The sequence below is a fragment of the Pedobacter petrophilus genome (assembly GCF_009674725.1).
Lineage (GTDB): Bacteria > Bacteroidota > Bacteroidia > Sphingobacteriales > Sphingobacteriaceae > Pedobacter > Pedobacter petrophilus.
Genome location: NZ_WKKH01000021.1, coordinates 1 through 57,671, shown reverse-complemented (window position 1 = coordinate 57,671; position 57,671 = coordinate 1). Strand labels below are relative to the sequence as shown.

The following is a 57,671-nucleotide window of genomic DNA, read 5'->3' as shown; positions in this document are numbered from 1 at the left end:
TCTAACGTTTTTCCGGTTAGGTTGGTATGTGCTTTAACCAGACTTAAATTAAAGTATCTGTCTACTTCTAGTTCTTTTTCTTCTTTATCCAGGTGCCGGTCAAACCGCTTTGCATTTTTTCTATCAGATCCAAAAAGCTCCAATATCGCAGCAATCGGAGAACGGAGATAATAAAGTGGATTTCTCTTCTTGCCGTAAAAGTAAGTTTTCTTACGGTGTTCTTGTCTAACAGCAAATAAGTTTTCTTGTTTGTTTTCAGCTTTAATTGTTACTTCTTCTAAAATCATGTCAGCTCTGATCAGGTTGATCAACAGATCTTTTTCACTGGAAACGACAGCAAACTGATCTTGAAAATGGCGTTTAAAGAACCATAACGTATCGCCAATTTTAGCCTTTATCTGGAAAAAACCCATATCATTGCTGCCAACTGAAACGTGGTTATTCGTATCTGTTATTAAGGCTAATGCGATGCGGGTAGCTGTTCCTTTTTCCAAAATAACACCTTTAGCGGCAATTTGCTGTGCATTGCTTTTCTCTGGCATAAACACAAAATATAAGATAAATAAGGGCGTTAATAGTGCTTTCATCTCGGTAAGCCGTTTTGCGTAAAAATAACGATTGTTCATGGCTCTGGTTGTTAAATAACGTTAAGGTGAATATTGCGCGTTTTTATATGGTTGATATTTTTATTTTATCAGCGCTAAACCTAAAAGGCCATCTGCAAACTCTAAACTAATTTTTCTATCTTTGCGCATGATAAAATCCATGACAGGATACGGCTTAGCAACAGCCGATTATGCAAATGCAAAGTATAGTGTCGAAATCAAATCGCTCAACAGCAAATTCCTTGAGCTAAACTTAAAATATCCAAAAGCTTTTTCTGACAAAGAATTGATTTTGCGCAATGTATGCAGCAAAGACATTGAACGCGGAAAGGTAAGTTTAAGCATTAATGTAGAACGTGCTGGTGGCGAAGTTACCGGTGCAACTATTAATACCGCTTTGCTTAGCCATTATTATAACCAACTCATTGCAGTTAATGATCAGCTCAATGCCGGAAGCAGCAACTTACTGCAAACCGCTTTAACTTTCCCTGATGTAATTAGTTATAAAGAAGAAAGTGTAAGTGAGGATGAATGGAATAATTTATATCAACTATTCACTTCGGCTTTAACCAATTTCAATAAATTCAGAGCTGATGAAGGTGCTGTTTTGAAAGCAGATCTTGAACTCAGAATTACCAATATTTTAGGTTATTTTAAATCAGTTGAAGAATTAGAACCTAGAAGGATTACCGCTATCAGAGATAAATTCTCGCAGTTTTTAGATGATGCTGTAGGTAAGGTAAACATCGATCAAAACCGGTTTGAACAGGAACTGATTTATTATATCGATAAAATCGACATCACAGAGGAAAAAACCAGATTGAAAAGTCACTGTGATTATTTCCTTCAAACCCTGGCCAGCAAAGAAGCTAATGGTAAAAAATTAGGTTTTATTTCTCAGGAAATTGGTAGGGAGATTAATACCATGGGTGCTAAGGCAAACGATGCGCAAATGCAGCAGTTTGTAGTGGGCATGAAAGAAGAATTAGAAAAAATTAAAGAACAATTACTTAACGTATTATAGAAAGCTTAAAGCTTAAAGCTCAAAGACTAAAGCTTTGAGCTTTCTGTTTTGGTCTTTAGTCTTAAAAAAATGAAACAAGGTAAATTAATCATATTTTCAGCACCATCCGGAGCAGGTAAAACAACAATTGTACATCATCTGTTGAAGAAATTTCCGCAATTGAGTTTTTCAATTTCGGCTACAACAAGGGAATCAAGGGGTGATGAAGTTCATGAAAATGATTATTATTTCATTACCAAAGAAGAATTCTTACATAAAGTTGCGCATCAGGAATTCGTAGAATTTGAAGAGGTTTATAACGGTACCTTCTACGGAACCCTACGCTCGGAAATAGAAAGAATCTGGGAAAACGATCAACATGTAATCTTTGATATTGATGTAGAGGGTGGGATTCGCCTGAAAAGAAAATATGAAGAAGACGCCTTGGCTATTTTCGTTCAGCCACCATCTTTAGAAGTGCTAAAAGAACGTTTAAGCGGTAGAGGAACAGATAGCCTGGAGAAACTTCAGGAACGTTTTATTAAAGCGGAGAAAGAGTTGCTTTATGCTGATAAATTTGATGTTATCTTGAAAAACTTTGATTTGGAAACTGCCTGTGCCGAAGCGGAAAGACTCGTTGAAGAGTTTTTAAATAGTTAGCAATTTACAGTTTGGGAAATATTAAACCATAAGCTAGTCAGTTTTCAGTTCTGGGTTTATAAGGAGGAATCTAAATATCAGTATCATTAATGGGCGATTTTTCTGATTTATTGGTTTACAAAAAGTCATTTGAATTGGCGATGGAAATATTTGTAATAAGCAAGTCCTTTCCAAAAGAAGAAATGTATTCGCTTACTGATCAGATTAGACGATCTTCAAGATCAACAAATATTTGTTTGGTTGAAGCTTATAGAAAGCGGAGATATAAAGCCCATTTCATAAGTAAACTTACTGATAGTGATATGGAAAATAGCGAAACGAAAGGCTGGCTAAATTTTGCATTAGCTTGTGAATATATAACCCAAGAACGTCATGCTAGGCTGGTTGAACAAAGTGAGGAAGTTGGAAAACTATTGAATCACATGATGCATAATCCTGAAAAATACGGATCTGTCTAGCTTTTTGCACCATAACCATCAACTGAAAAATGTTAACTGAAAACCGCAAACTGAAAACAGGTCTTTTCTTCGGTTCATATAACCCAATTCATACCGGACATCTGGTTATTGCTAACTATATGGCTAATCATACTGAACTTGATGAGGTATGGCTGGTGGTTTCCCCCCATAATCCCTTAAAAGAAAAAAGCGGACTTGCCAACATGTATGATCGGCTGGAAATGGCTAATCTGGCTATAGAAAATTCAGAAAATATCCGTGTGAGTGATATTGAATTTAATCTGCCAAAACCATCCTATACGATTGATACTTTGACTTATCTTCACGAAAGATTCCCTTCAAAAGAATTTGTATTGATAATGGGAGCAGATAATCTGGTATCTTTCAAAAAGTGGAAGAATTATGAAATCCTGTTGAAAAACTATCAGATTTTTGTGTACCCCCGGCCCGGTGCCGAGGTAAGTGAGTGGGTAGATCATCCTTCCATTATCTTTACAGATACACCACTGATGGAGATTTCCTCAACCTTTATTCGTAAGTCTCTAAAAGAACACAAAAGCGTACAGTTTTTCCTTCCGGATAAGGTGATCAGTTTTATTGATAGCAAAGGAATGTACCAGTAAAAAGAATTACATTAAATGCAAAAAGCATCCCGGATATTAGGGATGCTTTTTGCATTTAGGAGATTAAAAGGAGTTATTTCCATCCTCCACCTAAAGCGCGATATAAATTAACAACCGACTGGAGTTTTTGAAGTTTATCATTAATTCCATTCAGCTGAGCCGTTAACAAACTTTGTTCTGAGGTTAAAACGTCAGTATAGTTTGTTGCTGAGCTGTAGCGTAATAATTCTTTGGTAAAATCTACGGCCTTAGTTAAAGATGCAATCTGCTTTGCTCTGGTTGCTTCTTTTTCTTCTGCTGTTTGATAAGCATATAAAGCGTTCGATACTTCTTGCCCGCCAGTTAAAAGTGCTTGTTGAAAGGCGTAAAAAGCAATTTGCTGATTTGCCTGTGCAGTAGTTAAACGTGCTTTATTGGCACCTTTGGCAAATATGGGCTGTGTTAGTCCGCCAACAATGTTATAGAAAATCGAGTTATCAAAAAAGTTATTCAACTGTAAGCTTGTTAAACCACCGGCAGCTGTTAAAGTTAAAGCAGGGTAGAAGTAGGTTTTAGCCACGTTAGTGTTTTCAAAAGCTGCTCTAAACCCAAATTCGGCAGCAATTACATCCGGACGGTTTTGCAATAATTGTGCAGAAACGCCTGTTTGCAAATTTGAAAAGGCAACTTGCTGATCTAAAGATGTGCGGTTAACTGTTCCCGGAGCTTGTGCCAACGCAATGTTTAATGCATTTTCTGCTTCTTTAATACTTCTTTTTAAGTCTGGGAGTGTTACTTCCGCCGCATATAAATTCGCTTCACTTTGAACCACAGCAGCACCGTTTACCACGGCACCTTCTTTTAAAGCTTTCATGGTTTCAACATCTTGCGTTCTAATTTTGATGGTCTGTTCAGTAATGGCTAATTGTTTATCTAAAGCCAATAAGGTATAGTAGCTATTGGCTATGGTGGCAATTAACTGGGTTTGAACGGCACGTTTAGCCGCATCACTTTGCAATAAGGTGGCAAATGCTGAGCGCTTTGCACTGCTTAACTTACCCCAGATATCTGCTTCCCAGGCGGTGCTTAATTGTGCCCTGTACGTTTGCGTTTCTAAATTAATATTAATTCCTGCCGGAAAGTTTAATGCGGCGGCTGCTTGTTTGGCATCTGTAACTGATACATCAGCTTGTAAGCTTGGTAAAAATGCTGCACGACTTTGCCTCAAAGTAGCTTCAGAAATTCTGATCCGTTCGATGGCTTGTTTCAAATCCAGGTTCTCGTTTATCCCACGTTGAATCAGGGATTGAAGAGTGGTATCTGAGAATAAAGTTTTCCATGGCAAATCTGCAATGGTAGTGGTATCTGTTGTATTTTGATCCCGGTATAATCCTTCACTTTTAACTTGCGGGCGCTCGTATTTTTTAGTCACACAAGCGCTTAAGGTTAAGATGGTGAAGCCGATTAAAATGGAATACTTATATCTGAGTTTCATATATTCTTAAAAATTAATGTTTGTTATGACTGGTTGCCAATTCATATTCTTCAGGTGTTTGTTCCTTTTCTATGCCTTCTTCAAAAGGAGATTTATCGCTCATGCGTTCCTGTAAACTTTGGAAAATAATAAATAAGGCAGGGATTACAAACACACCGAATAGGGTTCCGATAAGCATCCCGCCCACAGCACCTGTACCAATGGATTTATTACCCGCTGCACCTACACCAGAAGAAAGCATCAATGGTAATAATCCTAAGATAAATGCAAAAGAGGTCATTAAAATCGGACGTAAACGCGCTGTTGCTCCATCAATGGCTGCGTTGACAATACTCATTCCTTTTCTTCGCCTGTCTACAGCATATTCCACAATCAGAATGGCATTCTTGGCCAATAAACCAACGAGCATGATGAGTGTAATCTGCGTATAGATATTATTATCAATCCCGAATATCTTATCGAATACAAATACACCCGCTAAACCAACAGGTAAAGAAATCAATACCGCTAAAGGCAAAATATAACTTTCGTATTGTGCGGCCAGTAAGAAGTAAACGAAGATGATACAAAGTAAGAAGATAAATATGGTTTGGCTTCCACCGCTTATTTCCTCACGGGATAAACCAGAGAATTCGTAGCCATATCCTGCAGGTAATGTTTGTGCGGCTACTTCTTGTACAGCTTTCAAAGCATCACCAGAACTAAAGCCGGCATTTGGGTTACCTGTTATGGCAATTGAAGTAAACAAATTGAAACGTGAAATGGCTTGTGGTCCATACACTTTTTCTAAATTAATAAATTCAGAAATTGGTGCCATTGTTCCGCTCGCATTGCGCACATAAATACTGGTTAAGCTCGACTGGTTAGCACGATATTTATTATCGGCCTGGTAAATTACCCTAAATTGTTTTCCAAACTTGTTAAAGTTTGAAGCGTAAACGCCACCGTAATATCCTTGAAGAGTAGCTAAAACATCACTAACCGTTAAACCTGCTTGCTTTACCTTTGCCACATTTACATCAATTTGATATTGAGGGAAGTTTGGGTTAAATGAAGTGGAGGCATATTGAATTTCTGGTCGTTTACTCAGTGCGGCTAAGAATGTATTACCTACTTCGTTGAATTTTTTGATATCACCACCGGTCTTATCTTGTAACTGAAACTCAAAGCCACCACTGGTACCAAAACCCTGAATGGTTGGCGGCGCGAAGAAAATAATCTTAGCGCCTTTTACGCCTGCTGATTTAGCGAAAAGCTCTCCAATAATTGCTTTTACATCTCTGCCACGTTCATCCCAGGGAGATAATCTACCGATAACCATCCCGTAAGAGCTTCCCGAACCACTTATTAAGCTTCGGCCAACAACCCTTAATGAGTTTTTAATTTCTGGAACTGTATGTGCAATACTGTCAATTTTTGAGATTATAATATCCGTTTCCTCGAGCGATGTTCCTGCTGGTAACGAAATATCAGAAAAAATTGTTCCTAAATCCTCATTCGGTACAAACCCTTTTGGCGTGGTATTCATTGTCCAAACCAATAAACCTGTAAAAAACAAAATACCTGCGCCAACTATCCATTTTTTATGTGATAAGAAGCCAATGGATTTTTTGTATTTACCAGTTACGGCATCAAATGAAGTATTAAAGGCAGCATAAAAACGTTCCAGGAAATTTTTCTTTTTGCCATGATCATCTTTATGTGGTTTTAAAAATATGGCGCATAAAGCAGGGCTTAAAGTTAATGCGTTAATTGCGGATAAGATAATTGCAATTGCAAGCGTTAAACCAAACTGTTTATAAAATACACCTGATGAACCCTGAATAAAACTTACTGGAATAAATACTGCGGCCATTACCAGTGTAATCGAAATAATTGCACCACTAATTTCATCCATGGCATCAATTGTTGCTTTTTTTGCATCCGTATAGCCTTCATCTAATTTCGCATGAACAGCCTCCACTACTACAATCGCATCATCCACCACAATACCAATAGCGAGTACAAGAGCAAATAAGGTTAATAAATTGATCGTAAACCCAAATAAACTCAGGAAAAAGAAAGTTCCAATAATAGCAACAGGAACACTTATTGCTGGAATTAATGTTGAGCGAAAATCTTGCAGGAAAATAAATACAACCAGAAATACCAGAATAAATGCTTCAATTAAGGTGTGTATTACTTTTTCGATTGAGGCATCCAAAAAGTCATTTACATTTACAAGTGTAGTATAATGAACACCTTTAGGAAAAGATTTCTGAGCCTCATCTAAAGTTTTTAAGGAGTTTTCAATAACTTCCTGTGCATTTGAGCCGGCAGTTTGGTTAATAGCAATACCTAAAGCTTGTTTACCATTAAATTTAACCGTACTGGCATAACTTTGTGCGCCTAATTCTATTCTTGCTACATCTTTTAATCGAAGAATCTGACCATTTGCATCAGCCTTGATGATGATATTGCTAAATGCTGCTTCATCTTTTAAACGGCCTGTATATTTTAGGGTGTATTGAAATGCCTGATCGCCCTGCTCTCCAAACTGACCCGGAGCGGCCTCTACGTTTTGTTCTGCCAATGCAGCATTTACATCGCTCGGAATCAAACCATAAACAGCCATTACATCCGGCTTAAGCCAAATACGCATGGTATAATCCATTTGTCCGAAAGCACTTGCATCACCTACACCATTAATTCGTTTAATCTGTGGAATGATGTTGATGTTGGCGTAATTTTGTAAAAACTTTTGGTCGTAAGATGGGTCATCGCTATATATACCGAAAATCAATACGTTACTGGCCTGTCTTTTTGAGGTAATTACACCAGATTTTGTAACCTCTGCGGGTAATAAGCTAGTTGCTCTGGAAACCCTGTTTTGAACATTTACAGCAGCCAGATCTGGATTGGTACCCAATTTAAAGTTTACGGTAATAGTAGCAGTACCATCATTACTCGCCGTAGAAGTCATATAAGTCATATCTTCTACACCGTTTATTTGTTCTTCTAGTGGAACAATTACACTACTCAATACCACATCTGCATTAGCACCCTGGTATGATGTTGAAACCTGCACCGTTGGTGGTGCAATTTCAGGATATTGTGAAACCGGCAGCGTGGCTAAACCTAAAACACCGAGAATAACGATGATAATGGATATTACCGTTGATAAAACCGGTCTTTCTATGAATTTTTTAAACATAATTAATATTGATTACACTGATAATGAGTGTGATTGCACTGATTACATTATTATTTGATCTCCGCGTAAACTGAATCGGCACTTGTTTCTTCAGGTTTAATTTTAACACCGTCTTTTAAAGATTGGAAACCTTCCAAAACGATTTTATCACCTGCCTTTAATCCTTTAGTTACCACAAAAAATTTATCTTTTGCTAAATCCATTACCTGAATTTCAGTACTTACAATCTTCGCTGAATCGCCTAAAACATAAACAAATTTCTTGCCCTGTAAATCGATTGTAGATTTTTGAGGAACTAAAATGGCATTTTCAACTTTTTGTGGAATTCTCACCGATGCACTTCCGCCAGATTTTAATAAAGAAATAGGGTTGGGGAAAGTTGCTCTTAGGCTTGCAGACCCTGTGGTGGTGTTGATCTGGCTGTTAATGGATTCGATTTTTCCGTTTTGTGCGTATACTGTTCCGTCTGCCAATACCAAACTTACAGCAGGAATGTTTTTCATTTGTTTTGCTAAAGTATTGCCATTATAAGTTTTAGAAAAATCTAAAAGTTGCTTCTCATTTAAAGAGAAGTAAGCATAAACCTTTGAAGTATTTGCAATGGTAGTTAATGGCTCGGTGCTGGAGCTGCTTACCAAACTTCCATTTCTGAAAGGAATGCTCCCCACTACGCCATTTACCGGACTTGTGATTGAAGTATAGCCTAAGTTAACCTTCGCGTTTGCTAATGTTGCCCTTGCCTGTGCTAAAGCGGCTTTTCTACTTTGCAAAGTAAGTTGGGCGGCATCTAAATCGTATTTACTAATGATATCTTTTTCTACTAGTGGTTTCGTTTTATTTACCTGAAGTTGAGCCGCATTAACATCAGCCTCTGCACTGCTTATGGCTGCGCGGGCCGTTCTTACTTCCTGCTCATATTGAGGTGCCATAATGGTGAAAAGCAGTTGACCTTTCTTAACAACGGCACCTTCATCAACCAGAATCTTATCAATAAATCCATCAACCTTTGGGCGGATATCAATGTTTTGAATTCCTTCCATTGTGGCCGGATAGTCTGAGTTTAATTCTGTAGTTTGTGCTTTAACGGTAAAAACCGGGTAGGGCTGAGGACCGGCTGCTGCAGCTGCAGCAGCTTTTTTAGCATCGTCGTTATTTCCGCAGGACGCTAAAAGCATTCCAATGCTCATGCTAATAAAGAGAGTTGTTACTTTTCTCATGGAGTATTCTTGTGTGTGTTAAAATTATTTTCCGGATTGAAGGCGTTATCAAATCTGGATTTTGAGTTCGCAATCTTTGCCCAAAAATAGCGCCTAAAAAAAAATAAATCTGTCCAAATTCTGTCATTTAATCAATCGATTGATTTATTTTCAGTCTAAAAGCGGGTTGTAAAAGTGTTAACGGCTTATTTATGAGTGTTTTGAAATCTTTAAAAGCTTTTATTTAATGTGTAATTATCTTGAGACAGAGTGTTAACTTGTGTTAAAACATAACAAATATTAGAATTTTGACCTGGAAAATGTAGGTCAAAATGGTCGCTAAAATCTATTCATAGTGTATAATTTACACACTTGATGTTTGCATACTTAAAGTAGCTTCGAATTAACAGTACCTTAATAAAGGTTTTTGGATGCACTTAAAAAATAATGGAATGTCAACCGTCAGGCAGCACCTGATCTGTTACATTTTATAGTGATGGCAATCTGAAAATTATTCGCATCAATAATTGAACAAATTTCGATCAGTTTACTTCGCCTTCAAAAACCAATTTAGCAGGGCCACACAAAAATACGTTCGTAAAATTTGCCCCATCATAATCAAATTCGATTTTAATATCGCCACCCAAAACTTTAATATCTGTTTTAATGTGCCCGGTTTGGTTTTTATGTTTGGCTATTGCCATTGCTACAGCAGTTACACCAGTGCCACAGGCATAAGTTTCATCTTCAACACCGCGTTCATAAGTGCGTACAAAAAGATGATCACCCTGGTCTTCTACAAAGTTTACATTAATACCCTTCTCGCTATAAATTTGATTGTAGCGAATCTTCTTACCTTCACTAAATACATCAAAATCTTTCAGGTTATTCTGTATAGTTACATAATGCGGAGAACCAGTGTTTAAAACATATGCTTCTCCATCTTTGGTAATGGTATTTACATCAATCATTTGAAGATCAACCCACTCGCCATTTTCTGAAATTCTGGCATAATGCGGGCCATCAACTGCCAAAAAGTTCGTCTCTCTTTCTATAATACCGAGTTGTTTAGCAAATGCAACAATACATCGGCCTCCGTTACCACACATACTACCCAATTTACCGTCTGCATTAAAATAGTACATTTCAAAATCGTAGTTTTCATGTTTAGTTACAAACATTAATCCATCGGCACCAATGCCAAATCTTCTATGGCATAAATCTTCAATAAACTGGTTGTCAGTATGTTCTAAGGTGGAGTGGGTGTGGTCTATTAAGATGAAGTCGTTTCCTGCGCCCTGGTATTTATAGAATTTAGTTTTCATTGAATCTTCATTTTTTTATGCAATCTTTAATTCGCATTAGATATTAAGCACTTAGGCAATTATGCATTTAACATTTTTTAACACGGATGTAGATGCTTTAGTTATGCAAATATCGTTGATATGGTATTAAATTTGAATAAACTTACGAAAGAAAATTTAGGCAGATCAGAAACTGCTGGAGCATTCTGCTTAAACAAAGTAAATAAATGCTCTTGCCAATTTAACTATTAAAATCATGAAGCGTTATAAGTGAATCAAACAATTTGCCGGCAAAAGAACTTATAATTAATTGTGGGGATTAAAAACAATATCAAACACATGAAAAAAATACTAGGAATTACGGTGTTAGCTGCTTTTATAGGTGGGGCAGCAGCAATTGGAGGTTATAAACTCTTTGAGCGCAATCAAACCGGAAATACAATTTCTGAAAAACAGAATTTATATTTCGCAAATAACCCACTTAAAGTAACATCGGCAGGTGCAACAGATTTTACGCAGGCAGCTGCGGCAGTTGCGCCGGGAGTGGTACACATTAAAACAACTTATGCAGCATCAGGCGGTAGCCAGGGCAGTTCTTCCCCTTTTGATATGATGGAAGATTTCTTTGGTGGAGGTGGTCGTCAGATGCAACGCCAGCCAAGAGCGGCATCAGGTTCGGGTGTTATCATTAGTCAGGATGGTTACATTGTAACCAACAACCACGTAGTGGAAAATGCAGAAAAAGTTGAAGTGGTATTAACCGACCGTCGTAAAGTTGAAGCCAAAGTTATTGGCCGTGACCCGAATACAGATTTGGCATTGATTAAAGTAAATGCTACTGATTTGCCCGTGGTTAAAATGGGTAACTCAGATAATGTACAGGTTGGAGAATGGGTATTGGCAGTTGGTTTCCCGCTTGATTTGCAAACTACTGTCACAGCCGGAATTGTAAGTGCGAAAAATCGCAGCATCGGCATTATTGGTCGCGAGCAGCAAGGAAATGAGATTACCGAAGAAGAATATAGAGAATACCAACGTACCGGTAAAAGACCAGAGCGCCCGGCAAACACCAGTATCGAATCTTTTATTCAAACAGATGCGGCAATTAATCCTGGTAACAGCGGTGGTGCATTGGTAAATGCAAATGGAGAATTGGTTGGAATTAACTCGGCAATTGCTTCACAAAGTGGCTACAACCAAGGTTATGGTTTTGCAATCCCGGTTAACCTAGCCCGTAAAATTGTAGACGATTTTATGAAATACGGTTCTGTTAAACGTGGTTATATTGGTGTAAACTTTATTCCGCTCAGCGCTGATGAGAAACCTAAAGGCGTAAATACTGCTGAAGTAAGCGGTTTATACGTAAACGACGTAGTTGCTGGTGGCGGAGCTGCTGCTGCTGGAATTAAATCAGGCGATATTATTAAGAAAGTTGATGGTTTGGTGATTAACGATTCTCCTGATTTACAAGAAAGGATTGGCCGGTTAAACCCGGGTGATAAAGTTAAACTTGGTGTTTTAAGAGACGGATCTTTGAAAGATATTACGGTAACATTAAAAGGTGAAGCGAGCGTAGGCTTAACAGCGAACAATGCTGCTTCGAAAACTGCGGAAGTTTCAAAACTAGGTGCAACATTTACGCCGGCAACACCAGCTCAGAAATCTAAACTTGGAATTAACAGCGGCGTTGTAGTAACATCTGTTACTACCGGAAAAGCTTTTGATAATATTGGAGTAGAAAAAGGTTTGATCATAACTAAGGTAAATGGTCAGCCCGTAAATAGTGTAGCTGATGTTCAAAAAGCATTACCTCAAACCAGAAATGGCATGGTTTACATGTCAGGTGTGACAGGACAAGGTGCGTTCAACTTTAGTTTCCCGGCACAATAATTAAAATTAATTGATATAAAAAAGATCCTGACACGCGTCAGGATCTTTTTTTTTGCCTTTTAGTCTTGTTAGAGCGCTCTTAGTTTCCATGAACAGCATGTGCACATTCCTCAACGGTCATTGAACCCTGTATGCAAAGCTCTTCATCGTGTTGGCCACAATCAGCTACGCAAAACCTGCAAATTTCTTTTGTTATCGAATTAGCTGTTCATAATGTCTTCAATTTCAGCTGCCTCCAACGGGATATCTGCCATTAAATCGATATTTCCATTAGCAGTGATCAGGATATTGTTCTCCAGGCGAATGCCTAAGCCTTCTTCGGGGATATAGATGCCAGGTTCTACTGTTAAAATATTACCATCAGCAAAAGGTGTGTATCTACCCGCAAAATCATGTACATCTATCCCTAAATGGTGAGAGGTGCCGTGCATAAAATATTTTTTATACGCCGGATAAGCCACATTCTGGTTTTTTACATCGGTAGTGGAGATTAATTTGAGGTTAATCAGTTGTTCGGTCATGATCTCGCCAACGGCTTCATGGTAGGTGTTCCATACCGTACCGTCCACTAATAATTTTGTGGCTTCCTTCATTACATGTAATACAGCATTATAAACTTCCTTTTGTCTGGATGTGAAGCGTCCGCTAACCGGAATAGACCGACTCATGTCTGCATTATAATTGGCGTACTCTGCTCCAAAATCAAAAAGGATTACATCGCCTGCATTACAAATTTGATTGTTATCATTATAATGTAGAATGTTAGCGTTGTGGCCGGAAGCAATAATTGGTGTATAAGCATGACCAGTTCCTCCCTGTCTAATAAACTCATGGATAATCTCGGCCTCAATTTCATATTCTTTGATTCCGGGCTTGGTAAATTTCAATACCCTTATAAAAGCATCACGTGTAATTGCACATGCTTTTCTAGTCAGTGCAATTTCAACCTCAGATTTTATAGCCCTTAAGCCACGCATGATAGGCGCAGCACGTTTATATTGATGCAGTGGATATTTTGAGCGCATGTGGTCAATAAATCTTAAGTCGCGGTGAGGAACGGTGTGGGCATAACGGTCGTTCTCATTTGTATTTAAGTAAATATTGTCTGCATAATGAACAATGCTGTGCAGAATATTATCAAAATCTTCCAGCCAATATATACTGGAAATACCAGATGCGGATTTTGCCTGTTCTTTCGTATATTTATATCCTTCCCAAACCTTAATGTAGTCGTTTGTCTGTCTTAAAAACAGGACTTCTCTATGCAAAGGATTAGGACAATCGGGAAATAAGAGTAAAATAGTCTGTTCCTGATCGATTCCTGATAAATAAAATAAATCAGGATTTTGCTTAAAAGTGAAGTTCTGATCGCCACTTCTAGGGAATTCATCATTAGCATTAAATATAGCTAAAGATTTGTTTTCTAGCTGTTTGGAAGTTTTTTCTATTTAAAATGAAAAGTGATTGATCGATTTGAGGATATTTCATGATATATACATTAATAATTATAAAAGGATCAAATGTAATAAAATCCCTTTTTCGTGAGAAGTTTGGAACAGAGTTTGTATAAAAGTTTGAAAATTTAAAATTTTGTTTAATTTTGCGATTACAAAAAATTAATCAATTAAATTGTTTAACCCTTAAAAAAAGAAAAAGATTATGAATTATTCTACTTTAAAGAAAAGTGTTGCGCTTTCTTTAGTGGCATTAACAGGAGTTGCTTCTCTTGCTGTCGCTCAGGATGCTCCTGCAACTACTTCTTCTACCAAAGTATTTGGTGGAAGAGGACAGTACAGAACTTGGTCAATCGGTGTTAACGCAGGTGTATTAGCACCAGTTATTGCTATCGGTGGTACTAACGACTTTAACAAATGGGACGTTAATTTAGGTTACGGTTTAAATATCCGTAAACAATTAGGTCACTCTTTCGCATTAGAATTAGCTGGTGTACGTGGTAAAGTTTCTGGTTCAAATGATGCAACTTCAGGTCCTGTTACTTCAACTGCCCGTGATTTCGAAACTGAATTACAATATGCTGTAGATTTACGTGGTGTTGTTAACTTAGGTTCTATCGATTTCTTACGTCGTGAGAATTCAGTTAGTTTCTTCTTAACTGCTGGTGCTGGTTATTTAGCTTATGCTCCTAAAGTTACTCAGGCTAACGGAACTGTTATTGACTGGAAAGGTACTGCTATTGGTCCAGTTGGCGACAGACATGAAGCTAAAGATTATGTAAAAGGTTTCTACATTCCAGTAGGTGCTGGTGTTAAATTCAAAGTTTCTGAGCGTGTTAACTTTAACTTAGGTTACACAATGAACTTTGTTGACGCTGATAACTTTGATGGAGTTTATGCTAATGCAACTACCAAAGATAAATTCTCTTACGGTTATGCTGGTTTAGAATTCTCTTTAGGTTCATCTGCAAAACCAAGTTTAGAATGGTCTAACCCATTAGCTACTATGTACGATGAGTTAAAAGATCCTACTTTACGTCAAGAAGTTGAAGCTTTGAAAAACCGTGTATCTAACGTTGAAAAATCTGTTGAAGATTTGAAAAAAGATACTGATGGTGATGGTGTTGCTGATCAATTCGACAAATGCCCAGGAACTCCTGCAGGTACTGCCGTTGATGGATCAGGATGTCCACTTCCAAAATTCACAGCTGATTCAACTAACACTAACGTAACAGGTTTCGAAAAAATCTCTTTTGATTTCAACTCATCTGTATTAAAAACTGAATCTTATCCTACTTTAGATAAATTATCTTCAGTGTTACGTGAAAACGGTGGTAAAGTAACTGTAAACGGTTACGCTTCAAGCGAAGGTACTGCTGCATATAACATGAAATTATCTAAAGACAGAGCAAATTCTGTTAAAACTTACTTAGTAAACTCTGGCGTAACTGCTAGTCAAGTTGCTACTAAAGGTTTAGGTGAAGCTAATCCAATTGCTTCTAACGATACTGAAGAAGGTCGTATCCAAAACCGTCGTGTTGAAACTGCTAGAAACTAGTATTTCAATATTAAGTTTAAAAAAAAGTCCCGATGCAAATCGGGACTTTTTTTGTGCCTTTTAGTTTTTGTGTTATGCTTTTTTAGCTAAGTTTGTACCATGTACTTCTTCAGGAAAAAGGATCCAAATCGCCCAAATAATATCAATATAAAAATTATGCATTTCATTAATGCGTTGGCGATCATCATTTTTCTGGCCGGTATTATCTATAAGCTAATTCAATGGCTTGCTAAATAAATTTTAAAATCTTATGAAAGAAATTATTAATACAACGAATGCTCCTTCGCCAATCGGGCCATATAGTCAAGCTGTAAAAGCGGGTAACTTTTTATTCGTATCCGGCCAGGTGGCTATCAATCCTGAAAATGGTGAACTAAATATCAGCAACATAGAAGAAGAAACTCACCAGGTAATGCGAAATCTGAAAGCGGTGTTATTAGAAGCTGGCCTGACTTTCGATCACGTGGTGAAATCGACAATCTTTTTAAGTGATATGGGAACCTTTGCGCAGGTTAATGAAGTTTATGGCCAGTATTTTACGGCAGACTTTCCTGCCCGCGAAACCGTGCAGGTATCAGTATTGCCAAAAAATGTGAATGTAGAAATTTCTGTAATTGCCATTTTAGGATAATTGGCAGCCAGCAAAACTAAATATTTTCTCGCAGGCATTGTTCCCTATATCATCTGGGGAACAATGTCTATCCCCTTGCGTAACATTAAAGGCTATCTGCCGCAAGAAATCCTGTATTACAGAATATTTGTTTCCATAATTATGGTTTGGAGTGTCATTCTTCTTTTCAGGAGAACTGCACTTAAAAACGACCTAACTTTTTTGGCTTCGCTTCCCAGAAGTAAAAAACTGCAAATAGCACTTTTAACGATATTATCAGCACTTTTAATTACCGGTAACTGGTTTACCTACATTTACGCAGTAAATAGTGTTAGTTTAAAAGCAGCTGCTTTCGCTTACATGGTTTGCCCTTTGCTCACCGCAGTATGTGGTTTTGTCATCTTAAAAGAACAGTTAACCAAAACTAAAATAGTGGCATTATTAATTGCCTTTATCAGCATCTTGCTATTGGCCACCGGTTCACTACATGAGGTACTGTGGGCTATTCTGATTGCATCATTTTATGCACTCTACGTTATCGTGCTAAAGGTGATCAAGGGAATAGATAAGTTTAATTTTTTAGGTGTTCAGCTGATCCTTTCTGGATTAATGATTTTGCCGCTTTATTTTTCACACCCTAATATCCTTCCTGCAGATCCTTTCTTTTGGTCGCATATATTTCTTATTGCCATTGTCTTTACCATTGTGCCACTATTTTTAAATTCGTACGCGCTGCTGGGGATGCCATCTTCGGCACTTGGTATTCTGATTTATCTGAACCCTATTGTAGCTTTCACTGTAGCATTTTTCTATTTTAAAGAGAAAATTGATATCCATCAGCTGTTTGCTTATTTGCTTTTGCTCTTTTCTATCGTTATTTTTAACGCACAATTGCTAAAAAATCTAGTTTATAAAAAACAATAGTTGCCTTGTTCAATTCGATTTTAGATACACCTATAGAGTTTATTAAAGGCGTAGGACCTAGTCGTGCAGATGTTTTGAAGAAAGACTTAGGTCTATTCACCTTTCGAGACATGTTGGCGCATTATCCTTTTCGCTACATCGACCGTACAAAGTATTTTAAAATTAATGAGATTAATCCCGATTCGCAATACATTCAAATTATCGGCCGGGTGATCAGTAAAAAGGTAATTGGCGATAAAAGGGCAAAACGTATTGTTGCTGTTTTTAAAGATGAAACCGGGATCATGGAACTGGTTTGGTTTCAAAGTTTGAAGTGGGTTGATGAAAATATTACTGTAGGAACGGCTTATGTTGCATTTGGCAAGCCTGCGCTCTTTAATGGTACATTTAGTATTTCGCATCCAGAAATGGAATTGTATCAGAATAAGCCACAAGGCAGAGGCAATTTAACACTGCAACCCGTTTACAATTCTACAGAGAAGCTAAAGAAATTTACGTTGGATTCGAAAGGGATCCAAAGGCTGATAGCAGGACTACTGGATCAGATAATTCTGCAAGTGCCGGAAAGCTTACCGCAATACATCATTGATAAGTACCAGTTGCCAGATAAGAAAATGGCATTGCTTAACATTCATTTTCCAAAAAACCAGCAAGACTTAAACGCCGCAGAAAGGCGCTTAAAATTTGAAGAACTTTTTTTTATTCAGTTGCAACTCTTGCACAACAAGCAATTACGCCAGTTGAAATTTAAAGGTGCCCGATTTGAAAAAGTAGGGGAAAAGGTAAACCGGTTTTACAAAGAATTTCTTCCATTCGAACTCACCAATGCACAGAAACGGGTAGTTAAAGAAATCAGGATAGATACGCAGCGAGCGGTACAGATGAACCGGCTTGTTCAGGGCGATGTAGGAAGCGGGAAAACTGCTGTAGCCTTAATGAGTATGTTATTGGCAAATGATAACGGCTATCAGGCTTGTATGATGGCTCCAACGGAAATTTTAGCCAGGCAACATTACGCTTCGATCACAGAATTGGTAACAGACGACTTGGTTAAGGTAGCCATCCTCACCGGAAGCACTAAAAAGAAAGACAGAGCCGTTTTACATGAGCAATTGGAAAGCGGCAGGATTGATATTCTAATTGGAACGCATGCGCTGATAGAAGATAAGGTGCAGTTTAAAAATCTTGGTCTGGTCGTAATTGATGAGCAACATCGTTTTGGTGTAGAGCAACGTGCTAAACTCTGGCGTAAAAATATTATTCCTCCGCATATTTTAGTAATGACCGCTACGCCGATACCACGTACGCTAGCCATGACTTTATATGGTGATTTAGATGTTTCTGTAATTGATGAACTTCCTGTCGGAAGGAAACCAATTGAAACACGCCATTTGTTTGAAGGTCAGCGCCTGCGAATGTTTGGCTTTATGAAGCAGGAGATTGCGAAGGGCCGCCAGGTTTATATCGTTTATCCGTTAATTAAGGAAAGTGAGAAACTAGACCTGTTACATCTGGAAGCAGGTGTAGAACAGTTAAGTTATCAGTTTCCACGGCCTGATTATCAAATCAGTATTGTTCACGGACAAATGCCAAATGCAGATAAGCAATTCGAGATGCAGCAATTTATTGATGGCAAAAGCCAGATTATGGTTGCTACAACTGTAATTGAAGTGGGTGTGAATGTTCCAAATGCATCTGTAATGGTGATCGAAAATGCAGAACGCTTTGGGTTATCACAGTTACACCAGTTGCGCGGACGGGTTGGACGTGGTGCGGAGCAGTCTTTTTGCATTTTAATGAGTAGTCACAAACTGAGTAAAGAAGGGAAGGTTAGGCTGGAAACGATGGTGCGTACCAATAACGGATTCGAAATTTCGGAGATCGATTTGCAGCTCCGCGGGCCTGGTGATCTTACTGGTACCCAACAAAGTGGTGTGCTCGAATTAAAACTTGCTGATTTAGCAACCGATCAAATTATTCTGGCAGAAGCCAGAAATACGGTGATCGAACTTTTTGAAGACGATCCTCAATTATTAAAGCCAGAAAATGCTATGCTTAAGGCGCATCTCCAAAAGCTGGAGCGAGGGATTTCTTTCGATAAAATTTCCTGATACTGATCTCCCTACTGCATTCACGAAATTTAAGTCTCACTACAATCTTATTTTTCTAAACCTTGCAAGAATAATTTACTTCGTATTATTAGTTCTGCAACGTCAAATTTTTTTACGAATAAACCCCTTCAATTTATCATTTTGTCCCCCTTCTTTTCATTCCTAATATTCCTATATTGCGTTTAACCAAATGTAAAAGCTCAGTCATTAACCTGATTATGCGAACTATTTAAGCAATGAATTTTATCGGATAAAGTGTAAATTTTAGTGTTGACATCTATTGTACTGAGGAAGTATGATTTTTGCAAATCTCAAATTCGACGAATGATTTTAGAATGAAGACTTTTTGGATGGTTATTCAGGTGTTGCTTTTTGAAATGGCAACTGATTAAAACTTATGGATATTCATAAGTATTAAAGTGTATTACAATCAATTCTCTAACCAAATAAATTGTAAAACTATGAAAAAAAATCTGTTGAGGGATTTTGCCAGATCGAGCATTTTTTTTGCTTGTGGCAGTTGTCTCATTTTTTCTCCAGTTGGCAGTACCTCTGCTAAAGCACCATTAAATAAACATCTCTCTTTTGATCTTAGCAGCCGTCTTTTTGCCGACATCGTAGTGAAAGGTTCAGTTACTGATGCAAAAGGCCCGATTCCAGGCGTGAGCGTTAAGTTAAAAGGCGGAACTGCAGCTACTGTGACAGATGGTTCAGGAAAATTTAGCATCAAAGTGCCCGAAGATGCTACCTTAGTATTCAGCTTTGTCGGCTACACCGATCAGGAAGTGCAGGTGAAGAACCAAACCAACATTACCGTTCGTTTATTGGAGAACAATCAAAACTTATCTGAAGTGATTGTGGTTGGTTACGGAACACAAAAAAAAGCGGTTGTTTCTGGTGCTGTAGCTGCCGTAAAAGGCACAGAACTGGCAAAATCTTCTTCTGTAAACTTATCAAATTCGCTGGCGGGCCGTTTACCGGGGGTAACTGCATTACAGGGAAGCGGCGAACCAGGTTATGATGGATCAACAATCCGGATTCGTGGGATCAACTCACTGGGTAATAATAATGCCCTTATTGTAATTGATGGGATTCCTAACCGGGCTGGTGGGCTTGAAAGGATTAATCCCAACGATATTGAAAGCGTATCTGTTTTGAAAGATGCATCTGCAGCAATTTATGGTTCACAGGCAGCTAACGGCGTAATTCTCATCACAACGAGATTAGGGAAATCCGGAAAGCCACAGTTTTCATACGATTTCAGTTATGGTTTACAACAGCCAACGCGCATCCCAAAAATGGCGAATTCTACACAGTATGCCGAGATTCTTAATGAACTTAATATTTTTGGTTCCGATCTTAATCCTAACGAATGGTCGGCTGCCTGGAATAGTTTTAAATCTACCGGGACTTATCAATCAACCGCAGGAAAAACAATTAATGCTGCTTATAAGCCGGATGAGATTCGGAAATTAGGTGATGGATCTGATCCTTTACGTTACCCGAATACCGATTGGTTTGACACCGTTTTCCAAAAGTGGTCTCCACAGCAAAGACATAACGTACAAATTAACGGAGGTTCTGAAAATGTTAAATACCTGGTTTCACTGGGTTATCTGAATCAGGATGGTTACTATAAAAATTCTGCAACGGGTTATAAACAATACGATATGCGTTTCAACCTCGAAGCAAAATTGAGTAAGTACATTACAGCCACCCTGGGCGTAACTGCCCGAGAGGAAGACCGGAATTTTCCAACAGTAGTCGCTGGCGATATCTTTAGGTTTTTAATGCGTGGAAGGCCAACAGAAATAGCAAAATGGCCGAACGGATTGCCAGGCAGAGATATTGAATATGGTTACAATCCGGTTGTATCAACTACCGATATTACAGGATACAACAAAGACATCAGGGATTATTTTCAATCAACAGGTAAAATAGAAGTGAGAATTCCAGGCGTTGATGGATTAAAAGTTACCGGAACGGCTGCTATTGATAAGTATTCCGGCAGGCAGAAAAACTGGCAATTGCCCTGGACCCTCTACGATTGGGATAAAAAAACTTTTGAGGCTGATGGCGTAACCCCTGTTTTAACGGGTACAATTCGCTCACAATATACAGATCCAAGGCTTCGTGAAACTGCAGGTGGACAGCTGGCCACGAACCTAACCGGGATGATTAATTATGATAAGAAAATAGGGAATCATACTATTGGTTTAATGGCTGGCGTAACCAGAGAAGAAGTTGCAAATGATGGATTTACTGCATTTAGAAGGTATTTCCTGTCATCTGCAATAGAACAGTTACTGGCGGGAGATGAGCGGGAGCAAAGCCTTGGCAATAATCCAGGCGACCCTAATAATTTGTTTAATCGGGCGCGACTAAGTTATTTTGGCCGGGCTGGTTATAACTATAAAGAGAAATACCTGGCAGAGTTTCTTTGGCGGGTAGATGGCTCTTATATCTTCCCAACTAACAGGCGTTTCGGTTTCTTCCCTGGTGTATCTGTGGGTTGGCGGTTATCTGAAGAAGATTTCTTCAAAAACAATGTCAGTTTTATTAATAACTTAAAAATAAGGGCTTCATATGGTCAGATGGGTGCTGAAGCCTATTTTGGAGATGCTTTGCAAGAGTATCAATACCTAAGTCTAATGAACTTTGGTAGTTATATTTTTAATGATGTAATTACCAAATCCATTTATGAAGGTAAAGTGCCCAATCTGAATTTTGGATGGGAAGTCGCTAATAATATGAATATTGGTTTGGATGCCTCTTTTCTTAATAATAAACTCGCTTTGGAGTTTGATTATTTCTACAATAAAAGAACCAATATTTTAATTAGTCGTGGCAGTTCCGTTCCTGAAAGTTCTGGAATTACTGACCAATTACCGCCAGTTAACCTGGGCAAAGTAAACAATAAAGGGTTCGAATTTAAATTAAGCTACAATGATCAGGTAGGCGATTTAAATTTTGGGGTAAGTGTAAACGGTGGCTATGCTAAAAACAAGATCATCTTCTGGGATGAAACACCAGGTGCTCCTGAATGGCAGCGATCTACGGGCAAGGTAACTAACTCCTGGTTGGTTTACGATTATGATGGGGTGTTTAAAGATCAGGCAAGCATTAGCGCCAATACTTTAAATTATAGTGCCTTAACTAATAATCTTCGCCCTGGCGATATGAAGTTTAAAGACACCAATGGTGATGGCAAAATCAATGCAGATGATAAGATCCGTTTAGACCAGAACGGAACGCCAACATTTACAGGGGGTTTTAACTTAAATCTTCAATATAAAGGATTTGATTTGTCTATGTTAATTCAAGGCGCTACAGGCGGGATGCAGATTGTAGGTGTTACAGAATCCGGTGATATAGGGAACTTTTTAGACTGGTCTTACCAAAACCGGTGGAGTATTGATAATCCAAGTTCGGTAGATCCACGTTTATCTAACAGGGGAGCCACTTATTATACAGATAGCAATAATGCCCTGAATAATACCTATTGGTTGCGCAGCAATAATTACATCAGGCTTAAAAATGTAGAACTAGGTTATACACTACCAAACAAAGTAGTAGAAAAAGTCGGGCTAAATGCGGTTCGGATTTATGTGAACGGCCTCAATCTGGCTACACTGGATAAGGTAAAAGTTTGGGATCCTGAATCGACCAATTCCAGCGGACAATATTATCCTCAGGCAAGGGTAATTAATATGGGTATTAAAGCCTCATTTTAAATAGATGTACTGCTGTTTATCAATAATAATGAAAAATATGAAAGCAATAACTCAACATAGAACGCTATATATATTAGTTTTAATCACTCTTTTTGCAACAGCTTGTAAAAAGGAATTTATGGATGTAGCACCGCCAGATAAAATATCTGCGGATTTAGTCTGGACTGATCCGGCACTTGCGCAGGCTTTTGTAAATGATATTTACAACGGTTTAAGTAGCGGCGGTTTTTCTGAACAAATGTTAGCATCAGTTTCTGATGAAGCACTGTTTACGCACCCAACCCGAGGCATCGATTTAGTTAATAATGGGACAATAAACCCTTCTACACTTGGCTGGGTAGACGATACCTGGGGTTACAAGCAAATGTATAATAGAATAAGAGCATGCAACATCACTATCGAAAGAATTGGTGGAGGAAGCAATGGATTAAGCAGTCAGACGCTGAAAGATCAGTTATTAGGTGAGGCTTATTTTCTGCGTGCCTACTACTATCAGCAACTTTTACGTTTTTACGGTTCGGTGGCCATTATTACTAAAACCTACGCATTAAGTGATGATTATAATGTGAAGCGAAATACTTACGAAGAGTGTGTAAACTTCATTATTAAAGATTGTGATGAAGCTGCAAAATTGCTTGCCGGAAAAACCTTAGATAAAGGTCGTACCAATTCTTTGGCTGCGCTGGCACTAAAATCAAGGGTGCTAATTTATGCTGCCAGTGATCTTCACGACCGTACAAAACTTACAGCCAAAATCAGTGGAATTGCGGCCCAAAAATTAGACTTTCTCTCTTATGCCTCGGGGAATCAAACCGAACGCTACCGATTGGCACAGGCTGCGGCAAAAGCAGTTTTAGATGTCGGTACAGGTTATAAATTAACACTTTCGGCGCCAGCAACCGATGGGCGGTTAAACTTTAAAAGCATTGCCATGGGTGGTGGAAGTAAGGCCCCTGGCATTGATGCTACGGCTGCTGCCGAATTAATTTTCGCAAAGTATTTTATTACCCAGAGCAATAACAGGCATGGCCAGCAAAACGGTCCGAATGGTTACCACAACTGGGCAGGAAATACACCAATTGGTTTATTGGTTGATGATTTCGAAATGAATGATGGCAGTAAGTTTAGCTGGACTAACCCCCTGCAAAAAGCAAATCCTTATCAAAACCGGGATCCACGTTTTTATGCTACTATTTTATATGATGGAGCAACATGGAAACCTCGTGATAAAGCCTCAGGAAATGTAGATCCGGCCAATCAGATTCAAACGGGGGTTTATGATTTAGCCAGCAATGGAACGGTAACTGATTTTCGGGGTCTTGATACCCGGGCCAGCTCAATCGAAAACTGGAATGGAAGCTGGACAGGCTATTATTACCATAAATTCATAGATCCGGATCCGAACATCGTAGAAGCATCTGCACCTCAAACCATTCCATGGCCGTTCTTCAGGTATACTGAAGCTGTTTTTAATTATATTGAAGCAAGTATTGAACTGGGAGAGTTGGATAACGCCAAAACATGGTTAAACAGAATTCGTTTCAGGGCTGGGATGCCAGCGGTAACCGCAACAAGCCAGGCAGATTTAAGAACGGCTTACCGGCACGAACGCCGCATTGAAATGGCTTATGAAGAACAGCGTTATCACGATACCCGCAGGTGGTTGATTGCTGAAGAAACTTTAGGAAGAAAAGTAACCTATATCAAAGTAATGGGGAAATTTAAGCCAGGCAAAACAATGTCTGCGCCTTACCACTATGATGCTACTGTTTACGATTATACTTACAGTCCGGTGGTAGAAAATGCGCAGGAAAACCGCAGTTGGGATAATAAACTTTATTTCAGGCCATTTAGCCGCGATGAGGTAAATAAAAACAATCTGCTTGAACAAAATCCAGGTTACTAAAGCTTGGTAAATTTTTTATAAACCCGATGAATAGCCAACGGTTATTCATCGGGTTTTTCCATTTTCTGCTTTATTTAAACCAATGCCATTTTCGTGTCGGAAAGTAAAATAAAACGTTTTATTAATAATTATATATGATTCAAATCTTATTTTTGTAATCAAATTTTTTTCCGTGTCAGATTCAGATTCCCTATTAATTAAACCTGATCCATTCGCAGCCCTCAGATATAAAGAATTTCGTTCTTTTTTAGGAATGCGTTTCTTTTTTACACTTGCTTATCAGATGCAGGCTGTAGTGATTGGTTATCACATTTACGATTTAACGCATGATCCATTAAAGTTGGGCCTGGTAGGTTTATGCGAAGCAATTCCTGCCATTTGCATTGCTTTGTATGGCGGTTACATAGCCGATAAAAGTGAAAAGCGTGGTTTACTCCTTAAAATTTTTTCTGGCGTTTGGCTGGCATCCGTTTTAATGTTAATTGTTACCAGTAAATACCTCCACCTCAAACAAGATTTAATTGTACTCATTATGTATGGGCTGGTATTTTGTATCGGCCTGGCGAGAGGTTTTTTTGGTCCGGCAACATTTTCGCTCATGGCAGAGATTATTCCAAAGGAGTTATATCCAAACTCCAGCACATGGAGCAGCAGTAGCTGGCAATTGGCTACTATTATTGGTCCGCTAACAGGCGGTTTAGTCAACTGGCTTTGGGGAATTACAGCAGCTTATAGTGTAATTGTGGTGCTGGTTTCGATTTCGCTGATTTGCATATTCACCTTCAAGAAACACCCATCTAATTATATCCCTAAAGAAAATATCTTCCACAGTTTAAAGGAGGGAATTAATTTTGTTTTCAAAACAAAGATGATGGTTTGGGCGATGAGTCTCGATTTATTTTCCGTGTTTTTTGGTGGTGCAGTAGCTTTATTGCCCATTTTTGCAAAAGATGTTTTCAATTTAGGCTCTTTCGGTTTAGGCATGATGCGTGGTGCTGCAGCTTCTGGGGCGGTGATTACCATGCTGTTAATGACTCGCTTTTCGCCGATGGGAAAACCATGGCGAAACTTACTTATTGCCGTAACCGGTTTCGGATTGAGTATTATCTGTTACGGGTTATCTAAGAATTTTTACCTGACTTTATTTTTCTTATTCCTGGAAGGCTCTTTTGATAGTGTAAGCGTTATTATTCGCCAAACGATTATGCAATTGCTTACACCGGATACTATGCGTGGGCGCGTATCGGCAGTAAACAGCATGTTTATCGGATCATCGAACGAGATTGGTGAATTTGAATCTGGCTTATCTGCCAAGCTGTTAACACTGGTGCCAGCTGTAGTTTTTGGTGGCAGCATGACGGTAGGGATTGCCTTTGTAACCTGGTTAAAAACTAAATCGCTTACCAGGTTAAGTTTGCAGGATATCAATGAGCAGAGTGGTAACGCAGCTTAATACTAATTACGAAGAAAGATTAGGTTATCAGAACTTATTGATGTCATCTTAACGGATCACTAACTGGATATTACTGAATTTAATCAGAGGGAAACATTAAGGAATTAAGGTCATTAAGAATTATTGATATCGTCTTAATACCTTAACGGATCACTAACATGGATATTATTGAATTTAAATCACAGGGAAACATTAAGGAATTAAGGTCATCAAGAAACTTATTGATATCTTCTTAATGCCTTAACGGATCACTAACCTGGATATTACTGAATTTAAATCACAGGGAAAACTTAAGGAATTAAGGTCATTAAGAACTTATTGATATCTTCTTAATGCCTTAATGGTTAATAGCATGGATATTAATGAATTTAAATCACAGGGAAACATAAGGAATTAAGGTCATCAAGAAACTTATTGATATCGTCTTAATACCTTAATGGTTCAATAACCTGGACATTACTGAATTTAATCACAGGGAAACCTTGCGGAATAAAGGTAATTAAGATCTTATTCAATCGTTTTAATGCCTTAATGGTTAATAACATGGATATTATTGAATTTAAATCACAGGGAAACATTAAGGAATTAAGGTCATTAAGATCTTATTCAATCGTTTTAATGCCTTAACGGATCACTACCTGGATATTACTGAATTTAAATCACAAAGGAAAACTTAAGGAATTAAGGTCATTAGGATCTTATTCAATCGTCTTAATGCCTTAACGGATCACTAACCTGGATATTACTGAATTTAATCAGAGGGAAACATTAAGGAATTAAGGTCATTAAGAAACTTATTAATGTCGTCTTAATGCCTTAATGGTTCAATAAGAACTATATATTATCGTTTTAATAGCTCAATTGCAATATGCTTCTAATTGTCTGAATTTCATCAGTGGTACTAAAACCGCCTGTTCTTACCCCAAACCAAATAGGCAATTGATCCTATAAAAGGGGCGAACAGGATGATAATAAACCAAAGTACTTTAACAGGAAAAAGCATATTGCTATTTCTTGATAAATGATATAGGGTAACCAATATAAACGCCAGCCAGAGTATCGCGGCAATAATAATAATGATCGCAATCTGATTGCTTTCTACTTGTGCTAATAACATGTGATGAAGATTTATTAAGCTTCAACAATCCTTTCTCCAATTTGTTGGCGCCACATGGCCTGATATAAACCATTTTGTGCAATTAATGCTTCGTGTTTACCTTGCTCAATAATATGGCCTTTCTCCAAAACATAGATCACATCAGCATGTTTAATGGTTGATAAACGGTGCGCAATCAAAATCGTAATGTGATCTGTTAAGTTAGATACTGAACGGATGGTTTTGGTAATTTCTTCCTCCGTGATAGAATCTAATGATGATGTAGCTTCATCAAAAACCAGAATATCCGGTTGACGTAACAATGCCCTGGCAATTGATAAACGTTGTTTCTCGCCGCCAGAAACCTTCACGCCACCTTCTCCAATTAACGAATCTAAACCTTTGTCTGCTCTGGCTAAAAGTGTCTGACAAGCCGCCTGGTTCAGCACGTTAAAGCATTCTTCGTCAGTTGCTGTTGGGTTTACAAAAAGTAAGTTTTCCCTAATGGTGCCGGAGAACAGTTGAGTGTCTTGCGTTACAAAGCCAATTTTTTCCCTTAGCGCATCCAGATCAATATTGTTGCTTGGTGTGCCGTTGTATAAAATTTCACCATCTTTTGGTGGGTATAAGCCTACCAGAAGTTTAACCAGCGTGGTTTTTCCAGATCCGGAAGGCCCCACAAAAGCAATAGTTTGTCCGTTAAACGCTTTAAAGGAAATATTCTCAAGTGCATTTCTATTGGCCGTTTGGTGTTTGAAGCCAACATTGCTGAAAGTTAAGTCCTTAATTTTCTGAATTGCGATTGGGTTTTCAGGTTTTTTATCAATTGGGGTACTTAAAATCTTTTTAAAATTGCCTAAAGAAACCTCAGCCTCACGCCAGGCTAAAATTACATTTCCAAGTTCCTGCAAGGGGCCGAAAAGGAAGAAAGAATAGAATAAGAAAGTTAGGTATTGACCAGCGGTGATGGCATTATCAAAAATGAGCAATAGTAAAACCAGGATCATGGTGCTTCGTACCAGATTTACTGTGGTGCCTTGTACGAAGCTCATGCTACGCACATATTTTACCTTTTTAAGCTCAAGACCTAAAATTTTATAGGTTGTTTTATTTAGTCGTTCAATTTCCTGATCGGCCAGACCTAAACTCTTTACCAGTTCAATATTTCTTAACGATTCTGTTGTTGAACCCGCTAAAGCAGTTGTTTCGCCAACAATAGAATGTTGAATGGTTTTAATTTTGCGGCTTAAATACCAACTCACGAAACTAATAATCGGAATGGCTGTAAAGTAAACCAGTGTAACCTTATAACTGATGGAAACGGAATAAACAATAACGAAAATCATTCCGATCAGGCTTACAAATAAAATACTGATGAATGAGGTAATAAATTTTTCAGAGTCTAAACGAACTTTCTGTAAAATCCCCAATGTTTCGCCACTGCGCTGATCTTCAAAAACCTGGTAAGGTAATTTTAGTGAATGCTGTAAACCATCGGCATACATTTTTGCGCCCACTTTTTGTACAATAACGCTGGTAAAATAATCCTGAAAGTTTTTTGCAATTCGCGAAACCATAGCTGCACCAATGGCGAGGCCAATTAAACCCAGCGAACCCCAAAGGTATTGGCTATAGGTTAATTTATCTTTTTGATTGATGAAGCGATCTAGAATTCTCCCGGTGATATATGGATCTAAAAGCGAAAAACCAATATTGAAACCTGCAAGCAATAGCGCCAAAGCCACAATCCACTTGTGGTTTTTCAGGTAGTCTAATAATAATCCCATTAAAGTTTTGTTGTTTATGACACAAACATAAAAAAAGGGAACGGATAAAAATCCATTCCCCTTTTTTATGACTTTAAGCTAAGATACTTAGTTAAATTTCTATTTAAAATCCGTAACGTAAACCAATTTGTGCCTGCCAAGGATTACCCGATGGCGTTACAATTCCGGTGTTATTTACGCGGTATGAATATGCTTTTGAAGCATTGTCAAACCCAGTTACTGCATATAAAGCCTGAGAACCTAAAGTTTCGTTCACACCCCATTTCTTCTTTAATAAGTTACCAAAGTTGAAAATATCGCCAGAAATTTCAATGTTATGTGTTTTATATATTTTAAATTTCTTAGCTATACGTAAATCAACAATGCCGTAGAAACCATTCACACCACCATTACGCTCTGCTATTTGATCAGAATATTTGGTGATATAATCTTTTAAGCTTTGGCTTGCTAAAGGATTATCAAGTAGCGTTTGTAATCCAGTACGCACACTGGCAGGAACATTTGCATTATTTCTATCGAAAACAAAAGCTAAATCATTTGTAGCTACGAAATCGCCGTTGATATTTCCGCCAGATAATAAACTATAACGCGTACCTCCAATTCCTGAATAACGCACGCCAATAGTTACGCCGTAGAATGTTGGCAACGTTCCGTAAACAACTACTTTATTACGGAATTGACCATCTGAGTATGACATTTTACTTAAATCTCTCGGATCATCTTTTACCGGAAGAGAAAGTGTTGCAGTATTTGCCACATTACCGTTATATGAAGTATTATCTTTCGCATCGTTATAGGTGAAACTTGCAGAGATCTCTCCATCTCTAAAGTAGTTCCAGGTTGCATCTAAAACAACTGCAAATTGATTTACTTTACCTTGACTATTCATTTCTAATACACGGCCGAATTGATTAGTTAATCTTCCCAATTTCCAATCTGCAACGCCATTACTAGCATTTACTGTTGGTACAAAAACGCCACGATTGGCTTCATTAGCTAATGTAAAGAATGGTGTTGCTACCATATTCCTATCTACATACATATAGTTATTACGACCTAAAGTGGCATAACCTGTAATCCCTACCTTGAATTTATCTGTGATTAATTTACTGTATGATAAGTTGGCTTTATAAACTACCGGAACCTTTGCATCCTCTGCATAAGTGTTAATGGTAGGAACCTGTTGGGCAGTTACAGTTGGAGCTGCTACTGTGCCATTTCTATAACCGATGAAATCTGGCCTTGGAACTAACTCATTGAATACATCAACTGTTGCAAAGTGCTTACCATCAAAAGTTAGGTTGTTAATAGTCATGTAGTTATTGATATCTGATCCAAAGATACCAGCACCAAAACGTACGAAGTCAGTTCTGTTTTCATTGATATCCCAGTTAAACTGAATTCTTGGCTGAATTAAGAATTGTTTTAGTTCGTGATCGGTTCTTACACCAATAGCATCAAACAACTGTTGATTTAATGGCGATTTTGGATAAGAACTATAATCCATACGTAAACCTCCAACAAACTCTAATCCTTTTGCTAAATTGGTTTGCATCTGGCCATATAAAGCCGTGTTCCAAATTCCTGCTTTTACTGTCGGATCAGCAACCAAAGGCACTTCACGATAATATCTGTTTGGAATTAAATTGTTGAAATTTTGTAGAGAGCTAATAGTTGTTCCTGTATTACGGTATTCAAAACGACCATTTACTTCGCTGCCGTAAAGGGATTTCGCATGAGTATACATCACATCAACACCGAAAGTATATTTGATCTTATCTGTATTATAATAAAAATTATCTACCAATTGCAGTACATTGTTGGTAAAACCCTCCTGCCCGAAACGGTGTCCACCAATTTGAATATCAGTTCCAACAGATGTTCCATTAGATAACGTTGATGGAACGTTGAAAACCTGAGCTCTTGGAATAGCACCATTTAATTGGCTGTTTTGCGTACTCGCCTGGTAAGTATATAAATGTTGAACTTTTAACTCATTAGTTACTTTACTGTTGATAGTTGAACGCAAAGTTGCCAATAAACTATTGTCAACATTTTTATCTGTACCGTAACTTTCAAAGAAGGTAATAGCTGTATTGTCAGCTAATCCCAAAGGGTTTCTGTCATTAGTATAGTTATCACGAATGGTTAACAAATTTTTCTCATTGATTTGCCAATCTAAACGGGCAAATGCAGCGTCTGATCCACGTTTCTTATCGAATGAACCATATTGATCACTACTCGCTACGCCATATTTATCGCGGGCAATAGTAGCAAATTCTTGAAGTGTACTATTGGTAATTCTAAATCTAGCTTCATCTTCCGGACCATTAACATCTGCAATAATTAAGGGACGAGCATCTCTTTGATGATCCCAGCCCACAAAATAATGTAATTTATCTTTAATGATCGGGCCACCTAAAGTAAAACCATATTGGTAAGTAGAAAAATCGTTATCACGCCTTACTCCTCTGATATCGTAACGAGATGATAACCAGTCTGCTCTTCCATACATGAAAGCGCTACCACTTACAGTGTTTGTTCCCGATTTAGTTACTGCAGTTACCGTACCTCCACCTGCTCTGCCTAAAGTAACATCATATTGATTAGTTACTACTTTAAACTCACGAACAGCTTCGATTGAGATAGAGTATGGGGCACCACTACGGCTGGTTGTGGAGCCTGCTGAAGTTGGGTTTTTAGCGTTCATACCATCAATAGTGTAGTTGGTAGATGAACCTAACTGACCTGAGATATTTCCACCACGACTCAATGGAGATAAATCCATTAAGTTAGAGAAATTACGTCCATTAACTGGTAATTGATTCATTGTCTTGGCTGAAATTTCAGTTGAAGCACCAAAATTCTGAACTTTGTTCCTCAAACCTGAAGCGACAACCTGAACAGCTTCTAAATTTTGTGAAGCTTCCTGCATTGTGATGCTTACTTTAACCACATCTCCAAGATTCAGCATATAACCATTTCTGGCTTGTTCGCCAAAGCCAACATAAACCGCCTTAACAGTATAAGGGCCACCTAAAGGAAGTTCTTTAAAAGTATATTCTCCCTGTCCATTGGTCGATGTTCTGGTGGTAAAACCAGTAGAATTATTTTTAATTTGAATAGAAACGCCTGGAATGGGTTTCTTTTGATCATCCGTAACAATTCCGGATATGGACGCCTGAGTAGTTTGTGCTATTGCTGAATTAGTGGCATAGCATAAAAACAGCAACACTGCAATTAGTAAATTTTTAATCATGATCAGTTTTTGATTTGTTATCTGACCGCAAAGGTGTTATTGTTGTGTTAAGTTGCTTTCTATTTTATGTTATGAAATGGTTTAGAAATTGTTCGATTTCCGGGTTGATGTTAAGTTAAAAAACTTTTGATTGATTCATATTTCGGTGGGTGTATCACGAATGGGTAGTTAGATATTTCGGTTGATGGGCCAACAACCGGTAGGGGAAGCAACATAAGCTTTGCAGTTGGCAACATAAGGTTTGCAGTAAGCAACATAAGGTTTGCAGTAAGCAACATAAGGTTTGCAGTAGGCAACATAAGGTTTGCAGTAGGCAACATAAGGTTTGCAGTAGGCAACATAAGCTTTGCAGTAGGCAACATAAGGTTTGCAGTAGGCAACATAAGCTTCGCAGTAGGCAACACAAGCTTTGCAGTAAGCAATATAAGCTTTGCCGTAAGCCGTATCAGACAGGAGCAAAGTAGATTTTATCGGTTGGTGAGACACCAACCGATAGAAAAATGACTTAATATAATGCAAGGCTTTGTCCCGCAGATCAAAACAAATTTCGCAGATTTTGCTACTTGCTTCTGCGGAAATCTCCTGAATCTGCGGGATAAATATTTCAGCAATAGTTATTATCTTTTTAAAACACAAAGCAGCCAATAAACTAATATTGGCTGCTTTGTTAGCAATGTCGTCATGCTGAATTTATTTCAGCATCTTTTTGTTGCGACTTATATAAGATTTTTTTTAAAAAGGCCCTGAAATAAATTCAGGGTGACGATCGTTCATGACCAGTGTACAAAAAATTTTTCATGAATTAAATGCACATTACTTCTTCTCAGCAGTATAATTATCGTTAAACTTTCTTATTCCAGCTGCTTGTGCAAATTATCCAAATGAAAAGAGCTCTTTAGGAAACTATTTACCTTTCAAAATCTCAATCTTTTCACGTTCAATTGCTAGTAAGCGTTCGTATAATTCTATTATTTTTTCAACAGGGTTAAAGTTGTTCTGAATTGAACTATCGTGAAAATTATTGATATTATTGAAAATGGTTTCTTCAGTGAAATGTTTGATTCCTTCAGCTGTTACACCTAATACTTTCGCAACCTTTTCTAAAGTAGAGTCTTCTATCGTTTCGCTTTGTTCAAGTTTACTTACCGCTTGTTGGCTAATGCCAAGTTCTGTGGCGAGTGTGTCTTGTTTCATACCCCTTAGTTCGCGTATGCGGCTAATTTTTCTGCCTAAATGTACACGGTTGGTTTTTTCTGCGGTTTCCATATTCCAAATATATCTAAAATTTATGCAGGGTAAAAAACAATATTAAGGTGTTTTTAACAATCAAATTTTCATCTGGCTTATAAAACTTCTCTTTAAATTGAATAGATGCTTCTTGTAGATGATTTAAGATTAATATTTCAGTTGGTTAGACAACAAAATATAAGTAAATATTTACCTTATCATAATTTTTATATTACATATACTTAATATAAAAGCTGTCTTTTTAAAAAAAAAACAGCTATGAAAAAAATTAATACACTATTATTACTATTGGTAGTGATTATCTCTGCCTGCAAGAAAGATCAGAACGAAGTGAAAGAAACAGCACTTTTTTCGAGATCAAATTCAATGTTAAAGGGTTCAAGGCCGTTGCACGCTGGTGATCCTAATTTAGATGCATCCTGGGATTGGACCCAGCATAGTTGGACAGCATATTTCAACAATGCTGATGGTTCTGTTGGTAGTGTCACAACGTTAAATCCTTTTATCGACGGCGCTCAAAAAGTTTACGGTAATGTTGATGCCTCAAAAGCAGATATGTATCCTGCAAATGGTTGGATGTTAGTTTCAAGAGATTTTGGTACCTCGACTGAAGCCAATGCCTATCCATTTTTATTGCTTTATAACAAATATAGGGGTGTTTTGAGGGTTTGTGTATTGAGGACCTATGATGTTTTGTCGTCTTACCAACAAATCACACTTAGTTATGCTTCAAACGTGTCATATCCAGACTTGTTTAAATATAGTAGTACGAGATCACCCTACACGATTGAAAATGGATCATATATCAACGAAAATCCTCTTAGTGATAGTTTTAAACAAACTGCAATCACTTTTTCCGGTGTTCAGCAATGGATGATAGCCGATTTCGATGTTAGTGGCTATAGTTCCTCATTTGATCCAAATACCTCATTTAATATAAGTGTTTCTGAAATTGCGCAATCTGATGTTGTCCTGGAAGGAAATATACAATTAGATGGGACTGCTCAACCACAATCAGCAGGGGCAAGTGATTTAGGCTTAATAAAGAATGTGGCAAGCTTCTATACAAAGACCGTTGAAGGTGTTGCAACAGTTACAAAAATACCAAAAGATGATATAGTAGGTACATTCGTTGGTGGCCCTAATGTTTTTCTTAAAGGCTTATTGCAACTAGTCAATCTTACAGGTTTTTCAGGAGGAGGTACAAGTGTTCCATATAATATAAAGCTTAAAGGGTCGACAACTCAAACGGGCTCAATTAAATTAAATTCTCCTAAAGCATCATTTAGTGTATACTTAATACCTAATGTTAGTAGTAGTGCTTATAGAGCTGTACAAAATATACCATGGGGTATATTCCATCTCATAGGAACAAATGCGTATGTTGATGAATCATATGTGGAAGGATATGAGGGAAGTGAATATTATAAATATGTACAATTTCCTCCAAATTTTTTCAAAAATTCTCTAATTATTAATCCTGCAATAGCAAATGAAGTAGAAGATGTAGAGGTTTTGTACGGTTTACCAGGTGTAGGTATAAGGTTTTGGCCTATTGCAGAATTCGATCAAGATACAAGGTATATATATGGCGGTGCTAATGTAGCTGAATTATATTATGGCTTAAAGATTGCGTTCAAAAATGGTAATATTATTTTTAAACGCATTTATTATTAATCTAAGCAAATAATATTTACTGTTAATTAAAATATAGGGAATCTATTTTAATTGGATATCAAAAATATTATATTATCAAACGGCCAATATTGATTTATTGGCCGTTTCTGTTAAATGTCGTCATGCTGAATTTATTTCAGCATCTTTTTGTAGATCGTTCATATCCAATGTATAAAAAGTCTACATGAATTGAATGCATATTACTTCTTCTCAGCGGCGTACTTATCACTGAATTTTTTATCTAACTGTTTGTGCAAATTATCCAGGTTAATATCTCTGCCCTGAATAAAAGCCTGCTCCACTTTGTTTGTTCTCATGTCCAAAGCATCGCCGGCTGAAATAAAGAAAGTAGCATCTTTTCCTGTTTCAATGCTTCCGGTTGTTTTATCCACGCCCATTGCTTTTGCCGCGTTTAAGGTAATGGTAGATAAAGCTTTTTCCTTATCTAATCCCCAGGCCGTAACCGTGCCTGCCATGAAAGGTAAATTGCGTTGTTGCCAATAACCATCAATACTTAATACCACATTTAAACCCGCATTGGCTAAAATAGCAGCATTTTTATAAGGCATGTTTACATCATCATCATTGTTGTTTGGCAGGGCGTGCGGTTGTTTCACCACTAAACTAATGTTGTTTTCTTTTAGGAAATCGATCACCAGATAGGCCTCATCAGCGCCCGTAATCACAGGTGTAATACCGAATTTCTTTGCGAAGTTTACGGCTGCTACAATATCCTTTTGGCTTTCTGCAGCAATGAATAATTTCTCATCGCCAGAAAAGACCTTTTTCATCGCATCAAAGCGGGTGTTAATCACTTCTGGTTTGCCCATTTCAGAATAAGCTTTCGCTTCTGCAAAGAAAGAATTTAACTGACTAATCGAATTTGCTGTTCTTTCTGCCAAAGCCTCCGGCGACATTTGCGGTCTGCCGAAGCCACCAAAGCCACCTCTGAAACGTGGCGTAACCGGCCAGGTCATGTGCATGGCATCATCAGTTTTTAAGGCTGCATCTTCCCAGTTCCAGGCATCCAGTTGTACCACAGATGAGCTGCCGGAAACGGTTCCACCCTGTGGGGTTGGCTGTGCCATTAAAACGCCATTGCTACGCAATGTTGCAGGCACCTTAGAATCGGTATTGTAGGCTACAATAGAACGGATGTGCGAATTGTAATCGCCAATTTCCTCAAAATCTAAAGTAGCTTTCACGGCTTCTATTTCTGTTAAACCCAAATTAGTAGTGGCCGCAATAAAGCCAGGATAAACATGCTTACCAGTTGCTACAATTTTACTTACATCATCTTGTGGCACTTGCCCGTTGGCAGTAACGGAAATAATTTTTCCATTTCCGAAAAGAATCGTTCCGTTTTCGATTACTGTACCATTACCTACGTGCACAGTTGCGCCCGTAATGGCAATGGTTTTATATTGTTTTTTAGCTGGCGATATGTTTGCCTGGGCAAAACACATCAGGCTTGTTGCCGAAAAAGCCAGACTGAATAAATATGTTTTCATGTTAATGTGCATGTTCTTTGTCGGTTAATTCTGCTGAATAATTTTCTAAGGTTTCGCAATTGTAAAGGCGAGGGGCATCTCCCATAGGGCGTTGCATTTTTCCACCTTTGCTTTTACTTTCCAGCATTTTCTGGATCAAACGTGCTTTTTCAGTCTGTTGAGATTTTATAATCTGTGCATCTTTTTCAAGGTCCCAGTAAGCAATTCCATCAACAAATGTTTTCTCCGCCCTGGCATAAATAGAGAGTGGATTAGCTGTCCAGATCACTACATCGGCATCTTTACCTGCTTTTAAACTGCCTACTTTATCCTCAATGTGAAGCATTTTTGCCGGATTCAGCGTTACAAATTTCAGTGCATCTTCTTCCGGAACGTTACCATATAAAACTGATTTTCCAGCTTCCTGATTTAAGTGACGGGCCATCTCCGCATCATCCGAGTTGAAAGCAGTGGTTACGCCAACATTGTGCATAATTTTTCCGTTGTAAGGAATTGCCTCAGCCACTTCATTTTTATAAGCCCACCAATCTGAAAAGGTAGAACCTGCAATGCCATGTGCTTTCATTTTATCAGCCACTTTATAACCTTCTAAAATGTGGGTAAAGGTATTGATTTTGAAGCCTAAGCTATCTGCAACATGGATTAACATGTTGATTTCGCTTTGCACGTAAGAGTGACAGGTAATAAAACGTTTGTTATTTAAGATTTCTACAATTGCATCTAACTCCAGGTCTCTGCGAACATTGTTCCCTTTAACCCCTATTGCTTTTGCATATTCTTTAGCGCGGGTAAATTCATCCACAAAAGTTTGTTCCACACCCATCCGTGTTACCGGAAAACGGGCACCAGTACCAAAATTACTTTGCTTTACGTTTTCACCCAAAGCGAATTTAATGAAACCATCAGCGCCAATAAATTTCAATTCTTCGGGAGATTTTCCCCAGCGTAGTTTAATCAGTTGTGATTGGCCACCAACGGGATTCGCGGAACCGTGCAAAATGTGCGAAGTGGTCACGCCACCAGCCAGCTGGCGATAAATATTTACGTCTTCCGAGTTGATGATGTCAGCAATGCGAACTTCTGCCGAAACTGATTGCGCACCTTCGTTAATTCCGCCGCTGCCGGCAATGTGCGAATGCTCATCAATAATACCAGCGGTGATGTGTTTGCCTGTCGCATCAATTACTCTTGCGCCTCCGGCCGAAAGGTTTTTGCCTACCGCTTTAATTTTTCCATTTTCTAAAAGCACATCTGCATTTTGCAAAACGCCGTCTTTTTCATTTGTCCAAACGGTACCGTTTTTGATTAAAACAGTTTCTTGCTTTGGTAATTCCGTTGTGCCAAAAGCTGTAAATGGAAAAATTACCGGGCCAATTGCCAGGCTTGGTTTAGGCTCCTCTTTTTTAGGTGTCTCTTTACCAGCTTCCTTATAAGTCGCAGTAAACCTGCCTGTAGAGCCATCTGCCAACGCAGATTCGCCTTTAATCGTAATTGGATTTGCAGAAGTAATGTATCCGCTTAAACGAACATCGCCTTTCGGGTTTTTCTTTAGGTTAAAATTGATGCTTACCCAATCGCCATTTCTAGTGAAGGTTGCAGTGGTTTTAACGCTATCCACGCCTGTTCTTTCAATCGCAGCGGTAGAGCCGCCAGCAGTTCCGGTGATTTTTAGGGTTAAAGCACCTACACCATCAACGTTTAAATTATAAGTTCCGCGAACATCACTTACATCCATTTTATTTACAATGAAACGTTTTCCCTGAACCCAGTTTTCGAAAATGATATTTCCGTTTTTGAAGAGGTTATCTGATGAGATTAGAAAGTTAGCTACTTTGCCTTTATCAAGTGAGCCTACTTTATCACTGATGCCTAAAAGTTCAGCAGGAATGGTGGTTACTGATAGTAAAGCTTGTTTTTCTGTTAATCCATTTTCTATCGCAGTGCGGATATTAGCCCAAAAATCGCGGCTGTTTTCTAATCCAAAAGCGGTTAAGGCAAACTTAATACCTGCTTTTTCTAACACCGCCGGGTTAGTCGGGGCCAATTCCCAACCCTTCATTTGCGTAAGGGTTACGTTTCTTGCTTCCGCAGGATCTTCTACATCGTACGCCTTTGGGAACGCCAGAGGAATAATTAAACTTGCGCCCGTTGCTTTTACTTCATTAATGCGTTGATATTCATCACCACCAGATTTAATGATGAATTTTTTGCCAAATTCTTTCCCAATTTTATCGGCACGAAGAACGTTCGCCCAGCCGTCTACCTCAAATATTTGTGGCATGGTTTGTTGCTTTGCAAATTCTTCTAAAGAAATATTATACTCTTCTTTCTGTTTGCTATACCACTGCGAATCGAAATAAGTTTGGCGTAATAAGGCAATAGAACCCATTAAAGAGGTTGGATAATCATTAGAAGATGAACCTTTGTTGAATGAATAATTGGCTGCGGTCTGGTCTTTTAAAATTAAGCTGTTATCGGCATCCTCATTCAAGGTTACTGCCGCAGAAACGCCACGGGCAATTCCGTCACGATTGATCACGTTTACACTTCCAAAGCCAACTTTACGTAATTCATCTGCTTTTTTGCTATCTGCAGTGAAGATGTTTTTTACGTAAGTTTCTGGTCTGATGGATTCATTCCAGCCATAAGCGCCTTTTTTAGTAGAAACGAAGATAGATTGTCTTTGTCCGCCAAAGCCGCGGGCCTGAGCAGGCGCCTCTGTAATGCCATAATTCGAAAAGGCATCAATTAATGATGGATAGATGAATTTCCCTTTCAAATCTACCACAACATAGCCTTTGGGTACAGCTAAGCCAGCTCCAACGGCCAGAATCGTTTGGCCTTTTATTAAAAGTGTGGCATTTGTAAGGGTTTGGTTGGCATTTACTACAATTGTGGCATTGGTAAAAGCAAACATTCCGGGTCTCGTATCATAAGAACCATTAACCGGAAAGGTTGTTTGCTGTGCAAACATCAATGTAGTAGAAAATACCAGCCCAATGGCGAGTAAAATTTTCTTCATAATAAGTTTAGTTGGTTTATTTTGTTTAAAACTAATATAAATTAGCGTTGATAATCCTGAATATCCGATATTTTACAATTAATGTCTATTTTTGGAGGATAGAAATTAATATTATGAACGATATTTTAAAAAGTGCTCACTCAGGATGGCGCTACGTAGTTTTTCTGCTGCTGATTATAGCTGTTGTTAAAGCATTATCTGGCTGGTTTGGCAATAAAGCGTACACAGAAGGCGATAGAAAATTAAATGTTTTTGCATTAATTAGCGCACACATCCAATTGGTTATTGGTTTAGTGCTTTACTTTAGTGAAGGCTGGTATAAACTGAGCAGCGCAGGTGCACCTGATGTCCGGTATTTTAAAATGGAGCACATTGCCATGATGATTATCGCCATCATTTTAATTACAGTCGGAAATGCCAAATCAAAAAAAATGACTGAAGCCGTTGCAAAGCACCGTACCATTGCCATTTTCTTTGGCCTGGCTTTGATTATTATTATTGTTTCAATCTGGATGATGACCAGGTCAGTACCCGGAAGAACATTTTTTGGAGTTTCTTAAAAAGTAATACTTTATCAGGCACCGTAATGAGTATTTGGTAAATATTAATTCTTTAGAATAAAAATATAGCTAGTAAAACCAGTCCGAAAGGCTGGTTTTACTAGTTTAAAAACTTTAGTAATTCAGTGTTATTGCGGGAAATATTTTGATTATTCAAATTTATTTATATTTTTGCTGCTCATGATCAGCAATATACATACATGGCTTTGGCAAAGTAATTCGAAAACGGATTGCGCTGGCTGCGTATGAGAAAAATATAGTTTATCAACCTAAACCTTAAAAGAACCATTAAAGCCCGGCGTAGAACCACACGCCGGGCTTTTACTTTTTAAAAAAAAAATTACAAGAGGAGATTGCTTTGTTATACCTCCTCGCAATGACGATAGAAAATGTTTAAAATTAATACCACCTACAAAAAGATGCTTGCTGATACCACAACACCCGTGAGCATTTATTTGCGCTTACGCGATGTTTATCCGAATAGTATTTTGCTGGAGAGTTCAGATTACCATAGTCGCGAGAATTCGATGAGTTTTGTGTGCGCAGATCCGGTTGCCGGAATTATTTTGAAAGGTTCAAGGCTGGAGACTTATTTTCCTGACGGAACTGTAGAAATTAAAGAGAGTAAAAATTTAATTGATGAAATAGCAGATTTTAAGGATAAATTTAAAGAAACTGAATTTCCGGAAATCAAGTTTATTTCGAGTGGTTTATTCGGTTATTTTACCTGGAATGCCGTGCAGCATTTCGAGGATATTAAATTTGTTTCTGAAACCCCGGAGGGTGAAGAAATCCCTGAAATGCAATATCATTTGTATCGATATCTGATCGCAATTGATCATTTTAAGAACGAAATTACCCTCTTTAAAAATACTTTTGAAGGAGAAGAAGAAGGTGGATTAGAGAAAATGGAATACCTGATTCAGAATAAAAATTATCCTGAATATAAATTCCAGGTGAGGGGAGAGGAATCTTCTAACCTTACCGATCAGGGTTTTATTAGCCTGGTAGAGAAACTTCAAAAGCATATTTATCGCGGTGATGTATTTCAGATCGTTCCTTCAAGAGCGTTTAAACAGTCATTTTCCGGGGATGAGTTTAATGTTTACCGGTGTTTGCGTTCTATAAATCCCTCTCCTTATCTATTCTATTTCGATTATGGCGATTTCAAGCTTTTTGGTTCATCGCCAGAGGCACAAATCACTATTGAGAATAATTCGGCAAATATCTTTCCTATTGCAGGTACTTTTAAGCGAACAGGCAATGATATTGAAGATGCACTACAAGCCAAGAAGCTGGAGCAGGATCCTAAAGAAAGTGCAGAGCATGTAATGTTGGTAGATCTGGCCCGGAATGATTTAAGCAGACATTGCAACCGTGTAGAAGTAAAATCGTTTAAAGAAGTTCAATATTATTCGCACCTGATTCATCTGGTGAGTAAGGTAACTGGCCGCTTACAAGACGATGTAAGCGCATTTAAGGTGGTTGCAGATACTTATCCGGCAGGTACATTAAGTGGGGCGCCGAAGTATAAAGCCATGCAACTGATTGATGAAAATGAAAAGCTTGGTCGGAATTTTTATGCTGGTGCCATCGGTTTTATGGGCTTTAATGAAGATTTTAACCATGCCATTATGATCAGGACTTTCATGAGCAAAAACAATGAATTACATTACCGTGCCGGTGCCGGTATTGTGGCAGATTCTGTGCCCGAAATGGAAATGCAGGAAGTAAATAATAAAATTGCGGCCTTGCGTAAGGCAATTGCAATGGCAGAAGGAATATAGTCGGGCGTTAACAATTTTAGTTTAGAGTCACATCCGCTAGTAAGAAATACGATGGAAAATATAGAGAAGAAAACAGTTCTGGTAATCGATAATTACGATAGTTTTACCTATAATCTGGTGCATTTAATTAACGAGGTGGGTTACGAAGCTGTGGTTTGGAGAAATGATAAGTTCGACCTGGCTGATGTAGCACAATATGATAAAATCCTCCTTTCTCCTGGTCCAGGGATTCCGGAAGAGGCGGGGTTACTGCTTGATGTGATTAAAACTTATGCGCCAACGAAAAGTATTTTCGGCGTATGTTTAGGTCAGCAGGCGATAGCAGAGGCCTTCGGTGGTACACTGTTAAATCTGGGCCGGCCAATGCATGGCATTGCAACGCCTGTTACCGTAGTAGATGGCGATGAACCTTTATTTTGGGAATGTCCGCAAACGATAAATGTGGGTCGTTACCACAGTTGGGTAGTGAGTAAAGAAAATTTTCCATCGTGTCTGAAAATTACCGCACGCGATCATAAAAGTGAGATTATGGCGTTAAGGCATGAGACGCTGGATGTTCGTGGCGTACAGTTTCACCCGGAAAGTGTGTTGACTGAACATGGTAAGCAAATGATGGAGAATTGGTTGACAGCCACCTGAAGGGAATAGAAGAGGGGGAAAAGGAAATAGAGAATAGGGAATGGAGAATAGAAGGGATAGGAAAGAGAATAGCCCTTAAAAGATAACGTGACGAGATCGTTAATGCTTTAAAGAGCATAAAACTGAATGGAACAGGCAAGTTAAACTGTTCAAAAAAATGATAACTAGAATATAAAGAGATATGAACGATGGAAATTCAAAGTCCCCTTCAGGGGATTTAATGGTTGGATCTGTATTAGATAAAATAGTATTCCGTAAAAAACAAGAAATTGCTGATGCTAAAGCATTAATTTCTGCTCAGGATTTAGAGAAATCGGTTCATTTCAATAGAACGCCTTATTCTTTTAAGGAGTTTTTATTGGCTGAAGATCGTACCGGAATTATTGCAGAATTTAAACGACGCTCACCATCTAAAGGTTTAATTAACGGCATTGCCGATGTTGCTGAAGTTACGCAAGCCTATAATCAGGCAGGTGCATCTGCACTTTCAGTTTTAACTGACGTTGATTTTTTTGGTGGTAAAACTGATGATTTGCTGGCAGCAAGGGCCGCAAATGAGATTCCAGTTTTACGGAAGGATTTCATGATCGATGAGTATCAGATTCTGGAAGCAAAAGCCTGGGGTGCGGATATCATCTTATTGATTGCTGCGATTTTAACACCACAACAAATCAATGATTTTGGAAAATTCGCTCAGAATCTGGGTTTAAATGTACTGCTGGAAGTTCATAATCTGGAAGAATTAGAGCGGAGTATTTGTGCTAATATAGATGCCATTGGAATTAATAACAGAAACCTGGCAGATTTTACGGTTGATATTCAAACCTCGTTTGATTTAGTGAATAAAATTCCAAATGAATTTCTAAAAATCTCTGAAAGCGCCATTAGTGATCCCAAAATAATCAAAGAATTAAAACAAGCCGGCTTCGATGGCTTCCTGATCGGTGAAAATTTCATGAAAACCGAGAATCCAGGAGCTGCAATAAAAGATTTTGTGGCGCAGATTTAAAAATAGTCATCGGATGCATACTAGTACTTGCGCTATATTCATTCGATGACGATCACTGACTGATTCCCGCATCGGATGACGATGACTGATTCAAACAATCAATAAATTTTGTTGTTAGATAAAAGAGTAACCTCGAAAATTAACCAACAAATTTCTTATGCAGTATCTCGACCATTTTTTTGGTTATCCAATTCCGTTATTTCTAAAAAACATCATTATAGGTTGTATCGCCATTTTGTTGGGGATTATAATCAAGTTTATTTTAAGCAAAACCTTCATCTTATTTTCTCGCTGGTGGGATTCAATTTTGATCAAATCCACTATTAAACACCTTCGAACGCCCGTTGCAGTATTTATGCCATTGCTATTGCTCAACTTTTCGCTGGATTTAATGGCAATGCCGCTAAAAGTCAGGATCCCGATAGAAAAGGTGCTCGAAATTGCGCTGACTATCACATTTTCCCTCATCTTAATCCGGTTAATCAATGTGCTCGAAGATTTTTTCTTCCTCAAATATGACCTCAATAAAGAAAATAATTTAAAGGAAAGAAAGATTCGTACGCAGCTTCAGTTCGTTCGGAAATTTATCGTTTCCTTGATTATTCTGGTTACTGCGGCCATCATTTTATTAAGCTTTGAAAGCATGCGGAGAATTGGTGCCGGTTTATTAACCGGTGTCGGAATTGGCGGAATTATTATCGGTTTTGCTGCTCAAAAATCTTTAGGAAACTTATTGGCTGGCTTCCAGATTGCCTTTACTCAACCCATCAGAATTGATGATGTTTTAATTGTAGAAGGCGAGTGGGGCAGGGTGGAAGAGATTACTTTAACTTATGTAGTGGTGAGTATCTGGGATCAGCGAAGGCTTATTCTTCCGATAACTTATTTCATTGAAAAACCCTTTCAAAACTGGACACGTGTATCTGCAGATTTGCTCGGCACGGTTTTCCTTTATATGGATTATACCATTCCGATTGAACCTTTGCGGCAGGAGCTTACCCGCTTATTAACCAGCAATCCACTTTGGGATAAACGAGTAAATGTGGTGCAGGTGACCGATACCAATAAAGATGGCACTATAGAAATCAGGTTTTTAATGAGTGCTTCTAATTCTTCCAGGGCATTTGATTTACGTTGTGAGGTAAGAGAAGCGATGATTACTTTTATTCAAAATAATTACCCTGAAAGTTTGCCAAAAACAAGATTGGAGCATAAAGATAAGTTTGCTGGTTTGTAAATCTTAACACCTAATCGAACTTAGGTGGTGCATATTTTCCATCCGGTTGTGTTATACCATGCCTGCTATGTAGCTTTAAATCTGCTGAAAAGTCCAGTTAAAGATATGAAATTAAGAATAAGCAGCGTAAGATTGCTATTAGATAGGTAATTAAGTGATTAATAGAATGGATAAACAATTATTTATTTACCCATTCTTTTTTTAGTGCCGAATAAAGTATTAAATCGAGAAAGTCATTATTCATGATAGCTGCTTGTCTTAAAATCCCCTCTTTTACAAAATTTAGCTTTTCAGGTACCGCCTGACTTTTAAAATTTTGAGTGGCAACTTTAATTTCTATCCTATTTAAACCTAAAACATCAAAGCCGTAATTGATTAGTTTTTTACAAGAATTAATAATAATGCCTTTACCAATGGCTTCTTCTGTCAGCCAGTAACCAATAGCTGCGTTTTTGTCTAAATTATTAATGTGGTGCAAGCCAACTCTGCCAGCAATTTTGCCTGCATAAATAATTACAAAGCTAACTTCTTTTCCTTCGTTAAATAACTGGGTGCAAGTTTTGATATAATTTCGGGTATCTTCAACAGTTTTCATATGATCTACCCAAGATAAAAATTTGGATATGTGATCTCTGTTTTCATCTACAGACCTAAATAAACCTTCAGCATGGGTGTGATGAGTTAATTCTAGGTGGATGTTATGGTCAATCTGAAAGTTTAATTGTTCTTGCATGATTTACGCTAATAAAAGATAGGTGGTTTTTGTTATCTGGTTGGTGTTCACTAACAATTGCATAAGCCACCGACTATTTAAACATCCCTTTAAGTTTCGCTAATTTCTCCTGTAAATCGCCATCAGCATCTTTTTTCTCCTGCTTTGGTTTGAAAGTTGGTTTTGCTGTTTGGGGCTTAAGACCCTGTTTAGGCTTTTGTTCTTTGGGCTTCAGACTTCCGACTGAAGACTTCGGACTATTCTCCGTTTTCATCGATAAAGAAATTCTTTTGCGGGCGGCATCAACTTCCAGCACCGTAACTTCCACTTTTTGGTGAACCTTTACCACATCGTTTGCATTGGCTACAAAACGATTGGCCAACTGACTCGTGTGAACCAAACCATCCTGGTGAACGCCAATATCAACGAAAGCACCAAAATTGGTGATATTGGTTACAATACCAGGGAGTTTCATGCCGATTCTCAGATCTGAAATCTCATTTACGCCATCGGTAAAACTGAAAGCTTCAAACTGCTCACGCGGATCGCGACCCGGCTTAGCCAATTCTTTCAGGATATCATTTAAAGTAGGCAGACCGATTTCATTGGTAACGTATTGTTGCGGCTTAATCTGCTTTTGCAATTGCTGATCTTTCATCAAAGCTGAAACGGTTGTGCCTAAATCTTTAGCCATTTGATCTACAACAGCATAACGTTCAGGGTGTACGCCACTGGTATCTAAAACATTTTCTGCATTACGGATGCGTAAGAAACCTGCCGCCTGTTCATAAGCTTTATCCCCTAAACGCGGAACTTTTCTTAAGCTTGCACGGGTTTTAAAAGCACCATTTGCATTTCTATAATCAACAATGTTTTGCGCCAGTGTTGGGCCAAGGCCCGAAACGTAGGCTAAAATTTGTTTCGATGCGGTATTTAATTCAACCCCAACAGCGTTTACAGCACTCATTACGGTATCATCCAGACTCGCTTGTAATTTAGTCTGATCCACATCATGCTGATATTGTCCAACACCAATAGATTTTGGATCGATTTTTACCAGTTCTGCTAACGGGTCCATTAAGCGGCGGCCAATAGAAACTGCACCACGAACGGTAATATCCTGAGTGGGAAATTCATTTCTGGCTACTTCAGATGCGGAATAGATCGATGCACCACTTTCGTTCACCATTACAATGGTTGTGTTTGGTAGATTCAAACCACGAATAAATGATTCTGTTTCTCTTCCGGCCGTTCCGTTGCCAATGGCTATGGCTTCAATGTGATGTTTTTCACAAAGTTGTTTGATCGTTGCTTCGGCATTTTTTACATTTCCCTGCCCGGTGTGCGGGTAAATGGCTGTGTTTTCTAAAAGCTGACCTTGTTTATCCAAACAAACTACCTTGCAACCTGTACGGAAACCGGGATCAATGGCCAGGACATTTTTTTGTCCCATTGGTGCAGCTAATAATAATTGACGGGCATTTTCAGCAAAAACCTTAATGGCTTCTTCATCTGCTTTTTGTTTGGTCAGCACCCGAAGTTCAGTCTCCATTGCAGGTTCTAAGAGGCGTTTATAGCCATCTTCCAGGGCTTGCTGCACTTGTTTTGATGCCGCATGATTACCCGAAACGAATTGATTTTCGAGAATGGTTAACGCGTCTTCGGCAGGAGGCAAGGCATCTAACCTTAAAATAAGTTCTTTTTCGCCACGTCGCATGGCCAAAATCCGATGCGAAGCTGCTGTTTTAACCGGCTCATTCCATTCAAAATAATCCTTGTATTTTATACCTTCCTCTTCTTTTCCTTTAATTACTTCAGCTTTAAAAACGGCCTTTTCCTGAAAATATGTGCGCATTTTTGTTCTGGCCTCTACGTTTTCCGAAATCATTTCAGCCATAATATCTCTTGCTCCGGCCAACGCTTCTTCAAATGTATTTACCCCTTTTTCAGCATCAATAAATTTGTTAGCTTCAGCATGTAAGTCGAAATTTTTCTGATCAAAAATCTGCAAAGCCAATGGCTCCAAACCTTTTTCTTTTGCAACTGAAGCGCGTGTTTTGCGTTTCGGTTTATAAGGAAGGTAAATGTCTTCCAGCAGCGAAATGGTTTCAGCCTCGATGATTTTCTTCTCTAATTCAGGGGTTAATTTTCCAAGTTCCGTCATTGATTTTAAAATCGCTTCGCGGCGTTTATCTAAATCCCGTAATTGCAATACCCTATCGCGAATTGCTGCCACTTCAACCTCATCTAAGCTTCCGGTCATTTCTTTACGGTAGCGGGAAATGAAAGGTACTGTTGCACCTTCATCCAATAAGCTTACGGTTGCCGTAACTTGTTTTTCTGCGATTTTTAATTCTGCAGCAATTATTTTATGATGAGCTAACATATTCTTTTTTCAAATTTCAAGGGAGCAAAGCTAATCAGGATTTGCGGGATTCGAGGCTTTTTGAAATCAAGTTTTCCACTAAAAAATGTGAGTAATTTTTCTGAAAATAAGTTGTGTGGCTTTCAAGCCAGCTTTGACAGCTTTCTATCTAAAGCGCTATAAAAGTTGTCAGAGCTTTGAAATGGTGTTGGGCTTTTTTTGTAATCAGTTTTAACATGCGTCAGACCTTAAGGGGAATGGCAGCATATAAAAATGAACCTACCCTATTGTGCTTTGCTAGTGACCAGGCGCCATCGCAAATTTTCTTAAGCGCTATATTAAGTTGTCAAAGCTATAAAAGACAAAAAGCCCATGTTAAAAAACAAGGGCCTGAATATTATCATAACAGCTGCTATTAATACAACAAAAATATGGTTGGTTTTTTATGAAGATCGATTTCCTCTTTCCGCCAGTTGTAAACGCTTTGGGTTTTGATATACTCCCCTTCGCCGGTTAAATTGCTGGCCACACAAATCTGTGTATTAGGCTTACAGCTTTTCAATACCTCTTCAAAAAGTTGATTGTTTCTAAAAGGGGTTTCAATAAATATCTGGGTTTGTTTATAGCGGCTCGCCGATAAGTCTAAATCTTTAATGCGCTTGGTACGTTGTTCTTTGTCAATTGGTAAATAACCCCAGAAAGCAAAACTTTGGCCGTTAAAACCAGATGCCATTAAAGCCAATAAAATTGAACTTGGGCCAACCAACGGCACCACTTTAATCCCACGTTTGTGGGCTTCTGCAACAATATCTGCACCTGGATCTGCAATACCCGGGCAACCTGCTTCACTCATTAATCCCACATCTTTACCAGCAGTAAGCTCTTCAAAAAACTGTCCTAAATCTGTGCGGTTATGTTTTCCGTAATCGTGAACGATTAAATCTTTTTGGGCCGTTTTTAAGCCAGCTTCTTTTAAAAACCGACGGGCCGTTTTGCTGTTTTCTACTATATAAGTATCAATCTGGTTAATGGTATCAACCAGGTAGGGAGTATAGGTTTTATGTGCTGCCTCTTCTGCCAGAGGAACAGGAATAAGATATAAAGTGCCGTTTTGCATGATGCAAAAATACTTACAATAAATAGGATTTAAGTTTTAAAATTTAGTCTGCCTGCGGTATATTCTTCTTAATATGAAAAGGTGTAGCAAATTTTATTTTTAGATGACTGCTTTTCTGCACAATTGCAGACAGCTTAAATCGTTATATAAGAGTTAAATATGGCCTGGGAAGCGATATTTCAGGGAAAATCGAAAAACTATGCATGCATATTAAACCTTGTAAATTTTTGGTTCTCTAATTGATACACACAAATTAGGTTATTAAATAAACACACAAATGAAAACACTGAAAAAATCGGCGATTGTGCTGGGGCTTTTTGCGCTCCTCGCCGGAACCACAACCTTAGTCAGGGCACAAGACTATCAAAACGATTACCAGGATGATGGTTATAGCACTGGCAACTTTTCATTGCAAACATTTTATGATGAACTTACGCCTTACGGAACCTGGATTCAGGATCCGCAATATGGTTATGTTTGGCGTCCGGATGTAGATCAAAGTGATTTTCGCCCTTACTATACTAACGGACGTTGGGCCATGACGGAATATGGCAATACCTGGGTTTCCAATTATGACTGGGGCTGGGCACCTTTCCACTACGGCCGTTGGGTAATCAACAGCTACCGCCAATGGATCTGGATGCCGGATACTAACTGGGGGCCGGCGTGGGTAGACTGGAGAAGTGGCGATGGTTATTATGGCTGGGCACCAATGGCACCCAGTATTAACATTAATTTAAGCTTCGGTCGTCGTTATTCTGTACCAGAGTTTTGCTGGAACTTTATTCCACAACGTAACATCTACATTAACACTTTTCCAAGGTATGATTATGGTAGAAACAATGTTTATATCCGCAATACAACCATTATTAACAACACTTATGTTTATAACAGAAGAAGTTATTATGGTGGTCCGAGAATGGAAGATATCAGACGTGCAACCAACCGTAATGTAACTGTATATCGTTTTGATCAAAGCAGCAGACCAGGTGCAGGCAGGGTTGGCAGCAGAGAAGTATCAATTTACAGACCAAGACCAGAACGAAATGCAGTAAATAACCGAAGTGCGGCACCGAGAAAATTTGAACAGGGAAATGCAGGAATCAGCCGTGGCGGAAGAAACGATAACAATGTGAACCGTGATCAGCGCGGAAATAACAATGAGCAACGAGGCAATAACGATAATCGTTTTGGATCGAGAAATGACAACCGCAGTAGTCAATCAAACCGCGGCAATGATGCTGGTGCAGGCAGAGATAATAATCAGCCAAATAACAGGGGCGAGGCTTATGACAGAAATGCTAATGGTAGAATTAGTCGCGGAAGCACCAACGGCATTGAGCAAAGAAAGGCGCAGGAAAATGTAAACAGTGGTCAGGACCAGCAACGTTCAGAACAGGTCCGTCAGCAAAGGAGTCAGCAAGACCGGATGGGGCAGGATCAGCAACGTGCGCAGCGCGATGCACAACTGCAACAGCAAAGAGGACAGGCAGATCAACAACGCTCGCAACAAATGGATCAGCAAAGGGCACAGCGTAGTGAGCAAATGCAGCAACAACGCAACCAGCAGGTAGAACAGCAACGTTCTCAACAAATGGAACAGCAAAGGGCACAGCGTAGTGAGCAGATGCAGCAACAACGTTCGCAACAGGCGCAGGCTCAGCAACAAGAAAGAGTTCAGCGAGATGCACAGGCACAGCAGCAACGTGCTCAACAAATGGAACAACAAAGGTCGCAGCGTAATGAGCAAATGCAACAGCGACAAGAACAACGCAGAACAGAATCTGCACAGCCACAGCAAAGAGGAAGTAGTGAGCGAAGTGGCAGTGAAAGTGGCGGAAGGCCATCAAGAGGCGGAAGAGGATAAGCTAAAAAATCCCGGTGAAGACCGGGATTTTTTTATGCCCTTATTGTCCTGCTACCTGTTTAAGATCCCTCAAATCCAGCCCTTTAAAAGTGGTTTCGGCATTTGGATATCGGTTTTCAGGATCCAATAAAAAAGTGTCCAATCCCAGTTCAAGACCATATTTGATTTCAGATTCGGCATCATCACCGATAATCAAAATTTCTTCCTTATTTAACTGGTGTTGTTCAATCAGTTTCTGAAAGGCTTCCTTTTTATTGGAAACGGTAACATCAACTACACAAACTTCTTCGAAATCATCGGCAATGCCCAGCATTTTTACTTTAGAGGTTTGCTGTTTGTAAAAGCCTGCAGTTACGATGAATTTTCTTCCTTTTAATGTTTTTATTAAGTGATAATCATCTGAAGGTTTTAATGGTTTCATTACTTCTCTTGAACTTAAGTAGTCAATTATATTTTCCATGGCTTCCTTTCTGAAACCGTATTTTTCAGCAACTTTCTGGAACGGCGTGCGCAACATTTCGCTTTTCGCAGCCTGAAGGTGTTCTGTAGAAATGCCTAAGTCTTGCTCATCCAGGAATTGATACAGCCCACTCATCAGCTGTTGCTCGTTGGGTTTTGTAAAGTATATGGTATTATCTAAATCAATAAAAAATATTTGTTTCATTGTGGATTGGTTTTTGTAAGATAAAAAAAATAAAACACCTTATGGTGAAATATGTTTAACTAGATAAATAACTAAGACCATGAAAAAAGAAACAAAACTTATAGTAGGCGTATTAGCCGGAGCAGCATTAGGAGCAACCATCGCATTAGCGTTATCTTCAGATTCTTCTAACGATATTAAAGGTAAATTATCAGATTTCTTTGCAGATCTTTTAGATGCTTCAAAGGATAAATTTGCCGGATTAGCAGATAAAGCTTCTGGCGTAGCCGATAAGGTAAAAGATAAAATTTCAGAAGTGAAAGGTTAAGAGATTAAAAATGCCGGAAATATCCGGCATTTTCATTTCTTTGTATTTCCTAACCATATCTAAATGAAGATTGCTTTTCACGGTGCAGCCCGCACAGTTACAGGTAGCAAGCACCTGATTACTCTAAAGAATAATAATCAAATATTATTAGATTGTGGCCTTTTCCAGGGAATGGGACATGTTACTGGTCAATTAAACGACTACTTTGGTTTCGATGCCAAAAAAGTAACCTACCTCATTCTTTCTCACGCACATATTGATCATTGTGGCTTACTTCCAAAATTAGTTGCTGATGGCTTTGATGGAAAGATTTTCTGTACAGCTGCCACAATGGATTTGGGCCGGATTTTAATGATGGATTCTGCAAAAATTCAGATGCAGGATGCCGACTTCTCCAACCGCCATTTGCGCGAAGGTGAAGAAATGGAAGAAGCGCTTTATACGGATGAGGATGTGACGAAAACATTGAGTTTGATGAAGATCGTGGCCTATGAAGAGGATTTTAAAATTGATGAAAATATCCGCTTAAAATTTACTGATGCCGGCCATGTTTTAGGGAGTGCCGCAGTGCATTTAACGATTAACGAAGATGGAAAATCTACACGCATTACTTTCTCTGGTGATGTGGGCCGTTACGGCGATTTGCTGTTAAAAAGTCCTCAGCAGTTCGATCAGGCAGATTATATTTTGATGGAATCTACCTATGGTGATTCATTGCATAAAGATCTGGATCCGATTGAAGATATGCTTTTGGAGATTATTGAGAATACTTGCATCAATAAAAAAGGCAAGGTAATTATTCCCGCTTTTGCGGTCGGAAGAACACAGGAGTTACTTTACGCTTTAAATGATTTAGAATTAAAAGGTAAATTACCTGATGTTCCATATTATGTGGATAGTCCGCTCTCCTCTAAAGCGACCGAAATTTTAAAAAGCCATCCCGAAGTTTATAACAATGGTGTAAAAGAGATTTTAAAAGTAGATCACGATATTTTTGGGTTTAAAGGCCTGCGGTTTATCGAAAGCGTTGAAGAGTCTAAAGGATTAAATCAAGATCCTAGACCATGTGTAATCATTTCCGCATCAGGCATGGCCGATGCCGGTAGAGTAAAACACCATATCCGCAACAATATTGGCAATACCAAAAATACTATTTTAATGGTAGGTTATTGCGAACCCAATTCGCTCGGCGGACAATTAATTGCAGGTAAAAAAGTTGTTGAAATTTTCAGAGATAAACACGATGTAAAAGCAGAAATTCAGTCTATTAAATCGATGAGTGCTCATGGTGATTATGAAGATTTATTGGAATTTCTTTCTTGTCAGGATCCTGCTTTGGTGAAACAATTGTTTCTTGTTCATGGAGAATACGATGTTCAGCAAAACTTCGCCACGCGTTTAAAAGCTCATGGATTTAAGCATGTAGCTATACCAGAGTATCATCAGGAGTTTGAGATTTAGGTAGTTTTTTCGTCTTTCGTTGATCGTCTTTCGTTGATCGTTTTTGGCTTTCCGCTTTAGTCTTTCTGCTTTCCGCTTTCTTCCTATCTTTGTGTTATGGATGTTTTTGGCAAAGCCCTTACTGATATTTACAAAACCGGCGAAGCAGATATACTTTGGCTGCACAATTCTTATGGTGAACCGGAAGAAATGCCTTTAGAATTTTTTTTTCGGGATGATGAAGATATGCCGGTTTTAGAACTCCAGGCTTTGCACTTGTGCGAAGGGAAAGTTTTGGACATTGGCGCTGGTGTTGGGAGCCATGCCTTACTTTTGCAGGCATTCAACATTGATGTAACCGCTATTGATGTTTCGGAAGCTGCCATAGAGATCATGAAAGACCGGGGTGTAAAAAATGCATTGCTTCAGGATGTTTTTACTTATAAAGAGAAGTTTGATACCATTTTAATGTTAATGAATGGCATCGGTTTAACCGGAACACTGGCTGGGTTTAAAGCATTTTTAATCAAAATAAAAGACCTGCTCAACCCCGGCGGACAAGTGATTTTCGATTCTTCTGATATCGCCTACCTGTATGAGGATATGCCAAAGCCACAAAACCAGTATTATGGTGAAGTTTCTTATCAATATGAATATAAAGGTGAAAAGGGAAACTGGTTCAATTGGGTTTATGTAGATGAAGAAACCATTAAAACAATAGCTGCCGAAACCGGCTGGAATTGTGAAATGATTTTTGATGATGGTGAAGACCAGTATTTGGTGAAATTAACCCAAAGCCTGTAAAATGTCAGTTTATAGGCTTTGAGGGCCAGAATTGCTTATTTTTTTCGAACAGAACTTCTTTAATCAGGCGCTGAATCAAGTTCAGTATGACGCTACGTGGGTAATGAGCAAGCCAATTCTTAATTCATTTTAAAAATTAACTTATCCATACCCGTTTGTTGTGGTTTTCTCTATAAAATATCTTCACCCTGAATTTATTTAATAAGTTTACCTTTTTCTTTTAAAAATTAAACATCGTTTGTCTGCCACCAACTTTTTGCCCAAAGTTTTGAATATTATAGGTTAGTGTTACCATTCCATATCTTCCTAAGTTATTGCTTTGTGAATCTATTATACTGTTTCCGGTAATACTGATTTTTCTACGCACATTACTTTGCAAAATATCATTTACGGCAAATTTCAGCTGTGCCCTGTCGTTTTTCAAAAATAAATACGTCACTGCCGCATTCCATAGTTTAATATTGTTGTTGTAGCCTGCAATCTGCTGGCCATTTACCGTAAGGGCATAGGTGGTTTCGAAAACAACTTTTTTAGGGTATCTGATGATCAGTTCTGATGTACTGTTATGCGTATTATAGCTTAAGTTGGTGTAAAAGCTATCATCGTATCGACTGCGGTTTAAATTGACGGAATAGGTTTGATTGATTTCTAAAAAATCGTTAAAGTTAACCCTAAAATTGCCATTAGGACCGATATAGTATACATCAGCGTTGCTTCGGATCTCATTGATGATCACCGGAGAGTGGTCGAAATTTACCCATAAGCCAAGCCCTGCTTTTAATGTTGTTTTATTGATTTTGAAATCTTTAGATCCATTTGCTCCACCATAGAAATTGTAAATGCCGCTTGCATTAATGGGGGTAACTACTTGTACACCATTATTTATTGTTGTTGTGTTGATGATGCCGTTTTTCGTAAAGTTTCCATATCCGTACAGATTATAATTGATCAGACTTTTAGGATCATATTTATACATATTTAACCTCAGGCTTTGCGTTCTGGCTGGAATAAGGTTTGGATTTCCATTTCTGATGTACAACGCATTCGTGTTATCGGCTACTGGTTGCAGGTAATTTACGTTAGGTTCGGTAAATTGTGCAGAATAGTTTATGGTTAAAATTTTGTATTTAACCGTTAGCGTTGGCCATAAGAAATTGAAGCGCTGATTGATATCGCTTCCGGTGGTAAAGCGGTTATTTAAAGAAATATAATTTTGTACAAAGCCGGGTTGCACAGACAGGTCTTTACCTATTTTATAGCGAAAGCTAATATTTGCATTGGTTTTAAAGCCTGTTTGCTTAACGGTTTGAGTGAGATTGGGTACAATGATATCATACAATTGATTGGCTGGGTTTCTAAAAAAAGTACCAAGGGCATTTTCGTTATTGATGATGTTTCCGCTTAAATCAATTTTAAAGTTAAGATTCTTTGAAATTGGTTCAGTGAAATTACTATAAATGTAGGTGCGAAAATTTTCAATAGAATTATTTCGTAACTGATCTAAGTCTGTGCTTAACGGTGTTAAAAAGAATCTGCTATTGCTACGGTTATAGGTAAGAACAGGGTTTGGGTTGTAAGATGCATCAATTCCGAGATTAAGCGATCTGCCAGCTTTTATAAAGTCTTTACTGTAATCTGCTATAAGCTGGTACTTATTATTTGAAGCGTTTCGATCATTCAGGTTTTGCAAGGTATTGATCAGTTGTCCGTTTGCGTTACTGTTACTCGAATAAGTAGTACTTACTGCATTATTTGAACTTAGAATAACAACTGGTTCGATGGTTAACTGTGTTAAGGAATCAATTTGCCAGTCGATTTTACCGCGGATGTTATGCTTTAGTATTAAAGCACTGGTATTTTCGTTTGCATTCGTAATCAACCGGTCAGCGCCCAGGGTTTGGTTGGTGTTGGTTAATCTTTCCAGTAAATTATCAGATTTTCCAAAGAAATATTGAGTATTTATTTTAAGGCCTTTCTTAGTCATTGTGTTAAAATTGAAACCACCACCAGATGAGGTTTGTATGCCACTGGAGCTTCCTCCAAAACTGATTCCATTAAATTCAAAATATCCGCCAGAACTCATCATCATTGAGTTTACGCCACTTCGGTTAAAGCCACCAATCCGTTGTACATCATTAGGGTTAAAACCAGGTTGGTTAATGTTGTTTCCATAAGCCAGCATACTCACTTGCGTGGTATCACGAAAAAAGTTCATTAATCCGCCAGTTTGATAGAGGTTCTTGATTCCGGCTCCGGCGTATAATTTCCCAAAGGCACCTTTTTTAATCGCCCGTTTCAACTTCAGGTTGATGATTTGTGGAATATCAGCAGCTGCTAAATCTGGATCGCGTCTTTTCGCCTGTTTATCGTCAACCACCTGAACCTTATCTATAATGTTAGCAGGCAGGTTTTTAGTTGCAATTTGCTGATCTCCACCAAAAAATTCTTTTCCATCTACCAAGATCTTACTCACCGTTTTCCCGTTTACCTGGATGGAGCCATCTTCCGCAATTTGCACACCAGGCAACTTTTTTAGTAGATCTTCTACCACAGCAGATGGCAAAGTTTTAAAAGATTCGGCGTTAAATTCGATGGTGTCTTTCCGAACAATAACCGGCGGACGTTCTGCTGTAATTACTATTTCATTGAGATCATTAGATTTTGTAGATAGATAAAGCGTTCCCAGATCTATAGCTGGCTTTTGTATGGTTAGCGCTACATCTTTCCTAAACGTACCGTATTGCCAGGCCGTGATGATCAAACGGTATTTAACACCAATTGCGAGATTGTTAATTTTAAATGTGCCTTTATCATCAGAAAGTTTATACGTGCTGAGTACACTATCGCCCGCTTTATAAACTGAAACAGTGGCATAATTTAACGTGGTTTTATGGTTGGCACTATCTGCCAGAATACCTGTGATACTTCCATTTTTTTGGGCGAGAAGATTAAGAAATGCAAAGCAGAACGTAACCGAAAGTAGGAGTTTCTTCATATATGGACTAAATTATTTTTATCTGTTATTCGGTTTTTAAAAATGTGATGAATGCGGAATAATATGTGATGTATTGCCCATTTATGTCATCAATATACAGACGCATAACCCATAAAATGTTGCATTTACAAAAACAACTAAATTTTTAGTTAAGTTAGGATTGATTCCTCAAAATTGCAAGTCACATCGAAAATGATACAAATAAAAAATATTTGACCAAACCTTATTATGGTAATTGAAGGCGTGGAAGTGCATGGTCAATCGATTTTCAAATCGTTGTAATATGGAAAGGAGGTGCGTAAACAAAAAAAGAGGCTGTATCATAAACACTAAATGTCATCGTAAGTTTGTATAAATAGGTTTTGAGAATTGCTGACAGGATATAATTTTGTTCAGCATAAAAGATCCAGCA

41 protein-coding genes (1 of these 41 running past the window's edge) are annotated in these 57,671 nt (G+C 38.3%); 23 read left to right on the top strand and 18 right to left on the bottom strand.

Annotated features, from left to right (window positions below; genetic code table 11):
- A protein-coding gene (locus tag GJU39_RS13970) for a hypothetical protein (protein WP_154281470.1) crosses the window boundary here: on the bottom strand, positions 1–587 show its 5' portion. The gene continues 121 nt to the left of window position 1, outside the view; 587 of the gene's 708 nt are visible here — the first part of the coding sequence; it begins with the start codon at positions 585–587; its stop codon lies beyond the left edge, outside the window.
- 178 nt (positions 588–765) lie between these two features.
- Between GJU39_RS13970 and GJU39_RS13965 the strand changes: the two genes are divergently transcribed.
- The 4 genes from GJU39_RS13965 (at position 766) to nadD (ending at position 3,349) form a co-directional block, all read left to right on the top strand.
- Positions 766–1,629 carry a YicC/YloC family endoribonuclease gene (locus GJU39_RS13965; protein WP_154281469.1) on the top strand — a complete coding sequence of 288 codons (864 nt, stop codon included), beginning with the start codon at positions 766–768 and terminating at the stop codon, positions 1,627–1,629.
- Between the two features lie 69 nt (positions 1,630–1,698).
- Complete coding sequence (gmk, locus tag GJU39_RS13960; RefSeq protein ID WP_154281467.1) at positions 1,699–2,268, top strand: guanylate kinase; 570 nt, start codon at positions 1,699–1,701, stop codon at positions 2,266–2,268.
- 89 nt (positions 2,269–2,357) lie between these two features.
- The gene (locus GJU39_RS13955; RefSeq protein WP_154281465.1) at positions 2,358–2,726 is read left to right on the top strand and encodes a four helix bundle protein; all 369 of its coding nucleotides are present in this window, start codon (positions 2,358–2,360) and stop codon (positions 2,724–2,726) included.
- Between the two features lie 29 nt (positions 2,727–2,755).
- On the top strand, positions 2,756–3,349 hold the full coding sequence (nadD, locus tag GJU39_RS13950) for a nicotinate (nicotinamide) nucleotide adenylyltransferase (RefSeq protein ID WP_154281464.1): 594 nt from the start codon (positions 2,756–2,758) through the stop codon (positions 3,347–3,349).
- A 73-nt stretch (positions 3,350–3,422) separates the two neighbouring features.
- Here nadD and GJU39_RS13945 read toward each other — a convergent pair whose 3' ends face one another.
- From GJU39_RS13945 to dapF, 4 genes are all read right to left on the bottom strand, one after another.
- Positions 3,423–4,823, bottom strand: a complete 1,401-nt coding sequence (locus tag GJU39_RS13945; RefSeq protein WP_154281462.1) for an efflux transporter outer membrane subunit — start codon at positions 4,821–4,823, stop codon at positions 3,423–3,425.
- A gap of 13 nt (positions 4,824–4,836) precedes the next feature.
- On the bottom strand, positions 4,837–8,016 hold the full coding sequence (locus tag GJU39_RS13940) for an efflux RND transporter permease subunit (protein ID WP_154281460.1): 3,180 nt from the start codon (positions 8,014–8,016) through the stop codon (positions 4,837–4,839).
- Positions 8,017–8,066: 50 nt separating this feature from the next.
- Entirely contained in the window at positions 8,067–9,233 is a 1,167-nt protein-coding gene (locus tag GJU39_RS13935) for an efflux RND transporter periplasmic adaptor subunit (protein ID WP_154281459.1), read from the bottom strand.
- A gap of 521 nt (positions 9,234–9,754) precedes the next feature.
- Positions 9,755–10,537 (bottom strand): diaminopimelate epimerase, encoded by a 783-nt coding sequence (gene dapF, locus GJU39_RS13930; RefSeq protein ID WP_154281458.1) that lies wholly within the window; start codon positions 10,535–10,537, stop codon positions 9,755–9,757.
- 318 nt (positions 10,538–10,855) lie between these two features.
- Here dapF and GJU39_RS13925 point away from each other — a divergent pair, with 318 nt between their 5' ends.
- Positions 10,856–12,406, top strand: a complete 1,551-nt coding sequence (locus tag GJU39_RS13925; protein WP_154281456.1) for a trypsin-like peptidase domain-containing protein — start codon at positions 10,856–10,858, stop codon at positions 12,404–12,406.
- Between the two features lie 200 nt (positions 12,407–12,606).
- On the opposite strand, the gene GJU39_RS24200 is transcribed toward GJU39_RS13925, so the two are convergent.
- Positions 12,607–13,854: an aminopeptidase P family protein gene (locus GJU39_RS24200; RefSeq protein ID WP_379104753.1), complete on the bottom strand. Its 1,248-nt coding sequence runs from the start codon at positions 13,852–13,854 to the stop codon at positions 12,607–12,609.
- A gap of 211 nt (positions 13,855–14,065) precedes the next feature.
- On the opposite strand from GJU39_RS24200, the gene GJU39_RS13915 reads away from it, so the two are divergent.
- The 8 genes from GJU39_RS13915 (at position 14,066) to GJU39_RS13885 (ending at position 26,156) form a co-directional block, all read left to right on the top strand.
- A complete protein-coding gene (locus GJU39_RS13915; protein WP_154281454.1) occupies positions 14,066–15,418 on the top strand; it encodes an OmpA family protein in 1,353 nt (450 codons plus the stop codon).
- A gap of 99 nt (positions 15,419–15,517) precedes the next feature.
- Positions 15,518–15,655, top strand: coding sequence for a DUF6728 family protein (locus GJU39_RS24195; RefSeq protein ID WP_342448210.1), 138 nt, complete (start codon positions 15,518–15,520; stop codon positions 15,653–15,655).
- 13 nt (positions 15,656–15,668) lie between these two features.
- Positions 15,669–16,049, top strand: a complete 381-nt coding sequence (locus GJU39_RS13910) for a RidA family protein (protein WP_154281452.1) — start codon at positions 15,669–15,671, stop codon at positions 16,047–16,049.
- Positions 16,050–16,952, top strand: coding sequence for an EamA family transporter (locus tag GJU39_RS13905; protein WP_154281447.1), 903 nt, complete (start codon positions 16,050–16,052; stop codon positions 16,950–16,952).
- Between the two features lie 5 nt (positions 16,953–16,957).
- Positions 16,958–19,063 carry an ATP-dependent DNA helicase RecG gene (recG, locus tag GJU39_RS13900; protein ID WP_154281445.1) on the top strand — a complete coding sequence of 702 codons (2,106 nt, stop codon included), beginning with the start codon at positions 16,958–16,960 and terminating at the stop codon, positions 19,061–19,063.
- 461 nt (positions 19,064–19,524) lie between these two features.
- Positions 19,525–22,797 carry a SusC/RagA family TonB-linked outer membrane protein gene (locus tag GJU39_RS13895; protein ID WP_154281444.1) on the top strand — a complete coding sequence of 1,091 codons (3,273 nt, stop codon included), beginning with the start codon at positions 19,525–19,527 and terminating at the stop codon, positions 22,795–22,797.
- A gap of 37 nt (positions 22,798–22,834) precedes the next feature.
- Positions 22,835–24,703 carry a RagB/SusD family nutrient uptake outer membrane protein gene (locus GJU39_RS13890; protein ID WP_154281443.1) on the top strand — a complete coding sequence of 623 codons (1,869 nt, stop codon included), beginning with the start codon at positions 22,835–22,837 and terminating at the stop codon, positions 24,701–24,703.
- 172 nt (positions 24,704–24,875) lie between these two features.
- Positions 24,876–26,156 carry an MFS transporter gene (locus tag GJU39_RS13885; protein WP_342448209.1) on the top strand — a complete coding sequence of 427 codons (1,281 nt, stop codon included), beginning with the start codon at positions 24,876–24,878 and terminating at the stop codon, positions 26,154–26,156.
- 901 nt (positions 26,157–27,057) lie between these two features.
- On the opposite strand, the gene GJU39_RS13880 is transcribed toward GJU39_RS13885, so the two are convergent.
- The 5 genes from GJU39_RS13880 to GJU39_RS13860 all read right to left on the bottom strand — a co-directional run bounded on the left by GJU39_RS13880 (position 27,058) and on the right by GJU39_RS13860 (position 33,564).
- Positions 27,058–27,273 (bottom strand): PLDc N-terminal domain-containing protein, encoded by a 216-nt coding sequence (locus GJU39_RS13880; RefSeq protein ID WP_154281442.1) that lies wholly within the window; start codon positions 27,271–27,273, stop codon positions 27,058–27,060.
- Between the two features lie 14 nt (positions 27,274–27,287).
- Positions 27,288–29,039, bottom strand: coding sequence for an ABC transporter ATP-binding protein (locus GJU39_RS13875; RefSeq protein ID WP_154281441.1), 1,752 nt, complete (start codon positions 29,037–29,039; stop codon positions 27,288–27,290).
- Positions 29,040–29,142: 103 nt separating this feature from the next.
- Entirely contained in the window at positions 29,143–32,298 is a 3,156-nt protein-coding gene (locus GJU39_RS13870) for a TonB-dependent receptor (RefSeq protein WP_154281440.1), read from the bottom strand.
- Between the two features lie 168 nt (positions 32,299–32,466).
- Positions 32,467–32,784: a hypothetical protein gene (locus GJU39_RS13865; protein WP_154281438.1), complete on the bottom strand. Its 318-nt coding sequence runs from the start codon at positions 32,782–32,784 to the stop codon at positions 32,467–32,469.
- Between the two features lie 417 nt (positions 32,785–33,201).
- The gene (locus GJU39_RS13860; RefSeq protein WP_154281437.1) at positions 33,202–33,564 is read right to left on the bottom strand and encodes a helix-turn-helix domain-containing protein; all 363 of its coding nucleotides are present in this window, start codon (positions 33,562–33,564) and stop codon (positions 33,202–33,204) included.
- Between the two features lie 240 nt (positions 33,565–33,804).
- Between GJU39_RS13860 and GJU39_RS13855 the strand changes: the two genes are divergently transcribed.
- Positions 33,805–35,223, top strand: a complete 1,419-nt coding sequence (locus GJU39_RS13855) for a hypothetical protein (protein WP_154281436.1) — start codon at positions 33,805–33,807, stop codon at positions 35,221–35,223.
- A gap of 200 nt (positions 35,224–35,423) precedes the next feature.
- Here the strand turns inward: GJU39_RS13855 and GJU39_RS13850 are convergent, their stop codons facing one another.
- Positions 35,424–36,734 carry an amidohydrolase family protein gene (locus tag GJU39_RS13850; RefSeq protein WP_154281435.1) on the bottom strand — a complete coding sequence of 437 codons (1,311 nt, stop codon included), beginning with the start codon at positions 36,732–36,734 and terminating at the stop codon, positions 35,424–35,426.
- 1 nt (position 36,735) lies between these two features.
- Positions 36,736–39,756: an amidohydrolase family protein gene (locus GJU39_RS13845; protein ID WP_154281434.1), complete on the bottom strand. Its 3,021-nt coding sequence runs from the start codon at positions 39,754–39,756 to the stop codon at positions 36,736–36,738.
- A 113-nt stretch (positions 39,757–39,869) separates the two neighbouring features.
- Here GJU39_RS13845 and GJU39_RS13840 point away from each other — a divergent pair, with 113 nt between their 5' ends.
- The 5 genes from GJU39_RS13840 (at position 39,870) to GJU39_RS13820 (ending at position 44,988) form a co-directional block, all read left to right on the top strand.
- Positions 39,870–40,316: a cytochrome B gene (locus GJU39_RS13840; RefSeq protein ID WP_154281433.1), complete on the top strand. Its 447-nt coding sequence runs from the start codon at positions 39,870–39,872 to the stop codon at positions 40,314–40,316.
- A 389-nt stretch (positions 40,317–40,705) separates the two neighbouring features.
- Positions 40,706–42,103: an anthranilate synthase component I family protein gene (locus GJU39_RS13835; RefSeq protein WP_154281432.1), complete on the top strand. Its 1,398-nt coding sequence runs from the start codon at positions 40,706–40,708 to the stop codon at positions 42,101–42,103.
- 51 nt (positions 42,104–42,154) lie between these two features.
- Positions 42,155–42,742 carry an anthranilate synthase component II gene (locus GJU39_RS13830; RefSeq protein ID WP_154281431.1) on the top strand — a complete coding sequence of 196 codons (588 nt, stop codon included), beginning with the start codon at positions 42,155–42,157 and terminating at the stop codon, positions 42,740–42,742.
- A 181-nt stretch (positions 42,743–42,923) separates the two neighbouring features.
- Positions 42,924–43,751 carry an indole-3-glycerol phosphate synthase TrpC gene (gene trpC / locus GJU39_RS13825; RefSeq protein WP_245227895.1) on the top strand — a complete coding sequence of 276 codons (828 nt, stop codon included), beginning with the start codon at positions 42,924–42,926 and terminating at the stop codon, positions 43,749–43,751.
- Between the two features lie 157 nt (positions 43,752–43,908).
- Positions 43,909–44,988, top strand: a complete 1,080-nt coding sequence (locus tag GJU39_RS13820; RefSeq protein ID WP_154281429.1) for a mechanosensitive ion channel family protein — start codon at positions 43,909–43,911, stop codon at positions 44,986–44,988.
- Positions 44,989–45,166: 178 nt separating this feature from the next.
- Here GJU39_RS13820 and GJU39_RS13815 read toward each other — a convergent pair whose 3' ends face one another.
- The 3 genes from GJU39_RS13815 to GJU39_RS13805 all read right to left on the bottom strand — a co-directional run bounded on the left by GJU39_RS13815 (position 45,167) and on the right by GJU39_RS13805 (position 49,182).
- The gene (locus tag GJU39_RS13815) at positions 45,167–45,721 is read right to left on the bottom strand and encodes a GNAT family N-acetyltransferase (RefSeq protein ID WP_154281427.1); all 555 of its coding nucleotides are present in this window, start codon (positions 45,719–45,721) and stop codon (positions 45,167–45,169) included.
- Between the two features lie 73 nt (positions 45,722–45,794).
- Entirely contained in the window at positions 45,795–48,086 is a 2,292-nt protein-coding gene (locus GJU39_RS13810; RefSeq protein ID WP_154281426.1) for a Tex family protein, read from the bottom strand.
- A 394-nt stretch (positions 48,087–48,480) separates the two neighbouring features.
- Positions 48,481–49,182, bottom strand: coding sequence for an SAM-dependent methyltransferase (locus tag GJU39_RS13805; protein WP_154281424.1), 702 nt, complete (start codon positions 49,180–49,182; stop codon positions 48,481–48,483).
- Positions 49,183–49,459: 277 nt separating this feature from the next.
- Between GJU39_RS13805 and GJU39_RS13800 the strand changes: the two genes are divergently transcribed.
- Positions 49,460–51,049 (top strand): DUF6600 domain-containing protein, encoded by a 1,590-nt coding sequence (locus tag GJU39_RS13800; protein ID WP_154281422.1) that lies wholly within the window; start codon positions 49,460–49,462, stop codon positions 51,047–51,049.
- A gap of 40 nt (positions 51,050–51,089) precedes the next feature.
- Here the strand turns inward: GJU39_RS13800 and GJU39_RS13795 are convergent, their stop codons facing one another.
- Positions 51,090–51,713 (bottom strand): HAD family hydrolase, encoded by a 624-nt coding sequence (locus tag GJU39_RS13795; protein WP_154281420.1) that lies wholly within the window; start codon positions 51,711–51,713, stop codon positions 51,090–51,092.
- A gap of 79 nt (positions 51,714–51,792) precedes the next feature.
- On the opposite strand from GJU39_RS13795, the gene GJU39_RS13790 reads away from it, so the two are divergent.
- From GJU39_RS13790 to GJU39_RS13780, 3 genes are all read left to right on the top strand, one after another.
- Entirely contained in the window at positions 51,793–52,020 is a 228-nt protein-coding gene (locus GJU39_RS13790; protein ID WP_154281418.1) for a YtxH domain-containing protein, read from the top strand.
- 63 nt (positions 52,021–52,083) lie between these two features.
- Positions 52,084–53,481 (top strand): MBL fold metallo-hydrolase RNA specificity domain-containing protein, encoded by a 1,398-nt coding sequence (locus GJU39_RS13785; protein ID WP_154281416.1) that lies wholly within the window; start codon positions 52,084–52,086, stop codon positions 53,479–53,481.
- Between the two features lie 96 nt (positions 53,482–53,577).
- The gene (locus GJU39_RS13780; RefSeq protein ID WP_154281414.1) at positions 53,578–54,264 is read left to right on the top strand and encodes a class I SAM-dependent methyltransferase; all 687 of its coding nucleotides are present in this window, start codon (positions 53,578–53,580) and stop codon (positions 54,262–54,264) included.
- A gap of 220 nt (positions 54,265–54,484) precedes the next feature.
- Here the strand turns inward: GJU39_RS13780 and GJU39_RS13775 are convergent, their stop codons facing one another.
- Entirely contained in the window at positions 54,485–57,259 is a 2,775-nt protein-coding gene (locus GJU39_RS13775) for an outer membrane beta-barrel protein (protein WP_154281412.1), read from the bottom strand.
- Between the last annotated feature and the right edge of the window lie 412 nt (positions 57,260–57,671).

Bases quoted from the DNA above. Each gene is read 5' to 3' on its own strand.
- GJU39_RS13940 (WP_154281460.1), bottom strand. From the start codon at position 8,016: ATGTTTAAAAAATTCATAGAAAGACCGGTTTTATCAACGGTAATATCC.
- GJU39_RS24195 (WP_342448210.1), top strand. From the start codon at position 15,518: ATGTACTTCTTCAGGAAAAAGGATCCAAATCGCCCAAATAATATCAAT.
- GJU39_RS13855 (WP_154281436.1), top strand. From the start codon at position 33,805: ATGAAAAAAATTAATACACTATTATTACTATTGGTAGTGATTATCTCT.
- GJU39_RS13835 (WP_154281432.1), top strand. From the start codon at position 40,706: ATGTTTAAAATTAATACCACCTACAAAAAGATGCTTGCTGATACCACA.
- trpC (WP_245227895.1), top strand. From the start codon at position 42,924: ATGAACGATGGAAATTCAAAGTCCCCTTCAGGGGATTTAATGGTTGGA.
- GJU39_RS13800 (WP_154281422.1), top strand. From the start codon at position 49,460: ATGAAAACACTGAAAAAATCGGCGATTGTGCTGGGGCTTTTTGCGCTC.
- nadD (WP_154281464.1), top strand. From the start codon at position 2,756: ATGTTAACTGAAAACCGCAAACTGAAAACAGGTCTTTTCTTCGGTTCA.
- GJU39_RS13935 (WP_154281459.1), bottom strand. From the start codon at position 9,233: ATGAGAAAAGTAACAACTCTCTTTATTAGCATGAGCATTGGAATGCTT.
- GJU39_RS13955 (WP_154281465.1), top strand. From the start codon at position 2,358: ATGGGCGATTTTTCTGATTTATTGGTTTACAAAAAGTCATTTGAATTG.
- GJU39_RS13785 (WP_154281416.1), top strand. From the start codon at position 52,084: ATGAAGATTGCTTTTCACGGTGCAGCCCGCACAGTTACAGGTAGCAAG.
- GJU39_RS13790 (WP_154281418.1), top strand. From the start codon at position 51,793: ATGAAAAAAGAAACAAAACTTATAGTAGGCGTATTAGCCGGAGCAGCA.
- GJU39_RS13805 (WP_154281424.1), bottom strand. From the start codon at position 49,182: ATGCAAAACGGCACTTTATATCTTATTCCTGTTCCTCTGGCAGAAGAG.
- GJU39_RS13845 (WP_154281434.1), bottom strand. From the start codon at position 39,756: ATGAAGAAAATTTTACTCGCCATTGGGCTGGTATTTTCTACTACATTG.
- GJU39_RS13965 (WP_154281469.1), top strand. From the start codon at position 766: ATGACAGGATACGGCTTAGCAACAGCCGATTATGCAAATGCAAAGTAT.
- GJU39_RS13815 (WP_154281427.1), bottom strand. From the start codon at position 45,721: ATGCAAGAACAATTAAACTTTCAGATTGACCATAACATCCACCTAGAA.
- GJU39_RS13820 (WP_154281429.1), top strand. From the start codon at position 43,909: ATGCAGTATCTCGACCATTTTTTTGGTTATCCAATTCCGTTATTTCTA.
- GJU39_RS13780 (WP_154281414.1), top strand. From the start codon at position 53,578: ATGGATGTTTTTGGCAAAGCCCTTACTGATATTTACAAAACCGGCGAA.
- GJU39_RS13915 (WP_154281454.1), top strand. From the start codon at position 14,066: ATGAATTATTCTACTTTAAAGAAAAGTGTTGCGCTTTCTTTAGTGGCA.
- GJU39_RS13875 (WP_154281441.1), bottom strand. From the start codon at position 29,039: ATGGGATTATTATTAGACTACCTGAAAAACCACAAGTGGATTGTGGCT.
- GJU39_RS13890 (WP_154281443.1), top strand. From the start codon at position 22,835: ATGAAAGCAATAACTCAACATAGAACGCTATATATATTAGTTTTAATC.
- GJU39_RS13860 (WP_154281437.1), bottom strand. From the start codon at position 33,564: ATGGAAACCGCAGAAAAAACCAACCGTGTACATTTAGGCAGAAAAATT.
- GJU39_RS13810 (WP_154281426.1), bottom strand. From the start codon at position 48,086: ATGTTAGCTCATCATAAAATAATTGCTGCAGAATTAAAAATCGCAGAA.
- GJU39_RS13840 (WP_154281433.1), top strand. From the start codon at position 39,870: ATGAACGATATTTTAAAAAGTGCTCACTCAGGATGGCGCTACGTAGTT.
- GJU39_RS13850 (WP_154281435.1), bottom strand. From the start codon at position 36,734: ATGAAAACATATTTATTCAGTCTGGCTTTTTCGGCAACAAGCCTGATG.
- GJU39_RS13925 (WP_154281456.1), top strand. From the start codon at position 10,856: ATGAAAAAAATACTAGGAATTACGGTGTTAGCTGCTTTTATAGGTGGG.
- GJU39_RS13775 (WP_154281412.1), bottom strand. From the start codon at position 57,259: ATGAAGAAACTCCTACTTTCGGTTACGTTCTGCTTTGCATTTCTTAAT.
- gmk (WP_154281467.1), top strand. From the start codon at position 1,699: ATGAAACAAGGTAAATTAATCATATTTTCAGCACCATCCGGAGCAGGT.
- GJU39_RS13910 (WP_154281452.1), top strand. From the start codon at position 15,669: ATGAAAGAAATTATTAATACAACGAATGCTCCTTCGCCAATCGGGCCA.
- dapF (WP_154281458.1), bottom strand. From the start codon at position 10,537: ATGAAAACTAAATTCTATAAATACCAGGGCGCAGGAAACGACTTCATC.
- GJU39_RS13880 (WP_154281442.1), bottom strand. From the start codon at position 27,273: ATGTTATTAGCACAAGTAGAAAGCAATCAGATTGCGATCATTATTATT.
- GJU39_RS13895 (WP_154281444.1), top strand. From the start codon at position 19,525: ATGAAAAAAAATCTGTTGAGGGATTTTGCCAGATCGAGCATTTTTTTT.
- GJU39_RS13795 (WP_154281420.1), bottom strand. From the start codon at position 51,713: ATGAAACAAATATTTTTTATTGATTTAGATAATACCATATACTTTACA.
- GJU39_RS13945 (WP_154281462.1), bottom strand. From the start codon at position 4,823: ATGAAACTCAGATATAAGTATTCCATTTTAATCGGCTTCACCATCTTA.
- GJU39_RS13830 (WP_154281431.1), top strand. From the start codon at position 42,155: ATGGAAAATATAGAGAAGAAAACAGTTCTGGTAATCGATAATTACGAT.
- GJU39_RS13870 (WP_154281440.1), bottom strand. From the start codon at position 32,298: ATGATTAAAAATTTACTAATTGCAGTGTTGCTGTTTTTATGCTATGCC.